Origin of the sequence: Sphingobacterium sp. SGL-16 (assembly GCF_011043515.1) — a bacterium.
GTDB lineage: Bacteria > Bacteroidota > Bacteroidia > Sphingobacteriales > Sphingobacteriaceae > Sphingobacterium > Sphingobacterium litopenaei.
In genome coordinates, this window is record NZ_JAAKGQ010000009.1 from 1 (window position 1) to 57,671 (window position 57,671).

At 36.1% G+C, this 57,671-nt stretch carries 53 protein-coding genes and 1 tRNA gene (1 of these 54 running past the window's edge); 30 read left to right on the forward strand and 24 right to left on the reverse strand.

All coding sequences use genetic code 11. The features are described from left to right. Nucleotides 1–21 precede the first annotated feature (21 nt). Nucleotides 22–162, forward strand: coding sequence for a transposase (locus G5B32_RS04940; protein WP_410528458.1), 141 nt, complete (start codon nucleotides 22–24; stop codon nucleotides 160–162). A gap of 130 nt (nucleotides 163–292) precedes the next feature. On the opposite strand, the gene G5B32_RS04945 is transcribed toward G5B32_RS04940, so the two are convergent. Both G5B32_RS04945 and G5B32_RS04950 read right to left on the reverse strand, forming a co-directional pair. Next, entirely contained in the window at nucleotides 293–1,369 is a 1,077-nt protein-coding gene (locus tag G5B32_RS04945; protein WP_165290442.1) for an endonuclease/exonuclease/phosphatase family protein, read from the reverse strand. Nucleotides 1,370–1,449: 80 nt separating this feature from the next. Then, nucleotides 1,450–1,950: a GNAT family N-acetyltransferase gene (locus tag G5B32_RS04950; protein WP_165290443.1), complete on the reverse strand. Its 501-nt coding sequence runs from the start codon at nucleotides 1,948–1,950 to the stop codon at nucleotides 1,450–1,452. A gap of 157 nt (nucleotides 1,951–2,107) precedes the next feature. Here G5B32_RS04950 and asnS point away from each other — a divergent pair, with 157 nt between their 5' ends. After that, nucleotides 2,108–3,553, forward strand: a complete 1,446-nt coding sequence (asnS, locus tag G5B32_RS04955) for an asparagine--tRNA ligase (protein WP_165290444.1) — start codon at nucleotides 2,108–2,110, stop codon at nucleotides 3,551–3,553. Nucleotides 3,554–3,645: 92 nt separating this feature from the next. After that, on the forward strand, nucleotides 3,646–4,266 hold the full coding sequence (locus tag G5B32_RS04960; protein WP_165290445.1) for an L-threonylcarbamoyladenylate synthase: 621 nt from the start codon (nucleotides 3,646–3,648) through the stop codon (nucleotides 4,264–4,266). 34 nt (nucleotides 4,267–4,300) lie between these two features. On the opposite strand, the gene G5B32_RS04965 is transcribed toward G5B32_RS04960, so the two are convergent. The 7 genes from G5B32_RS04965 to tilS all read right to left on the reverse strand — a co-directional run bounded on the left by G5B32_RS04965 (nucleotide 4,301) and on the right by tilS (nucleotide 10,378). Then, on the reverse strand, nucleotides 4,301–5,422 hold the full coding sequence (locus G5B32_RS04965; RefSeq protein ID WP_165290446.1) for a lipid II:glycine glycyltransferase FemX: 1,122 nt from the start codon (nucleotides 5,420–5,422) through the stop codon (nucleotides 4,301–4,303). Nucleotides 5,423–5,543: 121 nt separating this feature from the next. Further along, nucleotides 5,544–6,437, reverse strand: coding sequence for an EamA family transporter (locus tag G5B32_RS04970; RefSeq protein WP_165290447.1), 894 nt, complete (start codon nucleotides 6,435–6,437; stop codon nucleotides 5,544–5,546). A gap of 216 nt (nucleotides 6,438–6,653) precedes the next feature. Continuing rightward, nucleotides 6,654–6,971 carry a DUF721 domain-containing protein gene (locus G5B32_RS04975; RefSeq protein WP_165290448.1) on the reverse strand — a complete coding sequence of 106 codons (318 nt, stop codon included), beginning with the start codon at nucleotides 6,969–6,971 and terminating at the stop codon, nucleotides 6,654–6,656. Beyond that, on the reverse strand, nucleotides 6,961–8,067 hold the full coding sequence (gene recF / locus G5B32_RS04980) for a DNA replication/repair protein RecF (RefSeq protein WP_165290449.1): 1,107 nt from the start codon (nucleotides 8,065–8,067) through the stop codon (nucleotides 6,961–6,963). The genes G5B32_RS04975 and recF overlap by 11 nt, the downstream gene beginning before the upstream one ends. A 95-nt stretch (nucleotides 8,068–8,162) precedes the next feature. Beyond that, complete coding sequence (locus G5B32_RS04985) at nucleotides 8,163–8,480, reverse strand: DUF4834 family protein (protein WP_165290450.1); 318 nt, start codon at nucleotides 8,478–8,480, stop codon at nucleotides 8,163–8,165. Between the two features lie 84 nt (nucleotides 8,481–8,564). Next, nucleotides 8,565–9,044, reverse strand: coding sequence for a hypothetical protein (locus G5B32_RS04990; protein ID WP_165290451.1), 480 nt, complete (start codon nucleotides 9,042–9,044; stop codon nucleotides 8,565–8,567). After that, nucleotides 9,041–10,378, reverse strand: a complete 1,338-nt coding sequence (tilS, locus tag G5B32_RS04995; RefSeq protein ID WP_165290452.1) for a tRNA lysidine(34) synthetase TilS — start codon at nucleotides 10,376–10,378, stop codon at nucleotides 9,041–9,043. The genes G5B32_RS04990 and tilS overlap by 4 nt, the downstream gene beginning before the upstream one ends. Nucleotides 10,379–10,472: 94 nt before the next feature. Here tilS and G5B32_RS05000 point away from each other — a divergent pair, with 94 nt between their 5' ends. Then, nucleotides 10,473–12,743, forward strand: coding sequence for an OstA-like protein (locus G5B32_RS05000; protein WP_317166086.1), 2,271 nt, complete (start codon nucleotides 10,473–10,475; stop codon nucleotides 12,741–12,743). A gap of 99 nt (nucleotides 12,744–12,842) precedes the next feature. Here the strand turns inward: G5B32_RS05000 and G5B32_RS05005 are convergent, their stop codons facing one another. From G5B32_RS05005 to G5B32_RS05020, 4 genes are all read right to left on the reverse strand, one after another. Continuing rightward, entirely contained in the window at nucleotides 12,843–13,418 is a 576-nt protein-coding gene (locus G5B32_RS05005) for a non-canonical purine NTP diphosphatase (RefSeq protein WP_165290453.1), read from the reverse strand. 106 nt (nucleotides 13,419–13,524) lie between these two features. Beyond that, entirely contained in the window at nucleotides 13,525–14,061 is a 537-nt protein-coding gene (locus tag G5B32_RS05010) for a hypothetical protein (RefSeq protein WP_165290454.1), read from the reverse strand. A gap of 146 nt (nucleotides 14,062–14,207) precedes the next feature. Next, the gene (locus tag G5B32_RS05015) at nucleotides 14,208–15,188 is read right to left on the reverse strand and encodes a deoxyhypusine synthase family protein (protein ID WP_165290455.1); all 981 of its coding nucleotides are present in this window, start codon (nucleotides 15,186–15,188) and stop codon (nucleotides 14,208–14,210) included. A gap of 111 nt (nucleotides 15,189–15,299) precedes the next feature. Further along, entirely contained in the window at nucleotides 15,300–15,908 is a 609-nt protein-coding gene (locus G5B32_RS05020; RefSeq protein ID WP_165290456.1) for a hypothetical protein, read from the reverse strand. 112 nt (nucleotides 15,909–16,020) lie between these two features. Between G5B32_RS05020 and G5B32_RS05025 the strand changes: the two genes are divergently transcribed. Beyond that, complete coding sequence (locus G5B32_RS05025) at nucleotides 16,021–16,425, forward strand: hypothetical protein (protein ID WP_165290457.1); 405 nt, start codon at nucleotides 16,021–16,023, stop codon at nucleotides 16,423–16,425. A 163-nt stretch (nucleotides 16,426–16,588) separates the two neighbouring features. Here the strand turns inward: G5B32_RS05025 and G5B32_RS05030 are convergent, their stop codons facing one another. Genes G5B32_RS05030 through G5B32_RS05040 form a run of 3 tightly spaced genes read right to left on the reverse strand, consistent with a single transcriptional unit; the run spans nucleotide 16,589 to nucleotide 22,143 of the window. Then, nucleotides 16,589–17,557, reverse strand: coding sequence for a SusF/SusE family outer membrane protein (locus G5B32_RS05030; RefSeq protein ID WP_165290458.1), 969 nt, complete (start codon nucleotides 17,555–17,557; stop codon nucleotides 16,589–16,591). A gap of 11 nt (nucleotides 17,558–17,568) precedes the next feature. Then, a complete protein-coding gene (locus tag G5B32_RS05035; protein ID WP_165290459.1) occupies nucleotides 17,569–19,125 on the reverse strand; it encodes a RagB/SusD family nutrient uptake outer membrane protein in 1,557 nt (518 codons plus the stop codon). Nucleotides 19,126–19,137: 12 nt separating this feature from the next. After that, nucleotides 19,138–22,143 carry a SusC/RagA family TonB-linked outer membrane protein gene (locus tag G5B32_RS05040; protein ID WP_165290460.1) on the reverse strand — a complete coding sequence of 1,002 codons (3,006 nt, stop codon included), beginning with the start codon at nucleotides 22,141–22,143 and terminating at the stop codon, nucleotides 19,138–19,140. Between the two features lie 232 nt (nucleotides 22,144–22,375). On the opposite strand from G5B32_RS05040, the gene G5B32_RS05045 reads away from it, so the two are divergent. Next, on the forward strand, nucleotides 22,376–23,677 hold the full coding sequence (locus G5B32_RS05045; protein WP_165290461.1) for an MFS transporter: 1,302 nt from the start codon (nucleotides 22,376–22,378) through the stop codon (nucleotides 23,675–23,677). On the opposite strand, the gene G5B32_RS05050 is transcribed toward G5B32_RS05045, so the two are convergent. Continuing rightward, nucleotides 23,666–24,676, reverse strand: a complete 1,011-nt coding sequence (locus G5B32_RS05050; RefSeq protein WP_165290462.1) for a LacI family DNA-binding transcriptional regulator — start codon at nucleotides 24,674–24,676, stop codon at nucleotides 23,666–23,668. The genes G5B32_RS05045 and G5B32_RS05050 overlap by 12 nt on opposite strands. Nucleotides 24,677–24,729: 53 nt before the next feature. Continuing rightward, entirely contained in the window at nucleotides 24,730–25,827 is a 1,098-nt protein-coding gene (locus G5B32_RS05055; RefSeq protein WP_165290463.1) for a mandelate racemase/muconate lactonizing enzyme family protein, read from the reverse strand. A gap of 207 nt (nucleotides 25,828–26,034) precedes the next feature. Here G5B32_RS05055 and gltB point away from each other — a divergent pair, with 207 nt between their 5' ends. The 14 genes from gltB (at nucleotide 26,035) to G5B32_RS05125 (ending at nucleotide 42,873) form a co-directional block, all read left to right on the forward strand. After that, the gene (gltB, locus tag G5B32_RS05060) at nucleotides 26,035–30,534 is read left to right on the forward strand and encodes a glutamate synthase large subunit (RefSeq protein WP_206366794.1); all 4,500 of its coding nucleotides are present in this window, start codon (nucleotides 26,035–26,037) and stop codon (nucleotides 30,532–30,534) included. Nucleotides 30,535–30,553: 19 nt separating this feature from the next. Beyond that, complete coding sequence (locus G5B32_RS05065) at nucleotides 30,554–32,020, forward strand: glutamate synthase subunit beta (RefSeq protein WP_165290464.1); 1,467 nt, start codon at nucleotides 30,554–30,556, stop codon at nucleotides 32,018–32,020. A gap of 156 nt (nucleotides 32,021–32,176) precedes the next feature. After that, nucleotides 32,177–33,079: a HAMP domain-containing histidine kinase gene (locus tag G5B32_RS05070; protein ID WP_165290465.1), complete on the forward strand. Its 903-nt coding sequence runs from the start codon at nucleotides 32,177–32,179 to the stop codon at nucleotides 33,077–33,079. Between the two features lie 81 nt (nucleotides 33,080–33,160). Beyond that, a complete protein-coding gene (locus tag G5B32_RS17625) occupies nucleotides 33,161–33,286 on the forward strand; it encodes a hypothetical protein (protein ID WP_410528459.1) in 126 nt (41 codons plus the stop codon). Then, complete coding sequence (locus tag G5B32_RS05080) at nucleotides 33,249–33,482, forward strand: sensor histidine kinase (protein WP_165290466.1); 234 nt, start codon at nucleotides 33,249–33,251, stop codon at nucleotides 33,480–33,482. Before G5B32_RS17625 ends, G5B32_RS05080 begins: the two co-directional genes overlap by 38 nt. 136 nt (nucleotides 33,483–33,618) lie before the next feature. After that, complete coding sequence (nuoH, locus tag G5B32_RS05085) at nucleotides 33,619–34,692, forward strand: NADH-quinone oxidoreductase subunit NuoH (RefSeq protein WP_165290467.1); 1,074 nt, start codon at nucleotides 33,619–33,621, stop codon at nucleotides 34,690–34,692. A 55-nt stretch (nucleotides 34,693–34,747) separates the two neighbouring features. Continuing rightward, nucleotides 34,748–35,257: a 4Fe-4S binding protein gene (locus G5B32_RS05090; RefSeq protein WP_206366795.1), complete on the forward strand. Its 510-nt coding sequence runs from the start codon at nucleotides 34,748–34,750 to the stop codon at nucleotides 35,255–35,257. Then, complete coding sequence (locus G5B32_RS05095; protein WP_165290468.1) at nucleotides 35,257–35,805, forward strand: NADH-quinone oxidoreductase subunit J; 549 nt, start codon at nucleotides 35,257–35,259, stop codon at nucleotides 35,803–35,805. Before G5B32_RS05090 ends, G5B32_RS05095 begins: the two co-directional genes overlap by 1 nt. Then, on the forward strand, nucleotides 35,802–36,107 hold the full coding sequence (gene nuoK / locus G5B32_RS05100) for an NADH-quinone oxidoreductase subunit NuoK (protein WP_165290469.1): 306 nt from the start codon (nucleotides 35,802–35,804) through the stop codon (nucleotides 36,105–36,107). The genes G5B32_RS05095 and nuoK overlap by 4 nt, the downstream gene beginning before the upstream one ends. Continuing rightward, nucleotides 36,107–38,113, forward strand: a complete 2,007-nt coding sequence (locus tag G5B32_RS05105) for an NADH-quinone oxidoreductase subunit L (protein WP_165290470.1) — start codon at nucleotides 36,107–36,109, stop codon at nucleotides 38,111–38,113. Before nuoK ends, G5B32_RS05105 begins: the two co-directional genes overlap by 1 nt. Nucleotide 38,114: 1 nt before the next feature. Further along, nucleotides 38,115–39,719, forward strand: coding sequence for a NuoM family protein (locus G5B32_RS05110; protein WP_165290471.1), 1,605 nt, complete (start codon nucleotides 38,115–38,117; stop codon nucleotides 39,717–39,719). Beyond that, nucleotides 39,719–41,212 (forward strand): NADH-quinone oxidoreductase subunit N, encoded by a 1,494-nt coding sequence (locus G5B32_RS05115; RefSeq protein ID WP_165290472.1) that lies wholly within the window; start codon nucleotides 39,719–39,721, stop codon nucleotides 41,210–41,212. Before G5B32_RS05110 ends, G5B32_RS05115 begins: the two co-directional genes overlap by 1 nt. 36 nt (nucleotides 41,213–41,248) lie before the next feature. Continuing rightward, a complete protein-coding gene (locus tag G5B32_RS05120) occupies nucleotides 41,249–41,854 on the forward strand; it encodes a DUF4254 domain-containing protein (protein ID WP_165290473.1) in 606 nt (201 codons plus the stop codon). Nucleotides 41,855–41,859: 5 nt separating this feature from the next. Next, nucleotides 41,860–42,873 (forward strand): glycosyltransferase family 9 protein, encoded by a 1,014-nt coding sequence (locus G5B32_RS05125; RefSeq protein ID WP_165290474.1) that lies wholly within the window; start codon nucleotides 41,860–41,862, stop codon nucleotides 42,871–42,873. Between the two features lie 17 nt (nucleotides 42,874–42,890). Here the strand turns inward: G5B32_RS05125 and G5B32_RS05130 are convergent, their stop codons facing one another. After that, nucleotides 42,891–43,655, reverse strand: coding sequence for a glycosyltransferase (locus G5B32_RS05130; RefSeq protein ID WP_165290475.1), 765 nt, complete (start codon nucleotides 43,653–43,655; stop codon nucleotides 42,891–42,893). A 60-nt stretch (nucleotides 43,656–43,715) separates the two neighbouring features. Between G5B32_RS05130 and G5B32_RS05135 the strand changes: the two genes are divergently transcribed. Next, entirely contained in the window at nucleotides 43,716–44,474 is a 759-nt protein-coding gene (locus tag G5B32_RS05135) for a glycosyltransferase family 2 protein (protein WP_165290476.1), read from the forward strand. 33 nt (nucleotides 44,475–44,507) lie between these two features. Beyond that, entirely contained in the window at nucleotides 44,508–45,599 is a 1,092-nt protein-coding gene (locus tag G5B32_RS05140) for a glycosyltransferase family 8 protein (RefSeq protein ID WP_165290477.1), read from the forward strand. A gap of 1,103 nt (nucleotides 45,600–46,702) precedes the next feature. Here G5B32_RS05140 and G5B32_RS05145 read toward each other — a convergent pair. Then, nucleotides 46,703–46,789: transfer RNA gene (locus tag G5B32_RS05145), tRNA-Ser, on the reverse strand. Nucleotides 46,790–46,867: 78 nt separating this feature from the next. Here G5B32_RS05145 and G5B32_RS05150 point away from each other — a divergent pair. Genes G5B32_RS05150 through G5B32_RS05160 form a run of 3 tightly spaced genes read left to right on the forward strand, consistent with a single transcriptional unit; the run spans nucleotide 46,868 to nucleotide 49,919 of the window. Beyond that, the gene (locus tag G5B32_RS05150; RefSeq protein WP_165290478.1) at nucleotides 46,868–47,359 is read left to right on the forward strand and encodes a SixA phosphatase family protein; all 492 of its coding nucleotides are present in this window, start codon (nucleotides 46,868–46,870) and stop codon (nucleotides 47,357–47,359) included. A gap of 20 nt (nucleotides 47,360–47,379) precedes the next feature. Continuing rightward, nucleotides 47,380–49,383 (forward strand): thioredoxin domain-containing protein, encoded by a 2,004-nt coding sequence (locus tag G5B32_RS05155; RefSeq protein WP_165290479.1) that lies wholly within the window; start codon nucleotides 47,380–47,382, stop codon nucleotides 49,381–49,383. Nucleotides 49,384–49,418: 35 nt separating this feature from the next. Further along, complete coding sequence (locus G5B32_RS05160; protein ID WP_165290480.1) at nucleotides 49,419–49,919, forward strand: peptidylprolyl isomerase; 501 nt, start codon at nucleotides 49,419–49,421, stop codon at nucleotides 49,917–49,919. Nucleotides 49,920–49,975: 56 nt separating this feature from the next. Here G5B32_RS05160 and G5B32_RS17440 read toward each other — a convergent pair whose 3' ends face one another. From G5B32_RS17440 to mnmD, 4 genes are all read right to left on the reverse strand, one after another. After that, nucleotides 49,976–50,101: a hypothetical protein gene (locus G5B32_RS17440; protein ID WP_262886425.1), complete on the reverse strand. Its 126-nt coding sequence runs from the start codon at nucleotides 50,099–50,101 to the stop codon at nucleotides 49,976–49,978. Further along, entirely contained in the window at nucleotides 50,091–50,279 is a 189-nt protein-coding gene (locus G5B32_RS17630; RefSeq protein WP_165290520.1) for a lipocalin family protein, read from the reverse strand. The genes G5B32_RS17440 and G5B32_RS17630 overlap by 11 nt, the downstream gene beginning before the upstream one ends. Continuing rightward, nucleotides 50,279–50,449, reverse strand: a complete 171-nt coding sequence (locus G5B32_RS05170; protein ID WP_165290481.1) for a hypothetical protein — start codon at nucleotides 50,447–50,449, stop codon at nucleotides 50,279–50,281. The genes G5B32_RS17630 and G5B32_RS05170 overlap by 1 nt, the downstream gene beginning before the upstream one ends. A 98-nt stretch (nucleotides 50,450–50,547) precedes the next feature. Beyond that, nucleotides 50,548–51,234 (reverse strand): tRNA (5-methylaminomethyl-2-thiouridine)(34)-methyltransferase MnmD, encoded by a 687-nt coding sequence (gene mnmD / locus G5B32_RS05175; protein ID WP_317166087.1) that lies wholly within the window; start codon nucleotides 51,232–51,234, stop codon nucleotides 50,548–50,550. A gap of 42 nt (nucleotides 51,235–51,276) precedes the next feature. On the opposite strand from mnmD, the gene G5B32_RS05180 reads away from it, so the two are divergent. From G5B32_RS05180 to G5B32_RS05200, 5 genes are all read left to right on the forward strand, one after another. Continuing rightward, complete coding sequence (locus G5B32_RS05180; RefSeq protein WP_165290482.1) at nucleotides 51,277–52,527, forward strand: dicarboxylate/amino acid:cation symporter; 1,251 nt, start codon at nucleotides 51,277–51,279, stop codon at nucleotides 52,525–52,527. 176 nt (nucleotides 52,528–52,703) lie between these two features. Continuing rightward, nucleotides 52,704–53,108 carry a cytochrome c maturation protein CcmE gene (locus tag G5B32_RS05185; RefSeq protein WP_165290483.1) on the forward strand — a complete coding sequence of 135 codons (405 nt, stop codon included), beginning with the start codon at nucleotides 52,704–52,706 and terminating at the stop codon, nucleotides 53,106–53,108. Between the two features lie 26 nt (nucleotides 53,109–53,134). Then, nucleotides 53,135–55,609: a heme lyase CcmF/NrfE family subunit gene (locus G5B32_RS05190; protein ID WP_165290484.1), complete on the forward strand. Its 2,475-nt coding sequence runs from the start codon at nucleotides 53,135–53,137 to the stop codon at nucleotides 55,607–55,609. Nucleotide 55,610: 1 nt separating this feature from the next. Beyond that, entirely contained in the window at nucleotides 55,611–56,378 is a 768-nt protein-coding gene (locus G5B32_RS05195) for a Rossmann-like and DUF2520 domain-containing protein (protein WP_165290485.1), read from the forward strand. A 125-nt stretch (nucleotides 56,379–56,503) separates the two neighbouring features. Continuing rightward, nucleotides 56,504–57,671, forward strand: the 5' portion of a protein-coding gene (locus G5B32_RS05200) for an FMN-binding glutamate synthase family protein (RefSeq protein ID WP_165290486.1). Its footprint extends 392 nt past the window's final position; the window shows 1,168 of its 1,560 coding nt (coding positions 1–1,168); the start codon lies at nucleotides 56,504–56,506; the stop codon falls past the right edge of the window.

The following is a 57,671-nucleotide window of genomic DNA, read 5'->3' on the forward strand; positions in this document are numbered from 1 at the left end:
AAACAAGAATCTAATTATTACATTTGGCGTTCACCACACAGGTCATTCTTATTTAAACATTTTTGGAAAGAACATACTTTCTGCTCTGAGGGTTATTTTGTTTGTTCAATAAGTGAAGCATCTCCTGATACTATTCGTGAGTATATTCTCAATCAGGGTTAGTCGCTTACATCCCACAGGCTAAAGACCTGTGGGTTTTACGCTCCGTTTTATAAAATAATTGTAGCTTCTCTAATTTTGGTCATAGGATTGGTATTCACATTGACTCATTTTTGAGAAGCTGTAATTTTTATTAGGAATTACTCCTATTTTCGCTTTCCTCCTCTTTCCCCTCTTCGATTAACTCTTCAACTTCTTCTTTTTCCTCTTGGTCTAACGTTTTTACATCTTCTATCTGCTCGTCATTGTGTTTATCAATGTAGAATGTACAACACATCGGAAAGTGATCGGAACATATTGAAGGAAGAATCTTTAAGTCATCAATAAAAACATCAGCACTGTGGTATAACAAGTCCAATGGAATACGGAAAAACCAATACTTCGCATGAAATGTAGCTAAGTATCCACGACCGTATCGCGCATCTATTAAGCCACTAGCTTTCTTAAATAATACAGAAACTCTTGACCAAGCAACGGTATTAAAATCTCCTGTGATTACCACAGGCAATTTTTGCTTTTTTGCTCTTTTAGCTACACATAATAAATCGCCATCCCGTTCTTTGGAAGTTTCTTCTTCCGTTGGACTCGGTGGAGGTGGGTGTACACCAAAGAAAATAAACCGATAACCATCCTCTGTTTCTAATTCTGCTTCTATACTTGGTAAATCATCGGCAACAAAATAATGAACCTGTATATCATGCACTTTCAACTTAGTATAGAAGTGCATGCCATAGGTATTTTCTAAAGCTATTTCCTTAAAATTTGGGTATTCATTCTTGAGTTCTTGCAAAGCATTTTCCCAATCTTGATTACTTTCCATCGTCATAAAAATATCAGGCTTCTCTTTACGAATCATATCGACTAAGCGGTGATATTCAGTGTTAAATTGATAGACATTTACAGAAATTATCTTTACATTTTTTGAGTGCTGGACTGATATTTCGTACTTATTGCTACGCCAAAATTTAGTGAATCGTATAAAAATATAGCAATTGTATCCTATACATATTAGCAACGCGAATAGAATTAAAATGGGGTAAGAAACATCCTTCCACCAAATAATAGTTGCTATCAAAGTGAGTAACTGTAAAAACAACAATTGTGGACGTACAAAATCAGGCACACGAAATACCCAATGCTGATTTCGAATAAATGGTAAAATACTAAGTAAAACTATTATTGATGTAGCAACCCAAATTGTAGAATTCATATAGGAATCTTAAAAATGTTTTATTTGTTGATTTGATACAATGTATCTTATTCTTCGAAACACTCCTTTTTATGCAAAGATTAATCCAAACATTTTTCAAAAGCCATTCGCGCTGAATCTCTAATTATCACGTCACCACAATATTTATAACCTAACTTCTCTAAAATTCGCAACATGGCCATATTATCAAAATTGGTATCCACTTTAATACTATAAATATTTCTTGATTTTGCTAAAGTCTCTATATATTGGAATAGTTGAGTAGCAATGCCCATCCCTTTTGCGCGTGGTGCAGCCGCAACCCGATGAACGACCACATAATCTCGCTCCGTAATCCATTTTCCAGTAATGGTTGCATAATCTGGATCAGCTTCAAAAATCACCGCTCCATATGCCAATATCCCCTTTTCATCAGCTAACACATAAGCCCAATCCTTAGCAATATCATGACGAATGGTATCAGGATTAGGGTATCCATCTTGCCATTGTTTACTGCCATCTTGTTTTCGTCGCTCTATCGCGTATTGAAGAATTGTCCAAATTTCAGCCACTTCAGATTCTAATGCTTTCCTAAATGTCATGGTAGATTTTTCTAAATTAGTTATTCCCGTTTCTCCTGCTTTGAAGTTAATTAAAACTTATTTGAGAACAACGAAAAATAACCTTTTATAACACGATAGAATAGCGTATTTTTGTACTCTTACAAAAAGAACATTATAAATTTCCTAATACATAAAAATGGAACATACACGAATTAAAGAATTATTAAAATCCGAAGAATTTGGAAAAGAGGTTATCGTAAAAGGCTGGGTTAGAACTTTTCGTAATAATCAATTTATAGCAATTAATGATGGTTCTTCAATTAATAATATCCAGGCTGTAGTAGATTTTGAAAATACACCAGAAGAGATTTTGAAAAGAATCACTACAGGTGCAGCAGTTCGTGTAAAAGGTAATTTGGTAGAGTCCTTGGGTAAAGGTCAACGTGTAGAAGTAAAAGCTACCGAAGTATCGATTATCGGTGATTCGGATCCAGAGAAATATCCATTACAACCTAAGAAACACAGCTTAGAGTTCTTACGCGAGATCGCACACTTACGTGTTCGTACAGGAACTTTTAATGCCATTTTCAAAGTGCGTAATGCGTTGTCTTTTGCTATACATAAGTTTTTCCAAGAAAGAGATTTCGTATACTTCCACTCACCTATTATCACAGGTTCGGATGCCGAAGGTGCTGGTGAAATGTTTAGAGTAACAACGCTGGACCCTATCAACCCACCTTTGACAGAAGATGGAAAAGTAGATTTCAAAGAAGATTTCTTTGGAAAATCAACAAACTTAACAGTTTCTGGTCAGTTAGAAGGTGAATTAGCAGCTTTAGCTTTTGGTAATATCTATACTTTCGGTCCTACTTTCCGTGCAGAAAACTCAAATACGACTCGTCACTTAGCTGAATTCTGGATGATCGAACCAGAAATGGCTTTTTATGAGTTAGAAGACAACATGGACTTGGCAGAAGATTTATTGAAATACGTAATCAAATACGCTTTAGATACTTGTCCTGAAGAAATTGAATTCTTGAAAAACCGTTTGTTAGATGAAGAGAAATCAAAGCCACAAGCTGAACGTTCGGAATTGAACTTAGTAGAGAAATTAAACTTCGTATTGGAAAATAACTTTGAACGTTTGACTTATACAGAAGCTATTGATATTTTGAAATCTTCAAAACCAAATCAAAAGAAACAATTCAAATATTTGATTGAAGGTTGGGGAGCTGACTTACAATCGGAGCACGAAAGATATTTGGTAGAGAAACACTTCAAAAAACCAGTAATCTTAACTGATTATCCGCGTGAGATTAAGTCATTCTACATGAAACAAAATGAAGTAGATGCACAAGGTCGTCACACCGTACGTGCGATGGACATTTTGTTCCCAGGTATCGGTGAGATGGTTGGTGGTTCTCAACGTGAGGAGAACTTAGAAAAATTATTGGCGCGCATGGCAGAAGTAGGTATTCCAGAAGAAGAAATGGAATGGTTCTTAGATACACGTCGTTTCGGTTCTGTGCCTCACTCAGGTTTTGGTGTTGGATTCGAGCGTTTGGTATTGTTCACCACAGGTATGACGAATATTAGAGACGTGATCCCTTTCCCACGTACACCGAAAAACGCAGAGTTTTAATAAACGAACATATTACAAAGAGAGTTGTTATTATAGCAACTCTTTTTTTGTAGTACTAAATAGTTTTTAATTTTGACTTTTTACTTTAGGCTATGCTTATAAAAATATATAACGATAATCCGAATCCAAAGGCTATAGACCAAGCCGTTGATATTTTGAAAAAAGGTGGAGTAATCATCTACCCTACCGATACGGTATACGGTATTGGCTGTGACATAACCAATCAAAAAGCTATCGAGAAAGTTTGTCAAATTAGAGGGTTGAAACCAGACAAAGCGAATTTATCTTTTATCTGTTATGACCTAACCGATATTTCCCAATATACAAAACCATTTGACACTACCGTTTTCCGTGTATTGAAAAAAGCATTGCCTGGACCGTTTACCTTTATTTTCAATGCAAGCGGACAAGTTCCCAAATTGTTAAGTTCAAAAAAGAAAACAGTCGGTATTCGTGTACCCGACAATAATATTGTTCGAGAAATTGTAAAACAATTAGGAAATCCAATTGTGACAACCTCTATTCACGATGAAGATGAAATCATAGAATATTCGACAGACCCCGAATTGATTTACGAAAAATACCAAGAAAGCGTAGATTTAGTGATTGACGGTGGCTACGGTGACAATGTCGCTTCTACCGTAGTCGATGTTACAAACGGTGAATTTGAGGTTATCCGCGAAGGAAAAGGAGATTTAGAGCAATATTTATAAAATTTAACAGGCTAACAATGTGCTAGCCTGTTAATTATAAATGGTAACGCTGATTTTGGAATTCCATCGCAGAATAAAACTCATACTTGCGCTTGTCCAAAGGATAGTCCCAACAGCCCATTCTATGAAATATTTCACCGCCAAAACCAGTTTTAAAACGGTATAAGCCATACATCGGGTGTGCAGGATCTGCATCTGGTGAAATACCAAAAAAATCATATTCTGTACAACCTTTTTCACGAGCTATCTGCATGGCTCTCCATTGCAAGGCATACGTCCCCATATAATTTCGATTTTCTGTAGAAGAAGCTCCGTATAAATAAGTTGCGCGATTAGCTGAAACAACCAAAAACATCGCCGCTAAATGCTCATCATCTATATATGCCACCAACATATACACATCAGCAGGAGACTCGGAATTATTCGCACGAGCAGATAGTACAATTCTGAAATAATTGATATCGTGTAAAAAGAAATTGTTTCGCTTTGCTGTCTGCCTATACAGTTCATACCAAATTTCTAAACTCTCCAAACCCAACGATTCTATACGAACACCTTTACGCTTAGCCAAATTAATATTATAGCGCGTTTTAGGTTTCATCTTGCCTAATAATACATCATCAGACTGTGTTAAATTCATGAATATCGTATTCGTTGGCAAAATATCGGTATTTGCTTTACGTAGATTCCCATATTCTGTATTGAAATTTACACGCATCTCTTGCACTCTTTTGGATGGAAAACCTATCCAATTACCATGCAAATCATAACAATCGTCGTCATTTGCCCATTGCGACTGCCAAGACAAATCATAGCGGATTAGGATACAGCTGGGTGGTAAATACCGGCGTAAAGCTTCTGAGAGCTGCTCTAAAAAATAACCTTGTTGTTCTTCTGATGGCTCAGTTTCCGGACCATAGGGTACATAAGCTATACAATGGTCTATATCCAGATTTTGCAGCATAATCAAGAAATCGCCCACCACAAACGCTTCCTCAGAAGGCTGGCAAAATAAATCTTCTGCTTTAGTTCTGAAATTATATGCTAATGAATCTATTCCTTGAAGTTTTTTTACGGTAGACCAATAGGCAGTTTGTTGGATTATACCTGTTTTATAAAGATCTCTGTTATCTTTTTGTTCTAAATCCGCTATCATGATAAACCATTTATTTTCAATAATTTCTTAAAAACACAAATGGTACAAACATAGCCATTAAAGTCATACTTAAACAGATGGATTTGTCAAAATGCAGTAACAAGAGTTTATTAGAAACTTTCTAAACAACAGCGTCTTGGTGTTTTCGTAAATAAGAAACATTAAAGACAACAACTGCCATAAAGATTAGTCCATATGCAAACCCCTGTAGCAAGGTAATGCTTTCATCAAAATAAAATATAGCCAGCAGAAAAGAAATAATGGGATTGATATATAATAACACGCCTACAACCGAAGAATCCAACCCCTTCAGCGCATACATATTGAGGAATAAAGGAATAATTGTAAAGAGGACAGCGATTAATAATACCAACTGAAAAAACAATGCAGAATGAGTCACAGTTTCTCCGGTACTCATTCCCATTGGAATTAAGAAAAAAGAGCTTATCAGAATATGCAGTGTAAGCGTAAAAAATTTATCTAATTTTGTGCTTGCTTTTTGAACCACCAAATATATGGCATAAGATAAGGCAATCACCACACTATACAACATATCCATAAAATGTCCATAAGACAGCATTATGCAACTGAGAACAGCCATACCCACAGCTATCCACTGCCCAATATTTAATTTTTCTTTCAGAAATATGCCTGCTAATACTGTTGTCAGAATTGGACAAATCAAATAAGCCAGAGAGGTCGCATTGACACTCACGGCATTCATCACATAGATGTATAAATACCAGTTTAGCGCAAGCATTATTGCACTAAAGATCGTTGCAGAAATAATTTTGAACCGCTCCTTCGGAATTAATGATTTTATTATAGAAATATTTTCCTTGGTAATTTTGTATCGAAAGGTTAAACTTATAAAGGCAATTATTATGGCTGCAAATGCCACACGATAGGTCAAAATATCTAAAGCCGCATAATTGCTCAAGGGTTTTAAAACCAAACTGAAAACGCCCCAAACTACAAAAGAAAATAAGGCAGCAGCATAATATTTAAACGCCATGAAGGTAGATTAATGTGACTGATTATTTGATTTTAAGCCCTCTTGCCGGGCAGGCAATTACTTTTTTCCGAAAAAAGTAATCAAAAACTCGTCGCTTGAAAATTTTGCACAACTTATATCCATACCTGCAAATGCAAAATTTTGTTAGGCGACATTTATGAATAACAATGTGAGTGCATTCATTTATTTTTATTTGGGAATAGTCTTGTTATAATATTAAAGAATAACAAACTCTTCCACTATCACATTCCCCACATGTTCATTCACACGTCCAATAATCTGTCTACGGTTAATAGCTAGTTCATGCTTCACCACAGCCGATTCGACTTTGACATAGAGTTTTTTATCCTTGATATAGATATGTTGTGTTCTTTTAGCTATGTAAGGACCAATAATCTCTTCCCAAAACGTGACTACGGAGGAATCCTCATATTTGCGGCGCAAGCGGTACACCTCCAACCATTTCTCCACAGCCTGTTTCATGCTGATATCATCACGGGTTGGTATTTCATCCACTTTCTTCTTATATAGCATGCGCATGTCCTCCTTCGACATCAAATATACGTATAGGATGCTGGATTTCGTCAAATATTTTCTGAATTCTGTTAGCGTCTGTATCCGTGATAAATATCTGTCCAAACTCGTCATCCGATACCATCTGCATCAGCTTTTTGGTACGCTTATCGTCCAGTTTATCAAAAATATCATCCAATAACAGCAAAGGCTTGAACTTATTTTGCTCTTGCAAATAAGTATATTGCGCCAGTTTCAATGCAATCAAAAAAGATTTTTGTTGACCTTGAGAACCGAATTTTTTCAACGGCATTTCACCATGAATCGTGAATAACAAATCATCTTTGTGGATACCTTGTGTGGTACGCTCGAGGATTCTGTCTTTTTCTAAAGAAGATTCTAATAGCACCATAAAATCAGCACCATGTAACTGTGAATCGTATACCAAAGTAACTTCCTCTGCGCTCTCTGTCAAATATTGATAATGACGCTGAAAAGAAGGCGTGAAATTCTCCATAAACGTTTTACGCTTTTGGTAAATCACCTCTCCTACCTCCACCAACTGCATATTCAACACTTCCAAAAGCCCAACATCAAAAACACCTTTTTCTTTGATATTCTTTAATAAAGTATTACGTTGCAACAGAATCTTATTGTAGGAAATCAACGTATCCAAATAGCGATTATCCGTTTGTGAAATCACATTATCCACAAATTTGCGACGCTCTTCCGAACCTTCGAGAATAATCAATGTATCATTTGGCGATATCATCACCAATGGAAACTGACCAATATGGTCAGCCAATCTGGGATAGTCCTTTTTATTGCGTTTGAATTGCTTCTTTTGGTTCTTCTTTAAACTACAAGATATTACATCTGGTCGATCATCCCGATCAAATTCTCCCTGTACCATAAAGAACTCCTCTCCCTTTTTGATATGTTGAGAATCTATAGGGTTAAAATAGGATTTGCATAAGGACAGGTAGTGAATTGCATCCAATAAATTCGTCTTACCAGCTCCATTAGCGCCAGTAAAGGCATTGACCTCTGGCAAAAAGGATAAACTAGATTCGGCGTAATTCTTAAAATTTAATACGGAAAGCTGTTTCAACCACATAATACAAAGTAAAACTTAAAAAAGTACAACTCAAAAAAATAGGTTGATTAGTTTTAGACACTAATCAACCTATTCTCATTTGCTAATATGAAAATCTACTTTACTTCTTCGAAATCTATAAATTCACCTGCATTAGGCGCTACTGTACGCTTTTCTTCACGAGGCGGCACATAATCCACCTGTACCTGTCCATTTGATTTATTTTGTTGTTGATTATTGTCTTGATATGTTGATTGTGGACCAAATGGATTTCCGGAAGTATAGGTATAGGTAAAACCTCCTCTACCTTGCTGTGCCTTATTCATCATACGCTCTGTCAACTTTTTCATAGCGTATGGTAATAATAAACGCATAGAAAATTTGAAGACATAATAAAAAGTAATAACTCCTAAAATAAAATATAAAGCTGTCATCTGTATTATCTATTTACCCAAATATATCAAAAACGTAAAAAACTTAAGTCAATGTAATGTCAGACTCAATTCTCTTAACACTATTTAAGATTTTGATTTTAGGATTGCATTATATAATTCTTCTTGACGATGCGTACCTATAATATAAATCAAGCCATCCTTATCTGTCAACCAAACCGCATCTTTTCCACCCGAATAGAAACGTATTTTACCGTTTTTATGTAGATTATAAACTGGATTATTGAAGATGTACGTACTGTAAGGTTTTTTCTCCACCTTCGTAATAGACGACAAATCAATTTTCACCAATCTTGTCGACCATAAACCGCTCAAAACCACGTTCCCATTATATACATCTGTTTTATAATGTACCAAATACATCATCACTATGGATACTACAATGATACAGCTACCAACTATAAAAAACAATTGTCTTGATGGTAAATGATCCACATTAAGGTAGTATACGATAAAACAAAATAAAGCCAAAGTCATGCGGACGCTAATCCAAGTCATGTCTCTCCCTAAAAATTGTCTTTCAACAAAATGTTTTTCTTGACTCATATCGTTTGTAAATTGCAAACTAATTTAAGGACTTTTTGTGTATTATCCCTAATCTTAAATCTTTCGTCCAAGTGGTGATTAACTACCCAGATAATTCGACCATCTCCATTTACCAAAATTGGAACGCGCCTTTTTTCTAAAATATTTATCTTCTTTTGGATAAAATAATCACTCAACTTTTTCTTCCCCTGCATTCCAAGCGGTTGAAAAACATCTCCTTCCTGCCAAGAACGAATAACAAGAGGGAAAACTAATTTTCCAAAATCTATCTTAGCTATATTCTTTTCTTTCAGGACAGAAATATTCTCGCTTAGCTCTGCAGAAAATTCATAATTTACCCAAACAAATTTTTTATCCTCTGAATGGATTAAGATTTCTTCATAATCCTCTAATATGTGTGAAAGCACAACTTCTTCTCTATCTGTAATGAGCTGGTAACTTTCGGCTTCGAACTTTTTTCCAGATTCTTTATATAGATTGTCTAGCAAATCTTGCAGAACATTTTTCTTAAAACCATAGGGTTCGAAGAAGAAATACAATTCATTCAACGAAAGATTGGAAAGGTTTCCTTTACTAATCGACCACGAATCATGACCTCTAGGCAATAACATTTCGTTACGCAGTCGCACCATACTTGAAGACAATACTTCTTGCGAATCGCGCATGCGTTGAATATTCTCATTCATTATAAAAATAAATTCTGGATTGAGTTTTTCCAACTCTGGAATGATATCTAAACGTATTTTATTACGCGCATATTTATTCGAGAAATTAGAAGAATCATCACGAAATGGAATATTTTGTTCTTGAACAAACGCTGTAATTTCTCTGCTTTGAAGAAACAACAATGGTCTCACCACCTTTGAATAGTCTCGCTTTGGTAGAATTCCTTGGAGTCCCTGAAGTCCCGTTCCACGTGACAAGTTAAATAATACAGTTTCTACAGAATCGTTCATATGCTGCGCTACAGCTATTACCGTACAATTCTCCTGCTGACGCAACTCTTCGAACCACGTATATCGAAGTTCTCGAGCAGCCATTTGAATCGACACTTTAGTGGATTCTGAATAGCCTTGCGTATCAAATCTTTTTACATGAATTGGAACAGAATTCTTAGCAGAAAATTCCCGAACCAATGCCTCATCTCCGTCGGATTCTTCTCCTCGTAACTGAAAATTACAATGTGCGACTTCGATGGAATAATTGCAGTGATGAAGTAGCCACAATAATAACATGGAATCGCGCCCTCCACTCACCGCTACAAGGATTTTATCAGCCTTGCTAAACAGCTTATTTTCTTCCACATAACACTCAAATCGGTTGAGAATATCCATATATCAAAAATAGGGATTAAAAATTGATTTTATTTAACAGGAAAAATGATTGTATTAACATTTTTTTGCTATTTAATTATCTATTTTTGCCTTCGTGAAGAAGTATATATCCTTACTCTTATTTATCTTTTCCGTACAAGTTTTGTTCGGACAAATTCCTACACAAGTTAGCGAAGCTAACCGTATGAATTTGGTATCCTCAAGTTCAGGCCGAATCAATGCAAAAACTGGTCACATGACCTTTTATAATCCTGTCTATGAACACAAAGGAAACACCCTTTCTGCTGACAGTGGTTATATCTACGAAAATGAAATTAAACAACAGTTTTTCGAAGCTTTTGGGAATGTAGTCATTACTCAGCCTTCGGGTACCGTTATTTATTCGGACTATTTACATTATGACGCCGCCGCACAACATGCTAAACTTACAGGCAATGTCAAGATGGTAGATAGAAATTCGGTATTAACCACGAATTATCTGACGTATAATATGCGCTCAAAAATCGGAACGTATACGGGAGGGGGTCGGATTATCACGCAAACTGACACCATCACTTCACGGAATGCTTATTATTTCGAAAATTCTGGAGATGCTTATTTCCGTTATAAAGTAATTGTGAGAAATCCTTCGGTTAAGGTTTACACCGATACTATGCGGTATAACAGCATGACTAAGGACACCTACTTTTTTGGACCAACAAATATCAAAGGCAATAAACAAGAAAACTTATATACAGAGAAAGGTGTATACAATACGGCTACAGGTATCGCTAATTTCAATAAGAAAAATTTATATACCGAAGGCAGCCGATTTCTAAAGGGTGATAGTCTTCATTATGAACGTGCTACAGGTATAGGTAAAGCCTTTCGGAATGTGGTGTTCGTGGATACCTTGGACAAGTTTTATGCTTATGGAGGGAAGGGAGAATATAAGCAAGACGAAGAATCTATTTTGATGACTGAAAAGCCGTATATCATTACGGTGGTTAAAAATGATTCGGATAGTACAGCATCAGATTCTACGAAAGTTGAACCTCCTTTAATGGCTAGTACGGAAAGCAAGAAACCAAACAAAAAAGAAGTTCAGACGAATAAAGAGAAAAAGTCAACTGAAACTAAAACTTCGGAAAATGAAGTTACAAATTATATTGAAAAGCCCACTGTAGATCCTAAACCAGAACCTAAAATAGATTCGGTCTACATGACTGCAGACACCTTATATTCGCGAATGATTCTTGCTAAAGAATACATTCCATTGGACTTAAAATTAGATCGAAATGGTGGCGAGATGTTGGATGAAGACGAAGAAGATTATGGAGATGACGATGATACGGGTGAAAACACATTAACTGATTCTACGCAAGTGCAAGGAGCTGATCCATTAGCCAAAGTAGAAAAAACAGAAGGAAGAACATTGCAAAAAGCTACCAATGCTGTTAAAAAAGCTGCTCCTAAGGTTACTAGTAAAACTACAGCAAACAATAATCATGGTGAAGGAAGGAAAGAAATTGAGCACACTTTGAAAGCTGATTCTATTCTTCGTCAAAAAGCTGTTGTTCCCATAGCAGGACATGCAGACACTGCCATCAATCAAGCATTGAAAATTGCGCAACAGGCTGATACAAATTTGACTAAAAAAGAAATTTCAGATACGTCTCGTACCCGTATAGTAAAAGCTTATTATAATGTGCGATTGTTCAAATCCGACCTGCAGGCAGTAGCGGATTCTGTATATTATGGCATGCAGGATTCTATGTTTCGCTTTATGGGAAGACCAATGATTTGGGCTCAAGATTCTCAAATATCGGCAGACACTATATACATGCAGATTGTGAATCAAAAAATGGATAATGCGCTTTTGAAAGAAAATGCTTTTATGGTGAACGCATTGTCCGATTCCACAAAATTCAACCAGCTTAAGGGACGTAAGATTACGGCTTTCTTTGCTAATAATAATATTGAAAGACTATTTGTAGATGGTAATGCTGAGAATCTGGTGTTCTCTCAAAATGATAAAACAAAAATTATCACGGAGATGTTTCATGATCGTGGTGGACGAATTAAAGTGTACATGGAAGATAAGAAAATTATTGACTATGTGACCATTAAGAAGGTAGATCAAAAGGTGTATCCTTTTAGCTTGGTAACGCAAGAAAATGAAATTTTACCTGGATTTGTTTGGCGACCGCAAGATAGACCAAAATCGAAAGAAGATCTATTAAACCGAAAACGAGAGCTTCCAAAAGACAATGATACAACGGATGCTAAAGGTGATAAAAGTGAGAAAGAAGAAGTCGAAGTAAAAGGTAAACCAATCGAAAAGAAAAAACAGATTGAAGAAATTTCAGAAGAAATCGAACCATAAAAACAAGAAGCTCATCAATTTGATGAGCTTCTTGTTTTTATAAACTTTCTTATCATCCCTACTTAGACAAGGAGATAAGTTTTAATTTTTATTTATACACTAATAGTTTTTTAAAAACTCTGCTAGTTTAGAGACAGCAATTGCGCGGTGGCTAATCGCATTTTTCTCTTCAGAGGACATTTCAGCGAAGGTCATATCATAGCCATTCGGAATAAAAATAGGATCGTAACCGAAGCCCTTCTCACCTTTTCTTTCCTTTATAATCTTACCTTCAATAGCTCCTTCAAAGAAATGTTGTTGCTCATTAAAATACAAAGAAATCACTGTTTTGAAACGTGCTGTTCTATTTGGATTATCACCTAATTTCTCTAATACGAATTCAATGTTCTTTTCCATATCGCGTGTTCCTGAATAACGTGCTGAATATACACCAGGCTCTCCATTCAAAGCATCTATCTCTAGTCCTGAGTCATCACCAAAACAGTATAAACCATATTTGTCCACTAAATAATCAGTTTTCTGTTTTGCATTTTCTTTAAAAGTTACTCCTGTCTCTGGAATATCGTCTTGACAACCTATATCACTTAAAGATTTCAATACAAACTTATCTCCTACAATAGCTTGCACTTCTTCAAGCTTATGGGCGTTATTCGTCGCAAATACTAGTTCTAACATGCTGTAAAAGTATAAAGTAAAAAGGTAGAAGTCAAAAAAGAAATAAGAAGAAGTGATAAATCAAAAGTAAGAAATAAGAAAAATCTCAATTCTCATATCTCACTACTCAATTACCAATAAATGTCTTAAATTCTCCCCAGAAAAGTTTCTTTTTATTGACATCGGCAAACATCTCTTCAAATGAAAAAGTATTAAACACAGTAGCAATACGACCTTTCATATATGAATTGTGTGTGATTTCTGGAAGTTTTAAGGAAGCGGGTTCGACGCCTAACAATGTGATTTTCTTAGGCTCGAAGAAAGCCATAATACGTTTAAAGTCATTTGGATTTTGAGGATTCGCCAAATTGACTATAGCTACATTTTCTGGAGTAAGCTGCAATGCTCCTATGGTTTTGATAAAAGCTTTTTCTGCCGCAGGCGAGAAATATGGATAAGAAGGATACCTCAGAATAAACAATACTCCTGTACTTTTATCCCCCTGAAAAACAAACTCTTCTGAAGACGAATCCCAATTTACAACAGCAACAGATGATGAAGATGCTACTCCAGAATTTTCATCCACAGTAAAACCAGTAGAAAACAAGGTTTCATTCATCAAAGCTTGCAAAGCAATAGGGTTATCAGTAAGAAGGTTGCTCATTGTCATTAGATTAACAGATATTAGATAATAGATGTTAGACAATAGATATTAGATTGAATATACTTCTTTTTTTGAACTCCTAGAAGTAAAGATATGAGATACAAGAAAAAATCTCATATCTCATATTCTAAATACTAATATCTAAACTATTGTCCCAAGATCCAAGCGAACACCAATGGCGCTACGATAGTAGCATCGGATTCAATCATGAATTTTGGCGTATCAATATCTAATTTACCCCAAGTTATTTTCTCATTAGGAACAGCACCTGAGTACGAACCATAAGAAGTTGTAGAGTCAGAAATCTGACAGAAGTAAGACCAGAAAGGAACATCTTCCCATTCTAAATCTTGGTACATCATAGGTACTACACAGATAGGGAAGTCACCAGAGATACCACCAGCAATTTGGAAGAAACCAACACCTTTACCTTCTGAATTAGCACGGTACCATTCTGTCAAGTAAATCATGTATTCAATACCTGATTTCACAGTAGAAGCTTTCAAGTTACCTTTGATCACATTTGCCGCGAAGATATTACCTGTAGTAGAATCTTCCCATCCCGGACATACGATTGGTAAATTTTTCTCAGCAGCCGCTACGATCCAAGAATCTTTAGGATCGATTTCATAGTATTGCTCCAATACGCCAGAATTAACTACTTGATATAAAAATTCATGTGGTAAGTAACGTTCACCTTTAGCTTCAGCAGCGTGCCATACATCTTCCAAGTGTTGTTGAAGACGACGAAATGCCTCTTCTTCAGGGATACAAGTATCTGTAACACGGTTGAAGTGTGTATCTAATAATTCGCGCTCTTGCTCTGGTGTCAAATCACGGTAGTTAGGAATACGTTTGTAGTGCGAGTGCGCTACCAAATTCATCACATCCTCCTCTAAGTTTGCACCTGTACACGAGATAATATGTACTTTATCTTGACGGATCATCTCCGCTAAAGAAACACCTAATTCAGCAGTTGACATAGCACCACCTAATGAGATCAACATTTTACCACCTTCTAGTAAATGTTGTTCATATCCTTTAGCTGCATCTACTAATGCGGCAGCATTAAAGTGACGGTAATTGTGCTCAATAAATTGACTAATTGGACCTTTTTGTGTACTCATCTTTTTCTATTTTTAATAAGTAGCACAAAGGTACTGATTTAAATTTATTTAAAGCCCTTAAGCCTGGGAAAGCATTCCCTCGCAGCAATTTTTTAACAAATGATAAAAAGACTATTTACGTTGGTACGTTACTTTCTCTGTTTTTGCTGTTCTCGTTTCAACATTAAAGGTATTACCAGCATTTGGATTCGAAGGTCTAGACGGAATATTCGTATAAACTATATTGCCTTTACGGTCATAATCTTGTTGGAAAATCTCTAATTTATCATTTTGAAGACTAAATTTAAATTTGAAAGATCTACCTCGTAAATGATCAAAAGGTAATGTATTCGTCAATTCAGGATCTATATACAGATTATTTGAAATGGTCTGTTTCATTCCATCAAAATAAACTTCTTTGACATTGAAAAATATACTGTCATTTTTCAACATATAAGTTCCTCTATTTTCTTCTTCTTTAGCTGTATAATGAGGATAATTCAACAACAACCTAACTTCCTTATTTTCTAAAAAGATTATCTTTTTATAGATTGCTCCTGACATAGTTACATCAGTTCGGTTTATAGTAGTTTCTTGTGGATCTGGGCAATTAGAGCAATAATTATATTCATAATAATTATTGAAGTTCCACTCACCTACAAATGAATCTTCAATAGTTTCATCTTTTTTACAAGAAGAGAAAACAAGTAATGCGAAAAACAATAAAAAATAGTGGTTCATATAACCGACAGACTATTATTTAGATTAACATATTCAAATATAAAGAAAAATCACTAAATGTGTTATATATTTTTAAAGGGATTTCGCGGAGTATAAGAAAATAAATTTAATTTTGATTCCTAATAAAACTAACCGAAAAAAAATGAACACACCCTTGCTAATTGATAAAATCAAAATAGGAAATATTGAATTTGAGGCTTATATCATTAAAGATGAAAATAACTTAGAGGCCTTTGTTATTTATTTTCAAGGTGAAAAAGAACCGTTAATAATGTTCCAACAAGTGGCAAGTAATTATAAAGTTGAATTAAAAATTAACGAAGATTTGGTCGATAAACTTCAACAATTCAAATCAAAAGACCCTCAACAAAGAAAAGAGCATTTCAAAATATTCCAAGAATTTGCATTAAATGCTGAGCAGAAAGCTAAGGAAATAGCTTTTCAAGATGCACGATTAATTTATTTTTCGGATATCCAATTAATCAAAAGTATCGAACAAGCCTTTTTAGTAGACTAATTATTTACGTTTCAGCAATTTTGAGAAGAAAAAGTAAGCAGCAGTCAAAAATACTGCAATCACAATAAGTACGATAACTTCTTCTTTTCCAATTCCCCAAGACATTGTATTCATAGTTCAAAACTATATAAAATGGGTGATTAAATCACCCATTTTTAGTTTATTATTTTTTCTCAATTTTTGCGGTGTACGCTCCCGGAGTAAGATCTAATGTTAAATCATACAAACCAGCTGAAGCAACCTCTATATCCGCTCCACCTTGTGTAATTTCATTTGGAGTTCCTCCGAAATTTATTGCCCAATCATCGTTGGCTCTAAATTTTATTTTTCCAACTTTTAAGTTTAGAGACACTTTCCATACATAAGTTCCTTTTCCACCTTCGAAAGTCATATCCGTATCGCTGTCCCATCCACCTGGCGTAGCATCACCGATCACTCCCATTGATAGTTTTAATGTTTCATAGGTTAGATTTTCAGCATCCATACGGATTCGATAGAAACCATTGATAGGGACAGTCAAGTTACCCGCTTCTTCATCTTGTGAAATAGTTCCAGGAGTGTCTCCTAAACCATATCCGCCTGTCCAATCTACATTTGTTGGTAAGAATTTAAAGCCTCCATCAGCAGTCAAGTATTCAAATGTTTCAAATGTAGTTTTACTATCTTCACCATATAATGTCATAGCTACCGCATTGGTAGGTTCCCAACCTGCTCCAGTAGACCCACCTACGACAAACATTTGTGGGTTACTTTCTTCGAAGGTTATTGGATGCGTTTTAGTCACTGTTTGTCCCCCCGATTGATAGGTTATTTTAAGGTTTGCTTCTCCTATATAGCTTTCATCCAAAGGAATATTAAATTCTTTTTCTGTAATATTTTGATTAGGCTCTACCGCAATTTGTTCTGTAAGCAATACTGTTCCATCTTTCTCAATACTAAATTCAAAGGTATTCACATTCATTGCTATGAAACCTACTTTCAGCTTCTTACCTATCTGGATAGTTGATACTGTACTTTCATTTATTGAAACAATTTGATCGTCAATGCTATGTTCTACCTTTTTACAGGCATTAATACCTAAGAGAAGTAGACCACATAAACCAATTGCTAAAAATTTATATATTGTTTTCATAACATTCATAATTAGTAACCTGGATTAGGTGTTAGATTTGTGTTATTTGCCAACGCTGTCGCTGGTATTGGAAATAGGCGCTTATATGTCTCTGCTGTGTTTGCTGGCTTAAACAACATGGCATCTTCCCATTTGCCGAAGCGAATCATATCTGTTCGACGCGTTACTTCAAATGTAAATTCCAACCCACGTTCTTTATATATAGCATCTAAATTCAATGTTGCAGTTGTAAAATGTTTCTCTGGATTTACTGGGAAAGCACGTTTGCGCACTTGATTAGCTGCTTCTACAGCTTGTGCAGCAGTGCCATTTGTTGCACCTCGCAAGATAGCTTCAGCTTTCATCAATAAAACATCGGCTAATCGGAAAACCACTACATCATTACCTGCATCACTGCCAATGTGATTTTTATCTGGTTGGTATTTCACACAGCGTGCACCCGCCAAACGACCACCATCATCTGCGCCACCAATATCAAAATCAGAACCTGGCAATAGATTATAGCCATTAGGATTTATCACTATATTGATCCCATTGTAGATTAATGGTTGACCTGTGGAATTATATTGCTGCCCATATAACCATTGTTGCTTACGATTGTCTAAATCTTCAAATAAATTGAAATATGCGGGCTGCGCACTCCATCCATTCCATGGATTACCATTCAACTCAAATGTTTGGCGATGCGCATAATGCAATACTTTGTTGAATAAGGCATTACCTTTTGCTCTTGATGCATCAAATGGAATTGAAAAAATTGGTTCTGGACTGTCCGCACCATTATCTGCTTTAAATTGAGCTAAGAAATCATTTTCTAGGGAATATTTCTCTGACGCAATTACAGCATTCGCATTTTCTACAACTTTGTTCCATTGCGCTGTACCTGTGTATACTTGCGCATTGAGATAGGTTTTTGCTAATAATGCGTGCGCAAACCATTTTGTAGGTCTTCCATAAGTTGCTAAAGATTTTTCTTCACTCAATAACGGTAGATTTTCCTCCAATTCTGAAACAACAAATTCAAATATTTGCGCACGAGGCGTTGTACTTGGCAACTCCGTACCTGTATCAAAAGACGTTACCAACGGAATATTTCCATACGCATCCATCATCAAATAATAGTACCAAGCACGCATAGTTTTAATTTCTGCTAATGTTTGGTTCTTTTGTTCTGAATCTTCAGATTTTTCCAACACACTCAACACTCGATTACATGTACCGATAGCATTGAAGCCCCAATTCCAAGCATTACGAACGACTTCGTGCGACGGCGACCACGTATGAAAATGCATATCACGCCATTTACCACCATCAAACCAGTCACCACCACGTGTCGGAATAATCACTTCATCCGAGCCTGCGGTCTGTAAATCAAAGTAATCCCCAAAATATCCCCTAGCCGAAGTATATACAGGCCCCGTAACCGCAACAAACTGCTCAGGCGTTTTTGGAAAAGTATCTTCTGTGTAAGATGAATAAACTTTATCATCGAATTTGGTACACGAGGCGCCAAAAAATGTAAGTCCAGCCAACAGAAATATATGTAGTTTATTATTTTTCGCTTTCATATTATTTACGTATTAAAATGTAAAATTGACACCAAAAATGAACGAACGAGTTTTTGGATAATAGCTTCTATTATCAATACCTGGAGATAATCCACCTAAGCTCAACTCTGGATCTACGCCCGTGTAGTCAGTCAATGTAAATAAGTTTTGTGCAGTCAAATACAATCGCGCTTGTTTGAAATATTTAGCTTGGCTTGTGTTGAATCTATAACCTAAAGTCATATTATCTAGGCGCAAAAACGAACCATCTTCTAGAAATCTGCTCGACGCGATCAATGGTGTTTCAAAAATCCCTTCTTCTAACGCGTCTTTTGAAATGTTAGTCACATTCGCCTGTTGCAATCTTGATAAATCTGCACGTGTAGCATTGAAAATTTGATTGCCGTATACACCTCTTAAGAAAATATTTAAATCCCAACTTTTGTATCTGAAATTGTTGTTCCAGCCATAAGTAAATTTAGGAAGCGCATATCCCATAATTTGGTAATCGTCTGGTGCCGAAATTTGGTCCTGCGTTACCAATTCGCCTGAAGGTTTTTGGTAAATAGTACGTTTCGCAACTTCGTCGTAACCGACATATTTAGCCACATAGAAAGTTCCTAAAGGTTGGCCTGGCAATACAATCGATGCCGTTTGCCCAGTCCACCCTTCTAAGCCGATACCTCCTTCATAACGTTGTGACACACCGATATTCTCAATATTAGAGGAAAGCGAGCCAACTTCGTTTACATTTCTAGCAAAATTCACGGTAGTGGAATAGCGGAAATTTTCATTGGAATATACATTCGCATTCAATACCACTTCTATTCCTTTATTACTCATACTTGCACCATTTGCCAATAATCTATTGAATTGATAAGGAGGAGACGGCACATCGTATTCATACAATAAGTCTTTGGTTTCTTTATTATAATACTCAATTGTACCACCAATACGACCTTTCCACAATTCGAAATCCAAACCTACATTAAACATGGAAGTGCTTTCCCATTTTAAATCAGGATTTTCATTTTGGCTTACACCATACGCATTTACCCATTTACCATTGTAGAAAAATTGTCCATCACGTGGTCCAAACAAAATAATACTACGGTAAGGATCGATATTTTGGTTACCCGATACACCATAACCCGCTCTTATTTTCAATTCAGAAAATAATTGTTGATTTTGCATGAAATCTTCACGTGTCAATCGCCATGCCGCAGAAATGGATGGGAATGTTGCCCATCTGTTATTCACACCAAATTTGGATGAACCATCACGACGAATAGAAGCACTTAACAGGTATTTCTCGTCGTAATTATAACCCAAACGACCGTAACCAGAGATTAATAATGATTCTTTGATGTATGGAAAATCACTGTATGGATTGTACCCTTCGGGCAAAGAACCCAAATTCAAATTATTATCCAACAAATCATCTGACATAAAGCCTACAGATGTACCGCGAAGACCATCATCATTCTTAGTCTTTTGATAAGAATAACCTGCCATCGCCTCAAATGTGTGCAAATCAGCAGTGAAGGAATAATTCAGATAAGATTCTAGAATCTTGTCAATATGTTTTAAGGCTGTTCGATCTGCAAATCCTCTTCCTAAAGCGAAAGAATCAAAATCTGTTCGAGCCATATAATAATTCTTATCCCAATGCGTGCGTTGATAAGATAAAACATTAGACCAAACCAATCCATCAACAAGCTTCAAATCTGCTTTGAAGTTTCCAAGCAACGTGTTATTACTTCTGTTTTCATCGCGAAGATTCAACATTGAAACCGGATTCATATAGCCTGTACGACCAACGACCTGAAAATAACCACCATACTGCGCATATTCTGGATCATCTGTCATTATTGGTGAAGTCGGCACAAAACGCGCTGCGCCATTAAAAATACCATAATCGATATGCGTAGATGTATTGATGCTATTTGCTAAATTAAATGAAAGTTTCAATCGGTTTTCAAAAGCGTTTTGATCGACGCCTACACGCGCAACAATTTTTTCTACACCACTACGTTTCACAATACCTTGATTGTTGAAGTAATTCACAGAAGCATTGTATCGTGTGCCTTCACTTCCACCTGTCAGCGATAAATTGTGGTTGTGTGACACACCATTTCTGGTGATAGCATCTTGCCAATCAGTTTCGAAGCCTGTTTCAGTCGGCGCTACCGCAAGACCATTTGCTTCGACAAAAGCCTTATGCTCTGCAGCACTTAATACATTGACACGATTAGAAACAGATTCTGATGCAGCATACCCGCTATACGAAAGTACAGGTGCGCCTGCTTTACCTCTTTTGGTCGTCACAAAGATAACTCCATTGGCTGCACGCGAACCGTAAATTGCTGTCGAAGATGCATCTTTCATCACGTCCATCGAAACAATATCATCTGGCGCAATTAATTCAATATTAGCTCCTACAATTCCATCAATGACATATAAGGGCGAAGAGCTCGCTGTCAAGGAAGAAGGTCCACGCAATTGCATCGTCGATCCAGCAGTTGGATCTCCACCAGATCTATTCACCGTTAGACCTGCTACCTTACCTGCCAACAATTGATCAGGAGAACTCACCACACCTCTATTGAATTCCTCAGGCGTAACACTGGAAATTGAGCCCGTAACTTGTTTACGTCTCGCTGTACCGTATCCTATGACTACGACTTCTTCCAATTCATCAGAAGCTGATATTAAGGCAATATCCAACTTATTTGCTCCCGCGACGATATTGATATTAGTTTCTGATTTCTCATAGCCAATCATATTCACGATAACTACTTGACTCCCCAGCGGTACATTAGTCAACAAATAATTACCATTCGCATCTGTAGAAGTTGCAGTAGCCGAATTTTTAATACTTACAGTTGCTCCTACTACCGCTCCTCCATTCCCATCTGTTATTTTCCCAGCAATAGAATTCGCCTGTATATACGACGAAGCATAACTAGAAAATGAAAACAGGTTGAGAAGCAAAAACAAATAGAAAAGCAACGAATTACGAAATGTAAAGTTTTGCATAATTTGAGTTTTTGGTTTATAAAATAGATGTATTTAGGTAAACATTCTACAATAAATAGAACATATACATAATAGCTTTTGTTTTCCTTTTGGTTATCACAATCTTTGGGAACGTTCCCAAAGAGGTTACATAAAGATAGAAATTTAATTTATTTAAACCAAAATTTATTCAAAAAAAGTATTTCGAAATTTTCAAAATAAGTTTCTATATTACTAGCTCCAAACCAATTTTATGCAAGAAAAAACTACCAAGTCCACTCTACAAATCTCTTCATTATGTATAGGCTTTTTAGGTATACAAATTGGTTTTGCATTACAAGCAGGAAATGTAACACGCATACTACAAAATTATGGCGCTGATCTTACCCAAGTCTCACTTTTTTGGCTTATAGCTCCGCTTTCAGGTGCTGTCATCCAACCCTTAATCGGGTATTGGAGTGATAGAAATATAAATTCGGGAAGTACAAGAGTTCCTTATCTTCTGACAGGTGGAATTTTGTGTGCTTTATCGTTATATGCATTGCCAAACTCGAATTTACTTATCGCATTATGGTCGCCACTATTTATAGGTGCGTTTCTGATAATAATCATAGATTTATCCTTTAATGTCAGCATGCATCCACTCCGTGCGGCTGTCACAGACTATCTCCCTACTTTTCAGCAACCTAAAGGATTTGCGATTCAAACTTTTTTAATAAGTATAGGAGCCATTATTGGATCAACGTTGCCTTATATATTACACAAATTTCTATCCTTTAGTTCTACTTCAGAATCACAGCAGATTGCCGACAATGTAAAATGGTCCTTTTATATCGGAGCAACTTTATTGTTAATTACGGTTTTAATCACCGCGAAAGCCATTACCTCAAATAATATAAATCCATTATCCGCTGCTCAACCTAAAGCGAGCAATACTTTTACTCTTCCGAAGATTCCTAAAAAAATGTGGCAATTGGGATTAATACAATTCTTCAGCTGGGCTGCATTTTTTTTAGTTTGGATTTATATGACACCAGCCATCGCCCAACATATTTATGCTGAGTTTGATTATTCTTCCCAATCAAAATTGTATGCTGATGCTGCCAACTATACAGGAATATTATTTGGATGCTACCATTTGGCTGCAAGTCTATTTTCCCTTGCTTTACCCTATTTATATAAAAAAACAAATGTTATCACGACTCACATAATTGCATTATTTATCGGTGGAATAGGTTTGTTAGTTGTATTTAATTGCCATAATGTTAATTTACTATATATCCCCATGATCTGTATTGGAATAGCTTGGTCAAGTATATTGGCATCACCATTTGCATTATTAAGTCGACTGATTCCGCATCAAAAAATTGGATTGTACTTCGGAATATTCAACTTATTCATAACAGTACCACAAATATTAGTCGGATTGTGCAGTGGTATTCTTATACAAGATTACTTTGAGGGAAAGGCAATATTTGCGATCATAATTGCCGGAATGTCATTATTGTTAGCTGGATCCACTGCATTGTTATTTCGAAAGTTTCTAAAATTGTGACGATTTGCGAATACGCAATTCTGACTTCAAAATTATTGTTTTGGCATCCACATCTTGAGGCTCTCCCTTTAATGTATTAAGTAATAATTTAGCAGCCTCTTGTCCAATTTGTTCTGCTGGCTGAGTGACTGTAGAAAGAGGAGGTGATAAAAGTTCTGCAATCTGAAGGCTAGAAAAAGCTACAACTTTCAAATCTTTTGGAATTTTTAATCCTAGATCATTACACACAAAATACGTAGAAAAGGCCAAGCGTTCGACTGAAGAAAATACTGCATCAGGTTTATGATTGATTAGAAGTTCCTTTAAGATTTTGAAATTTTCATCGTAAGAATTCGAACAATCTACTATTAAATCTTCTTGAATCGCGATTTTATGCTTCTTAAGTGCATCCTTGTACCCTAAGGCCCTTTCTTTACCAATAGAGTGATCTTTATCAACAACTAAATACGCTATGGATTTGCAGCCTCCTAGTATTAAATGTTCTGTCGCATCAAAACTACTCTGGTAATCGTCGGTCACGATTTTTGTAATATCTATATCATCATATACCCGATCAAAAAAAACAATAGGCATTTTTTTTAAATCTATATTATGTAGATAACTGTGGTTATCACGTTCGCCCACCACCGACATTAACACACCATCCACTTTACCATTCGAAATACTGGTAATAAACTCGCGTTCTTTATTTATATCATCATCGGTAGCATAAATCAAGATATGATAGCCCTCCTGCTTAGCAATCTTTTCAGCCCCTTTAATGATTTGCGTAAAATAATTATTCTCCAATTCGGGAACCACAACCGCTATGGTTTTACTCTTTTGTTCACGCAAATTACTTGCATAATGGTTTGGACGGTAATTAACTTCATTGGCATACGCCAAAATACGATTTCGAGTATTAGGATTTATATCGCTTTTCTCTTGAAAAGCACGAGAAACAGTAGACTTTGATAAGTTCAAAGCTTTAGCTATGGAAATTATATCTACTTTACTCATAATAATTGGCTAATTCAGGAATTATAAAAATACAAATTAAAGAAAATGGGTGATTAAATCACCCATTTTTCACATTTGTCTAAAAATGATTGGCTCATATCAGCGCCAATCCCAATATCTTCTGCTATATGAATTTCATAACCATTGTATTGAATACCCCCGATTACTGGATCTTCTAAATGTCCAACCATACATGTGTCTAAATCGTAGAATTTCACATTAGGCGATGCGTAAGCAAAATGTACTTTAGCCGCTAATGCCAAACGAGATTCCAACATGCCACCAATCATGCAAGGGATATTATATTCTGCAGCTACAGCCTGAATTTTCAAAGCTTCATGAATACCAGAAGATTTTGAAAATTTGATATTGATATAATCACTAGCATCAGCTTTGCACAACCTTTCCGCATCATGATGCGAATATACCGATTCATCCGCCATTATTGGAACGATTGTTTGTGTTCGCAATTCAGGAAGCAAATGATCATTATAGGTACGCATAGGTTGCTCGCAAAATTGAATTTTGTAAGGTTCTAAGCCTTGAAGAGCTTCGATAGCTCCTTCATAAGACCAACCTTGATTAGCATCTATACGAATAGGAATATCAAAACCTACAGCTTGACGAATCGCTCGGATACGTGCAATATCATCTTGAGGCTTCTTACCCAATTTCACCTTTAATGCAAAAGCTCCACTATCTTTTAATTTCAACGCTTTTTGCGCCATTTCTTCTGGAGAAGCTATACCTAAGGTAATATCTGTTATGATATCTTTTTTCTCTCCACCTAAGAATTTATATAAGGGCATTCCTGCAACTTTAGCCGCAAGATCATAAATAGCCATATCAAATGCTGATTTTACAGTCGCATTCCCAGCTATATACAAATGTAATTCTGCTATACGCGCTTCAATATCTAATGGATCTTTACCTTTCCAAATTTTAGCAAAGTCTTGCGCTACCGCCAAGCACGTGTTTTGCGTCTCTCCTACGATCATTGGGAAAGCCGAACATTCGCCCACCCCATAGTAATCTGTATCCGTAATAATTTTGATAAAAGTATTCTGCGCGTAATCCATCGTCCCTGTTGCTATAACAAAAGGTTCCATAGGTATGCTTAAGCGGTAGATTTCGATTTCTTTAATAATCATAACTCGTTTGTATAGAAGCACAAAAAAACGAATGAAATTCCATATTACCAATCAAACTACGAAATAAATACGAAATGAGTCTGAAATCTACTACAGTATTAAAAATAAATCAAAGTATTATAATTTTCATTGAAAATATTTCAATTATTTTAGTAGAAATTTTTTATATTAGCAAACTCTAATTAGGTAAACATAATTTATATAAGAATGCAGCAAGAAGGACTTTACAACCCAGAATTTGAACACGACGCTTGTGGTGTTGGTTTTGTAGCACATATAAAAGGTAAAAAATCCCACGATCAAGTGCGTGATGCCTTAGTTATGCTAGAAAACATGGAACATCGCGGAGCATGCGGATGTGATCCTGAAAGTGGTGATGGTGCGGGAATTATGATTCAAGTACCACATGAATTTTTGTGGGAAGAATGTATTGATTTAGGCATACAACTTCAAGAACCTGGCTACTATGGCGTAGGTATGGTATTTTTACCAAAGGAAAAATCTTTAAACGACCTGTGTCGTCAAGTTATAAAGGAAGCAGCTGAAGAAAGAAACATGGATTTGTTGGGATTCAGAGCTGTTCCAGTCAATAAAGAAGGAATCGGACCTACAGCGTTGAGTGCAGAACCTGAAATCGTTCAATTCTTCGTATCAAGGCCAGTAGGTGTTACTAACACAGAAGATTTTGATCGCAAATTATACGTTTTAAGAAGACTTATAATTCAGAAAATCAAATCAACCCAAGAATACCCACTTCCTCTTTATATTGCCTCACTTTCTTGCAAAACTATTATTTACAAAGGTCAATTAACGACCTATCAAGTTGGCACTTATTATAAAGACTTAAAAGATCCTCGTGTAGTATCAGCATTTGGTTTGGTACACTCACGTTTCTCGACAAATACATTTCCATCATGGTCCTTGGCGCAACCTTTCCGCATGATGGCACACAATGGTGAGATTAACACCTTAACAGGTAACTTGAACTGGTTCTATGCTGCAGTTCGCTCTCTTTCTTCTCCTTATTTTACCAAAGAAGAAATGGAAATCTTGTTGCCTGTGGTAGACAAAGGTCAATCCGATTCAGCTTGTCTGGACAATGTAGTGGAATTATTATTACACAGCGGACGTAGCTTACCACATGTCATGTTGATGTTGGTACCAGAAGCTTGGGATGGTAACACACAAATGGATCCGTTGAAAAAAGCATTCTACGAATACCACGCGACATTGATGGAGCCATGGGATGGCCCTGCTGCATTATGTTTCACGGACGGAAAAATCATCGGTGCTACCTTAGACAGAAATGGTTTACGTCCATTGCGTTTTGCTGTAACATCAGATGACCGTGTTATCGTTGCTTCAGAAGCTGGAGCATTGCCTATTGATGAGTCTACTATCATCAAAAAAGGTCGTCAACAACCAGGTAAAATCTTCGTGGTGGATATGGAAGAAGGAAAAATCCGTACCGACGAAGAAGTGAAAGGTGAATTGGTTCGTCAACAACCTTACGGTGAATGGATCAACAACTATAAAATCAAATTAGAAGAATTAGCAGAACCTCGCGTAACGTTTACCTACTTATCAAAAGATTCTGTTTTCAAATACCAACAAGCTTTCGGTTATTCGAGAGAAGATATCGAAACAATTTTGACGCCCATGGCGACTACAGGTTACGAGCCTATTGGTTCAATGGGTACAGATGTTCCTTTGGCTGTATTGTCTGATCAACCGCAACATATTTCTAGCTATTTCAAACAGTTCTTTGCGCAAGTAACTAATCCTCCTATCGACCCAATCCGTGAGCGTTTGGTAATGAGTTTGGCTACTTTTATTGGTAATTCAGGAAACATTCTTGTCGAAGACAAAAAATCGTGTCACTGTGTTACGTTAGAGCACCCAATCTTAACTTCTAGCGAATTAGAGAAATTACGTTCTATCGATACAGGTGTTTTCCAAGCGAAAACATTGCAAGCATATTTTAGAGCAGATGGCAAACCAGGTTCATTAGAAGCAGGTATCGAAAGATTATGCCGCTATGCAGATGATGCGGTACGTGATGGATTTGAGGTCATCATCTTATCTGACCGTGCGATCGATTCTCAACATGCAGCTATCCCTTCTATTTTAGCTGTATCTGCAGTACACCACCACTTAATCAAAACAGGTAATCGTGGTGCTGTAGGTTTAGTAGTAGAAGCAGGTGATGCTTGGGAAGTACACCACTTCGCTTGTTTGTTAGCTTTCGGCGCAACAGCAATCAATCCTTATTTGGCATTAGCTAGTATCCGTACATTGAAAGCTGAAGGTCAATTAGACACAGAGTTAGAATGGGAAAAATTACGTAAAAACTACGTAAAAGCAGTTTGTAATGGTTTGTTGAAAATATTCTCTAAAATGGGTATTTCAACATTACAATCGTATCACGGTGCTCAAATCTTTGAGGTATTAGGTATTGATAAATCTGTTGTAGACAAATATTTCTGTGGTGCAGTATCCCGTATCGGCGGTTTGAATTTGGATGATATTGCTCGTGAAGCATTAACTAAACACTGGCGCTCATTCGAAGCTCCACGCAACGTAAAACCATTATTGCCAGAAGGTGGAATTTACCAATGGAAACGTCGTGGCGAAGGTCACTTATGGAATCCACAAACTGTTCACTTATTGCAACAAGCTTGTCGTAACAACGACTTTGAAACATTCAAAAAATATTCCGCATTAATCAATAATCAAAAAGAAGCGATGTTTACGCTTCGTGGCTTATTGGATTTTGCAAAACATAGAAATGCTATTCCTGTAGAGGAAGTAGAACCAGCAAGCGAAATCATGAAACGTTTCGCTACTGGAGCAATGTCTTTCGGTTCTATCTCTCACGAAGCGCACAGCACATTAGCTATCGCAATGAACCGTATTGGCGCTAAATCGAATACAGGTGAAGGTGGTGAAGATGAAATCCGTTATGTAAAATTACCTAATGGAGACTCTATGCGTTCGGCAATCAAACAAGTTGCATCCGCACGTTTTGGGGTTACATCAAACTACTTAACTCAAGCCGATGAGATCCAAATTAAGATGGCTCAAGGTGCAAAACCAGGTGAAGGCGGTCAATTGCCAGGACACAAAGTAGATGATTGGATTGCAAAAACTCGTCACTCTACTCCTGGCGTAGGTTTGATTTCTCCTCCTCCACACCACGATATTTACTCAATTGAGGATTTGGCTCAATTAATTTTCGATTTAAAAAATGCCAATCGCGATGCACGTATCAACGTGAAGTTGGTATCTAAAGCAGGTGTTGGAACTATTGCTGCCGGTGTAGCCAAAGCGCACTCAGACGTCATCTTAATTGCGGGATACGATGGTGGTACTGGAGCCTCTCCTATCAGCTCTATCAAGCACGCAGGTCTTCCTTGGGAACTTGGTTTAGCTGAAGCGCATCAAACTTTGGTACAAAATAAATTGCGTAGCCGCGTCGTGTTACAAGCAGATGGTCAAATGAAAACAGGCCGTGACTTAGTTATTGCTACTTTATTAGGCGCGGAAGAATGGGGTGTAGCAACAGCTGCATTAGTAGCTGGCGGATGTATCATGATGCGTAAATGTCATTTGAATACTTGTCCTGTTGGTGTGGCGACTCAAGATCCTGAATTGCGCAAGTTATTCTCTGGTAAACCAGAAGATATAGTTCATCTATTCCAATTTTTAGCGGAAGAAATGCGTGAGATTATGGCTCAATTAGGTTTCCGTTCGATCAATGAAATGGTGGGCCGCGCACAATTCTTGAAAAAACGCGAAGATGTAGGTCATTGGAAAGCTTCTAAAGTTGATTTCTCTGGAATCCTACACGTAGCACGTAACGAAGTAGGTCAATCTCTTTATAATACCGAAGAGCAAGATCATGGCATGAGTATGATTTTGGACTGGGGATTATTGAAACAAGCAAAAGAAGCTTTAGAAAATAAAACTCCTGTATTTGGCACATTTAAAGTAAAAAATACTGACCGTACAATCGGAACTTTACTTTCTAACGAAATATCAAAAATCTATGGTTCTGAAGGATTGCCAGACAACACGATCAACTTCAAATTTGAAGGTTCAGCAGGTCAATCTTTCGGTGCATTCAACACAAAAGGTATTTCCTTCGAATTAGAAGGTGAAGCAAATGACTATGTAGGTAAAGGTCTTTCAGGAGCACAATTAGCCATTTATCCGGCAAAAGAAAGCTCATTAACACCACACGAAAACATCATCATTGGTAACGTAGCACTTTATGGTGCGACTTCAGGTCACTTATTTATTAATGGTATGGCTGGTGAGCGGTTTGCGGTACGTAACTCAGGAGCTACAGCAGTTGTTGAAGGTATCGGAGATCACGGATGTGAATATATGACAGGCGGTCGTGCCCTGATTTTAGGGGACACAGGTCGAAACTTCGCAGCAGGTATGAGTGGCGGTATTGCATGGATTTACGATATCAATGGCAACTTCAAAGACAACTGCAACCAAGAAATGGTAGATCTTGACCCACTTGATACACAAGATGAAAATGAAATTATCTCGTTATTGAAACGTCATGTCAACTTGACTAAGAGTGCGAGAGCATCTTATATCTTGGAAAATTGGGCTACCGAAAAGAACAAATTCATCAAGGTATTCCCTCGTGAATATAAAAATGTGTTATTGAAAAAAATGGTTGTAGCTTAATTAAAGAGGAAATAAAATCATGGGAAAAGCAACTGGATTTTTAGAATTTGATAGAGTACTTCCTCAAAAAGAGGCTGTAGAAAATAGAAAACAAAATTACCAAGAGTTTGTAAAATTATACTCGGACGAGCAATTGAACAATCAAGCTGCACGTTGTATGAATTGTGGTATTCCATTCTGTCACTCAGGATGTCCACTTGGAAATGTTATTCCTGAATTTAACGATGCCGTTTACGATGGAAAATGGGAAGAAGCATATAATATATTATCGTCAACAAACAATTTCCCTGAATTCACAGGTCGTATTTGTCCTGCGCCATGCGAATCGGCATGTGTATTGGGCATCAACAAAAATCCTGTAGCTATTGAGGAAATTGAAAAACATATCATCGAGATTGCCTACAAAAAAGGTTATGTACAACCTAATAAGTCTGCTATCAAGACGGGTAAAAAAGTTGCTGTTGTTGGTGGCGGTCCTGCTGGACTTGCTGCTGCAGCACAGTTAAACAAAGCTGGTCATGACGTAGTGGTGTACGAACGTGATGATAAAGTGGGTGGACTTTTACGCTATGGCATTCCAGACTTCAAATTGGATAAATCTGTTATCGACAGACGTATCGAAGTGATGAAAGAATCAGGTATAGAATTCCGCACTAACGCTGAAGTGGGTAAAAATGTCCCAGCTTCAGAATTGGATCAATATGATGCAGTTGTGTTATCAGGAGGCTCTACTATTCCACGTAATTTGAATATTCCAGGACGTGAATTGAAAGGTGTATACTATGCGATGGAGTTTTTGAAACAACAGAACAAACGCGTAGGTAACTCTCCTATCGAAACAGAAGAAATTTTGGCTACGGGTAAAAATGTATTGGTAATCGGTGGTGGTGACACAGGATCTGACTGTGTAGGTACTTCAAACAGACACGGTGCAAAATCTGTAACTCAATTTGAATTAATGCCTCAACCTCCCCAAACACGTACTTCGGCAATGCCTTGGCCTACTTATCCAATATTGTTAAAAACAACAACTTCTCACGAGGAAGGATGTCAAAGACACTGGAGTATCAGTACCAAAGAATTCTTAGGTGACGAAAACGGTAACTTACGTGCTGCAGTTGTAGTAGATTTAGAATGGGAAACTGACGCTTTGGGAAGACCAACTAAATTTAAAGAAGTAGAAGGTTCTCAACGTGAAATCCCTTGCGAATTGGTAACACTCGCAATGGGTTTCTTACACCCTCAGCATGAAGGTTTATTACAACAATTGGGTATCGCATTAGACGAACGTGGCAATGTAAAAGCTGCTGAAGGTTCTTACCAAACTAACGCAAGTAAATATTTCGCTGCAGGAGATATGCGACGTGGTCAATCCTTAGTGGTTTGGGCGATTTCAGAAGGCCGTGAATGTGCTCGCAAAGTCGATGAATTCTTAATGGGTTCTACTGTTTTAGAAAGCAAAGAAGCTGTCTATAATTATGCATAGCAACTAATCATCATCTATATTTTTCAATCTAGCCTTCTTGCAGAAATGTAAGAAGGTTTTTTTTATTTCTCAGCTAATAAGCTGACTTGCAAAATTTAAAAACGCTTTTTTGTACCGCATTAAAAATGTAATATTAAAACAAACTACTATCTACTTATGAACCCAAGTCTTAATTATTGGAATAAAATTAGGAACATAGGATATCATACAGATTTATCATTATATGATATGAAGGTGCTTAATAATATTAATTCAGCATCCTTTATTTTTATACTTGTTTCATTCCTATATGCGGTTCTTAATTTTTTTCAAGAAAGAGCATTATTGACCGGAATAAATTTCAGTATTACACTTAATCTCGTAGCGGTTCTGGTACTCAACCATTATAGAAAGTATAATTTTGCAAAGATTGTTCTATTATATTTTAATGCTTTATCATTATCCTTATCCGGCTTTATTTATAAAAATCAATCGGAACTTTATTTATTAAGTATATTAATAGCTATAGCCCTTATATATAGAAATAAAATAACGCAGATAGTATCATCAATCATTCTTAGTGCCATTTTCCTTGCTATAAAATTTGTCCCCTATCCATTTGAAGTAGATTTGCCAGTCACTCAAGATCGAACCATTTTAAATGTTTTCGGGGGTCTATGTTGTTTGATCTACATTATGATGCTGCAATACAATACACAAATTTCGATGAACAAGAAAATTCAACATCAACATTTGTTATTGCAAAAAAATAATGAGAATATGAAGAAGATCCTTTCCATTATCGCACACGATGTACGGGCACCGTTGGGATCAATTCAAAATTTACTATTTCTTTATAAAGAAAAAATAATATCCAAAGAAATCGGTACCGATACATTCGAATCTATTAATGATCGGCTAACTAATCTCGACAGCACACTAGTTGATCTCTTGAATTGGAGCTCCACTAGCCTTCGACGTTCTCAAGCCATTCCCCAAGATATCAACCTTCAGGAGGCTATAGACCACCTTTGCTTATTTCAAAAATCTCAATTTGAAAATAAAAATCTAAACATTTAGACGAATATTTCAAATGATCTACAAGTATTTGTTGACCCAGACCATTTAAATATAATTGTCCGCAATATTCTTAACAATGCCATTAAATTTTCTTTTAATGAAGGAACAATAATCCTTTCTGCGCAAGAAGAAAACGATCAAGTCATCTTAAAAATACAAGACCAAGGGATTGGTATTTCGGAAGAGAAAACCAAAAACATTTTTTGAATCCGTTCAAACGCCCAACTTAGGAACGGCAGGTGAAAAAGGAACAGGATTTGGCTTAGTGCTTGTAAATGATTTAGTTCACCAAAATAATGGGCATATTTCCTTAAAAAGTAAGTTAGGTGAAGGTTCAACCTTTATAATCACACTTCCCAAAAGCAAGAAACTGCAGCAAACGGAAGTTTTAATCACTTCTTGAATTATTGGAAGTGAAATGACATATAAGCATAACGAAAAGCAATAATCTACTAATCTAGTATATTTTCATTTTTTATATTGCTTTTCCCACGTTTTGCGTATGTTTGTACTTAATAAGAATTAATCTAAAGAGTACATTGGGCGAAATTCTACTTCATATTCTTGTACCGATTGTCATTTTTGGCTTCATAGCTTTATTTACGCTTTTTGCAGTATATGCGGAGCGGAAAGTAGCAGGTTTTGTACAAGACCGTTTAGGTCCAATGGAAACAGGTAAATTCGGTTTATTACAAACCTTTGCTGACATACTTAAACTCCTTCAGAAAGAATTAATTAACCCAGCTGCAGCAGACAAAATATTATTTGCAATTGCTCCGGTAATCATTTTTGTGGCGGTATTTATTGGGTATTCGGTTGTGCCTTGGGCTCCGGATTTTTTGCCAGCTGATACCCATACAGGATTGTTCTTTATTATGGCAGTCGTTTCTATCGATGCACTTGGCATTCTAATGGCAGGCTGGGGCTCCAATAATAAATATTCATTGTTAGGTTCTATTCGTGCTATTGCGCAAATGGTGTCGTATGAAATTCCAGTTGGCTTATCGCTTATTGCTGCGGTGATGATTACGCAAACTTTGAATCTTAATGAAATTGCCATAAATCAAGGTGTTTTGAGTACAGAAAGTATTCATTTTTTAGGATTTTGGGATGTATCTGAAATAGGAGGTTTATTCGCTTGGAATATATTCCAAGCGCCACATCTAATTGTGGTTTACGTGATATTCTTTGTAGCAACCTTAGCAGAATGTAACCGTGCTCCTTTTGATATACCTGAAGCTGAATCCGAATTAATCGGTGGTTTCCATACGGAATATGGTGGTATCCGTTTTGCATTCGTATTTTTAGCAGAATACGCCATGATGTTTTTGGTGGCTATGCTTGGCGTTGTAATTTTTTTAGGTGGTTGGAACACACCACTGCCAAATATTGGTGCTTTACAATTAGCAGATTGGACAACAGGTCTTATTTGGGGAATTTTTTGGACATTGTCAAAAACATTATTGATTGTAGGTGTTCAAATGTGGATACGCTGGACTTTACCTCGTTTTAGAGCAGACCAGTTAATGAATTTGTGTTGGAAAGTGATGATTCCTATTGCTTTTGCGTGCATGGTAATTTCGGGATTGTGGCGAATTTTAGTAATGAATTAAGGTGATTTTAAAAACAACCATACACGGCTTTGCGACTGCGGTAAAAGGATTACTTTTGACCGTACGCCACCTCTTTGGGGCTAAAAAATCACGTGAAATACGCGACATTCGCCAAGAAAATTATTTCGAAAAACAAGAAGGTGTTACGACCGTTCAGTTTCCTCACGAAAAAATGCCTATACCTGAAATCGGCCGTTATCAATTACACGTAGAAATTGAAGATTGTATCGTCTGTGATTTATGTGCGAAAGCATGTCCAGTGGATTGTATCGCCATTGAATCCATCAAATCACCTGAAGCAATTGGCAAAACATCGGATGGTAGCGTAAAACGTTTGTATGCGGCACAGTTTGATATTGATATGGCAAAATGTATGTATTGCGGTCTTTGTACCGTGGTATGTCCTACGGAATGTATTACGATGACCAATCAATACGATCGCAGCACAACAAAATTAACCGACTTGATTTACGATTTTGGGGAGATGACTGAAGAAGAAATTAAGCAACGTAAGGAAGAATGGACACGTTTCCAAGCTGACAAGGAGGCAGCGAAAAAGAAATAATGAAATTAGAAGTGTTTCTTTTTTATGCTTTCGCTGTGTTAGCGATTGGTTCAGCCCTTCTAGTTGTAAGTTTGAAAAATACAGCCCGTGCTTTATTTTTATTCTTCATCACTTTATTTTCCATGGCTGGGTTATTCCTGTTTGCCTTAGCAGATTTTGTGGCTATTACGCAAATCATGGTCTATGTAGGTGGTGTACTCATTTTAATGATATTTGCTTTTATGCTTTCCAACAAAGAGCTTTTAGCAGATTTACAAAATATTTCGGGTTCATTTATCAGTCTTCCGAACTGGCAATCTTTGCTATTGGCTTTAGGATTTTTTGCAGTTATTCTTTTGGGATTAAAAGAATGGAACAACGATATGCCGGATTGGATGCTCAGCAATATAAAATCTGGTGATCTAATTTCCCCGAATGATAATAATATTCATCAGTTGGGAATTAAATTTATGACGCAATATGTCTTACCTTTTGAGGTAATTTCTATATTCTTATTGATGGCTTTGATTGGTGCCGCACACTTATCCCGAAAGGAGGATACACAATGATTACCTTAACTCATTTTTTGGTGGTTAGTGCATGTATTTTCTGCATTGGTTTGTATACTGTTATTGCGAAACGCAATGCTATTATGATTTTAATAGGCATTGAATTAATGATAAATGCAGCCATTTTGAATTTTGTAGCATTCAGCAAATACGATAAAATAAATTACGGAGGTCAGGTCTTTGCGTTATTTGCGATTGTATTAGCGGCAGCTTCAGTTGCTGTAGGCTTGGCAATAATCCTGAATGTATATAGACATTACAAAACAATTAATCCAGATAATATTACGGACTTAAGAGACTAATGAATTATCTACTCAACATATCACCTATCTTTGCAAGTATGCTGGTCGTAGTTTTGCCTTTCTTGGCCTTTATTATTCAGGCTTTGTTTGGCAAAAAGTCTACTTCGGGCATCTTTTCATTGGTTGCCATTGTGTTGAGCACGATTATTTCTGGTCTTTTTGTTTTTGCTGAAGTGTGGAATGGCATTCCCCTACAGGCTGATTACAGTTGGTTTACAATAGGCGACAAAACATTCAGTTTTGGTATTTTGTTAAATAACCTGACGGTATTGATGCAGTTTATTGTTTGCATCATTGCCTTACCAGTGCACATATATTCTAAATCCTATATGAAAGGTGATGCTGGAATACATCGATATTGGATGTATTTGAGCTTATTTTGCTTTGCGATGTTGGGTTTGACCATTTCCAAAAATCTACTGATAATGTATATTTTTTGGGAATTGGTTGGTTTTGCTTCATACTTGTTGATTGGATTTTGGTTTACCAAAGAATCGGCAGTACAAGCGAATAAGAAAGCCTTTTTGATGAATAGGATTGGTGATTTGGGCTTCTTAATAGGTTTGGCTATTCTATTCAGTACGTTTGGCACTTTAGATTTAGTTGAAATATTTGGAAAAGATGGCTTGTTCTTCCAAGGAATAATAGACCACCATTCGGGATTAATCACCGCCGCAGGAATTTGTTTCTTCTTGGGTGCCATGGCAAAGTCAGCACAGTTTCCATTACATCTTTGGTTGCCTGATGCGATGGAAGGTCCTACATCTGTTTCCTCATTGATTCACGCGGCGACAATGGTCGCAGCTGGTGTGTTTTTATTAAGCTCGATTTTCCCTTTATTCAATAGCACTGTTTTATTAATCATTGCTATAATCGGAACAATCACAGCGATTACGGCAGCCATCTTTGCTTTAGGACAATATGATATTAAAAAAATATTAGCCTTTTCTACCATTTCTCAATTGGGTTATATGATGGTAGCCGTAGGCATTGGCGCTTGGGACGCGGGAATGTTTCATTTGGCTACGCATGCCTTTTTTAAGTGTCTTTTGTTCTTGAGTGCTGGAGCTGTGATTCACGAAATGGCGCATTTGAAAGCACATTCACATCAAGATTTTGACCCACAAGATTTACGCAATATGGGCGGACTTCGTCAATATATGCCAAAGACTTTTGTCTTGATGAGTTTGGCCTCCTTAGCTTTGGCAGGTTTTCCGTTGACATCAGGATTCCTTTCCAAAGATGCCATTGTTATTTCTGCTTTTGAATGGGCTTTGCAACAAGGAGGGCTGTATTTGGTAGTTCCAATCATTTTGGTTCTCGTTAGTATTCTGACTGCATTCTATATCGGAAGATTGATTTTCAAGGCTTTCTTCGGAACATTACGTGTTAACACTGGTCAAGCTCATTTACACGAAGCTCCAAAAACTATGTTGATTCCAATGGCTTTCTTAGGGATTTGTTCCTTATTCATTATATTTTCTTGGAATCCATTTTCGTATGCGAATGCTGCGATTTTAAACGGATTAGTTGTTAATTATACATTCCCTGAAATTCATTCTTTACATACGATAGTACCTATTACTTTAACTGCTACTGCCTTACTCAGCTGGTGGATTGGGTACAATTGGTACGTAAAAGGTAAATATCCATTGAATGCTAATAGTAGTTGGATTCATCTGGCACAAAATCAATTTGGCATGAATGAATGGATGATGAAGACATTCGTAACACCAACGGTGAAGCTTGGAAAAATCAGTTTTTGGTTTGATAAATATATTGTAGATGGTTTCGTGAATGGGGCTTCATACCTCATAAAACAACTAAGTGGATTGATAACCTGGATTGATAAATATATAGTAGACGGAATTGTAAATGCTGTGGCTTATCTAGCCTACGAATTGGGCAATGCACTTAGATTTGTACAGAACGGTAGATTACAAAATTACTTAGGATTCACATTGACGATGGTTTTGATTGGAATAATTTATTTGATATTAAAATAAAATGGGATTACTCTCACTACTCATATTTTTGCCTCTGCTTGCAACAGTTTTAATTCTGTTGTTGCCAGCGACCTTGCGCCAAAGCTATAAGTACATTGCATTGGGATTTACTGTGGTGCAATTTGTTTTATCAGGCTGGTTATATAGCCAATTTGATAACGCTGCCACGGGAATTAATCAGGCAAGTGGTTTTCAATTTTTGGAACAACTTCCTTGGATTCGTTTAGACTTGGGAAGTTTGGGACAGTTGGAAATTGATTATTTCGTCGGCGTCGATGGAGTTTCTCTTCCTTTGTTGGTATTAAGTGCTTTTGTCATGCTAATGGCCATTGGAGCATCTTGGAATATTACAAAAAGTACAAAAGGCTATTTCTCGCTATTGATGCTGTTGAATATGGCAGTAATGGGTATTTTCTGTGCTTTGGACTTCTTCCTATTCTACATTTTCTACGAAGTAATGTTGCTTCCGTTGTATTTCCTCATCGGAATTTGGGGTGGCGCCAATCGCGAATATGCTGCTATTAAATTCTTTATTTATACATTATTTGGTTCAGTTTTCATGCTGCTAATCATAGTAGGATTATATTTTTCTGTAGTAAATCCTGAGACAGGAGCAAATACATTCAATATGTTGCATATGATGAACCCAAACAATTATGTAGACGGTTCATTCTTCGCTTACTTGAATAATTATTACGAAGTGTTGGGAATCCCAGCACGTATGTTGGGCTTTATTGTGTTGTTTATTGCTTTTGCGATAAAAGTTCCTATCGTACCATTACATACTTGGCTACCAGATGCACACGTGGAAGCGCCTACTCCAGTATCTATTATACTTGCAGGTATTTTGTTAAAAATCGGTGGATATGGTATCATAAGAGTATGTTATAGTATATTCCCTGATGCCGCGGCAGCTGCCAATTGGTGGTTAGGATTAATCGGCGTAGTTTCCATTTTGTATGGAGCGTTGAATGCTTTAGCACAAAAAGATTTAAAGCGTTTGATAGCTTATTCCTCTGTTTCGCACATGGGTTTTGTGCTATTGGGCGTTGCTTCTTTAACCGCGGAAGGTATTTCAGGTGCATTATTCCAAATGCTTTCACACGGATTTTTATCGGCAGCCTTGTTCTTCTTAGTTGGCGTTATTTACGACCGCGTACACGACAGGTATATTTACAATTTCCGCGGATTAGCGACGCATATGCCAGCCTATACTGGATTTGTGGCTGTAGCTTTCTTTGCATCTTTGGGTTTACCAGGATTCTCTGCATTCATCGGTGAAGCTTTTGTTATCATCGGAACATTCAATGCAGAATCAGTAGGCACAGGAATTCCTCGTTGGATGGCTATTGCAGGTTCGGTAGGGATATTGTTGAGTGCAGCTTATTTGTTGTGGACTTTGCAACGCATGTTCTTTGGACAAACACGTTTCAAAGGTGGAGAAGAATGGGCAACTTTATTGACAGACATAAATACGCGCGAACGAATTATTTTGTTCCCAACATTAGCTTTAGCTTTATTATTAGGTGTTATGCCTTCGTTGGTATTTGACAAAATGAATGCAACAGTTCTTAATTTAGTTTCATTGGTTTCACAGTATCTATAATGCAAGATATCAACATACAATTACCGAGTATACTAGATCAAGTCCTTCAATCCATCCCTTATTTCAAGGCGGAATTGGCGTTGATCATCGCTTTCTTGGGCAGTATTCTAGCGACATTGTTTTTAGATAAAGCGTGGAAACAAAGCTCCTTTCTTATTACCATATTAGGTATCCTAGTATCTTTTGTATTATCGACAAAGCAATTCGGCCAACCTCAAAGTGGTTTTTTCGGAATGTTAATCGTAGATAATTTCTCGGTGTACGCTCGTGGAATAATTCAAATCGCTTTATTAATCTGTGTAATTTTTGTACAACAACATTTCCAACATAAAAAATTCGGCAAAAACTTAGGTGACGTCTACAGCATTTTACTTACGGCTGGATTAGGTATGAATATTTTGACGATGACCAGTAATTGGTTGTTGACCTTTATCGCAATTGAAACTGTTTCTATAAGTTCATATATACTCGTAGGTTATTTTTCGGAGAACAAAAAACAATCCGAAGCTTCGATGAAATATGTACTCTTTGGTTCGGTATCCGCTGCAATAATGTTGTATGGTTTGTCATTACTCTATGGCTTTACTGGAAATTTAGATTTCACCTCTTTTGAACATATTCAAGGCTTAATTGAAGCGCCAAAAATTCTTTTATCTATTGCTTTATTGTTTATGTTTGTGGGCATAGGGTTCAAACTGAGTTTTGTTCCATTTCACATGTGGGCTCCTGACGTGTATGAAGGCGCACCTACGCCAATCACTACTTTTCTATCCACAGTTCCTAAAATTGGAGCTTTGGTTTTATTAGCTCGTCTATTTGAAGAATGGACCTCGTCGTCCTTCTTTTTCTCAGAATTGGTATTGATTCTAGTAAGTGTGGCGTCTATAGTGACTATGCTAGCGGGAAACTTAATTGCGCTTCGTCAGACCAACATCAAACGTATGATGGCGTATTCTTCAATTGGTCATACTGGATTTTTGTTAATGGCTTTGGTAGGAAATTTAGCTTCAGAACCTCAAGTTTTGTTATTTTATATCACTGTATACACGATAATGAATTTGGCAGTATTCGGACTTATCGATACTTTAGAACAAAAAATAGGAAGTGCACAATTGGAAAATTACCAAGGATTGGGTAAGCAATTCCCGATTCTTTTTAGCGTATTTACCTTACTGGGTATTTCCTTAGTGGGCTTACCTCCTACTGCAGGTTTTATCGGGAAACTTTTTGTCTTTACTTCTATTTTTGATTTATTCCAATTCAACAATAACAGATACTATTTGATATTATTGGTTGTAGGTGCATTGACTTCCGTAATTTCGCTATTTTATTACTTCAAAATTCCTTTGTTTGCTTTTCTACGTAAAGGTGAAGCTGTAAATATATTACCCACGAAATCTACGTGGATTGTCTATCTTATTTCGATTATTTTAGGGTTTTCCACTTTAGTATTAGGAATTTTTCCGTCAATTTTATTATCTCTCTTCAAATAGAAACATTCGGGTTATCTTAATTCGTATATTTGTCTTATGATTAGTACTACAGCAAATTCTATCTTTCAACGTGCTATAGCAGATTATCACGTTTATGACGCCATTGATCATCCGATTTCAAATCCTTATGAGTCTAACTCACTAGAGCATTTATTGTATTTGAAATGTTGGATTGACACTGCGCAATGGCATATGGAAGATGTGGTACGTAATCCAGAAATTGATCCAAAAGACGGTTTGTATTGGAAAAGACGTATCGATAAACAGAATCAAGTACGTACTGATACAGTTGAGTATATCGATAGCTACTATTTGCAAAAATTTGCTGAAGTAAAACCTTTAGCAGCTGCTAGCATCAATACCGAAAGTCCGGCATGGGCTATTGATAGGTTGTCGATTTTGGCATTGAAAATCTATCATATGGAGCAGGAAACTCACCGTAAGGATGTGGACCAATCTCATATTGATTCATGCCAACAAAAGCTTGATATACTTTTGGAACAACGCAATGACTTATCTCAAAGTATTGACGAGTTATTGGCTGATATTGAAGCGGGCAAAAAATATATGAAAGTGTACAAACAAATGAAAATGTACAACGACCCGAACTTAAACCCAGTACTTTACAGCGCTCAAAAATAACATATATGAAGCGTATCATTGTAACTCGGTTTTCAGCAATGGGAGACGTTGCTATGGTCGCTTCGGTTCTCAAAGAATTTCAGAAACAACACGACGACACCGAAATTATTATGGTGTCCAGAAAATTATTTTCGGCATTCTTTGAGCATATACCTCGTGTCAAATTTCATGCTTTTGATCCTAAGCACAAACATAAAGGTTTAGGTGGTATTTACACCCTCTTTAAGGAATTAAAAGTTTATAAAGCAGAGTTTGTAGCTGACCTGCATAACAATATTCGAAGTCGTACTTTGGGTTTTTTATTCAAAATTGCAGGCTATAGAACCCAGATTTTGGACAAAGGAAGACAAGAGAAAAAAGAACTCACACGCGCTGAAAATAAAATTAAAAAGCAACTCAAATTGACAATTGAACGCTATGCTGATGTGTTTAGAAATTTAGGATTTGCGATTAATTTAAGCCACACTTTACAAAAAGAACAAAGACTTATTCCAACAGAATTATTAGGATCATTAGCATCTGACAAGAAAAAAATTGGAATAGCCCCCTTTGCACAACATAGCTATAAAGTATTTCCTCTATCCAAAATGGAAGAGGTTATTAAGAATCTATCTGAAACTAAGCAATACGAATTTTTCATATTTGGTGGTGGCGCTTCTGAAAAGGCTATCGCGGAAAGTTGGGAACAGAAATACAAACAGGTAAAAAATACAATTGGTAATTTTACGGTTTCGCAGGAGTTGGATATCATTTCTCATTTAGATTTAATGATTAGTATGGATAGCTCGGGCATGCATATGGCTTCTTTGGTCGGCACCAGATGTCTTTCTATCTGGGGTGCTACCCATCCGTATGCCGGTTTTTTAGGTTTCGGACAGTCTTACGAAGATTGTATTCAAGTCGAACATTCCAATAGACCTTCATCCGTATATGGCAACAAACCTTGTGATTGTGATGGTGTAGAAGCTATAGATTTAGTATCTTCAGAAATGATTTTAAACAAAATCAAAGAATTATAAGCTTAATGACTTACAAATTATTTAATCTTTTTATATAAGAAGAATTCTGTTTTTTGAAATACCCATTTTAATCTAGATGCGATAATTCCTGGTGTTCTCTCTGCCTTACGCGAAAAGGATGTCCAATAATATTTTAAATTCTTTTTCTTATTTCCCCAAGAATCTTCCCACCAATGAATTGCAAGACTATTATTTGTCAAACAATCTTCTGAATATTCTTCACGCCAAGAGAAAGGGTAGAAATAATCACGAGTAAGAACCGTAACATCCTCAAATTTTTGTTTTTCATATCTAGAGACACCATAGTTCTCTAAAAGCACTCTACTAGATATCTTCGGTGCCGCCATTGCATGATAGTACATACGAAGCAACTTCTCACTTTCCCGTAGACATTTCTCTATAAATGCATTGCCTTTTTCTCCTCCTATCACCGCCGTATTAAATGGATATTTATCTGTTCCAAGTTCGACTTGGAAGGCTATAAAAGAAGGTTCTGATAATAAATCATCAAAAGACTTTATAACCTCAACATCAGTATCAAAATAAATACCACCTTGTTTATATAAGGCATACAAGCGCATATAGTCTGAGATAAAGGCCCACCTTTTTTGCCTGTACAACACTTGGAGAAAAGGCATTTGAGCAAAGGGCGTATTTGATTCATCCCATTTTACAATCTTGTAATCAGGCATTTTTTCTTCCCAAGATCGAATACATTTTCGTATTGTATCATTATACTCTCCTTTACCATACCAACAAAAATGTAATAATTTAGGAATCATAATATTTATTAATTCTATTCTATATCTTTGCCAAAGATACTAAAATAGCGACTATAAAACATGGCAATTAGCGGGCTTGTTATTACTTTCAACGAGGAAAAATTTATTGAACGATGCGTTAAAACATTATTTAAAGTATGCGATGAAGTTATAATCATCGACTCGCTAAGCAAAGACAAAACTGTCGAAATAGCGCAATCTCTTGGTGCTACAGTTATCTCACAACCTTTTCTCGGAGATGGACCACAACGCATTTTTGGTTTACAATTTTGCAAGAACGACTGGATACTCAATGTGGATACAGACGAATTTATCGATGATGACTGTATTGCCTTTTTCCAAAACAAAGAGTTTCTAAATCAACAGTATGATGCTTATAGTTTCAGAAGGAGAAATTTTCTGAAAGATAAAGAGATCGATTTTGCAGATTGGTATCCAGACTATGCCTGTAGATTTTTTAATAAAAAGACGGCCTCCCCTTCCACTCAGATTGTCCATCAACGGGTAATAGCAACAAATATGTGCAATACCAATATGCACTTATTGCACTATGGATGGGAGAATTTCTACCAACTAATTGCTAAGAAAAACCAATATACAGATTGGCAAGTTGAAGAATTTTTGAAAAGTGGCAAAAAAGTTGGCTTCTTTTCTCCTATTATACATGGTATTTCTGCCTTCATTAAAGCCTATTTTTTAAAAAAAGGAATTTTTCATGGCATTGATGGTGTAACGTTTTCCTTAATTCAATCGTTCTTTTCTTACATGAAGTATGCTAAAGCTTTAGAAGAAATTCGAAAAAAAGAACTTTATAAATAAAATTAGGCATATAAATTGATTGTAAGTAACGAAATGATTTGTACAGTACCTTCTATTAAGCACAGCTCAACTAGAGCAAATTATAGACGAGCCGTAGCTCTGTGTGTAGATAACGCCTTTTTACCATACGCTTCCTTTGTAGCTTCTCAATTATTGCAAAAAGAGCATAATAGAGATTACGACATTGTGATATGTATGCCCCACACAAGTACAACACCAACACATTTTGATTCTCGAATTCGTTATTGTGCTATTGATTATTCTCTCTTACCTAAACTACCTGTAGGAAGATTGTCTATGGCAACATACTACAAGCTATTCTTGCCCGCAATTTTTGCCAATGAATATGATCAGATTCTATATTTGGATGCTGATGTGTATATTCTAAATGCACAAATATCAGAGCTAATGGATAAACATCAACATCATTTTCCTATCGCTATGGCAATTGATATTGCTGAAATTGAACGTGGGTCGGGTTTGAATTTTCATAATGACTACTTAAATCAATACCGAGAAATCAATCATATTTATAGAAATGCAGGGGTGATTTTGTTTAATACTCAAGAGCTTTTAAGCATAAACTATCTAAATCAGTTGTTTGATTTTATGAATAATCCAGAAAGTAAACTTACTAAACATGATCAAACGTTAATTAATACAGTTCTTCATGACAAAATTGGTTCGCTTTCTTTCTTGAATAATTATCAATTGATTGATAAAACAATCATGTTGGTTAATGATTTCAAACCTAATATTATACATTTCGTAGGAGAACTAAAACCTTGGAATGTACAAGAAGGATATGTAGGGTCATTTTACAAAGAATATAAAGATTTTATTGAACAATATTTCCCTAAAAATCCGATTATCGCCAAATCAGAATTTCAAGTGAAATATGAGAGTCGAAAAAAAAGACGCAAATACAAAAACCCTTTTCGAGAAAATATATCTTTAGCAACATTTGTCGGCAAAGAAAAACTAAAACATCTAGTTGCAAAGTTTAGTATTCAAAGTGAATTTCAAATAGAGAAACACACTAAAATACGCTTGTTGTTACTTAGATTCAAAAGGACGATAAAAAATGCTATTGGACAATATGAGTTAGAAATGGTTAACAGATAAAAGAGAAGTAAGATTTGATGAAGACGAGAAAAAAAATTTTATTAGCTGTACCTAATCATGTTGGTTTTCCTGAAATTTTTAGGAAAAATTTTGAATATTTGGACATTGAGGTAAAGATAATTCCTCACCAACTTAATGACAAATTTAGATATAAAAATTTCTTACAAAGAGCTCATAACTTTTTCAGAAAAACGTTTCTTAGAGATAAAAACTTTAAAAAGAAGTTGATATTAAAGAAAAATGAGCAGGATTTAATTAAAGAAATAAATGAGGCCGCTGGATTTGATTATGGCATTTTTATCCGCTTAGACTTATTTAGTACGGAATTTTTAAATATTGCAAAATCAAAATGTAAAAAATGTATTGGATACCAATGGGACGGACTTAGTCGATATCCTATGATATATGATAGAATCAATTTCATGGACAAATTTTATGTCTTCGACACGTCTGATCTTAAAGAAGCTAAAACCTTGCCTATTACCAACTTCTATTTCGATTATTACATGGAAACATCAGTAAAAAATAACAAGGCAAAAAAAATTTACTATTTAGGAAGCTACGAGCATGACCGGATTCAAATTTTGGATGATATTCTGCAAAAACTTAATAAAGATATAGAAAAGGACATTACCATAATATCCAATAAAGAAAAGATAATAAAATCGCTTAACCATACAGTAATTAAAGTTAGACCTGAAACAACAACATTTGAAGATAATCTCAAAAATGTTATGAGTTCATCCATTATATTGGACATACATAATAATATTCATTCAGGTTTGTCATTTCGTATATTTGAAGGAATAGGGTATGATAAGAAAATTATAACCACAAATACTGAAGTGAAGTACTATGATTTCTACAATCCTAGTAATATACTAATTTGGGAAGGGCAAAGTAAAGAACAATTAGATGAATTTATCAATTATCCCTACGAAACTTTAAATGAAACCATTAAGTCTAAATATAGTTTTACAAACTGGCTACAATATATCTTAGGAGAGGGAGAATATATTCCCCTAATTCTACCCCATAAAGATAATTGTTATTTAGATGATAAAAATCAAAAAGTCCAATCTTTCGATTGGACCTTTCAGACGCAGAGAGGAAGGGATTCGAACCCTCGATACGGTTGCCCGTATACTACCTTTCCAGGGTAGCTCCTTCAACCACTCGGACACCTCTCTGTCGGCAAAAATAAACAAAAGCTGCATATCTAAAAGGGATTATTCAATTTTATTTTTTAAATATCTTATCTTTAAGATATGTCAAATAAAATATTATATCTAATTCGTCATGGAAAAGCAGAAGATCACTCCTTTCTAAAGAGAGATTATGAACGGAATCTGGTGGAGAAAGGAATAAACAGAAGTCAGATCGTGGCACAAAAGATTAAAAAGCAACTTTCTAAGGAGGAAATCTTAATTGTAAGTTCTAGTGCTAACCGAGCGTTACAAACTGCAGAAGTATTTGGGGAAATAGTGGAGTATTCCAAGAGTGAGATTCAGCAGGAAAGTAGCATCTACGAGGCTTACTACACCGAAATTCTAAAGGTGATTAACAAAGTCGACAATAAAGCCAATACAGTTTTTATTTTTGGACATAATCCTGGCTTGTCGGATTTAACGAATTACCTGTGTAATTCTTATATAGATCTTAAAACGTCCCATGCTGCCAAAATAATTTTACCAGAAGGTTTTAATTTCAGCGAAGTTTCGGGTAGTACCTGCCAACTTGAGGGTGTTATTACAGAATAAATTTCTGTACCTTCGTATATATGGCAAACAAACTTCAAAACGAAAATTCTCCATATCTTAAACAGCATGCACATAATCCCGTGTATTGGTTTCCTTGGGGAAAAGAAGCACTCACCAAAGCTAAAGAAGAAAATAAGCTTATCATCATAAGTATTGGATATTCTGCCTGTCACTGGTGCCATGTCATGGAACGCGAAAGTTTTGAAAACGAAGCTATTGCCCAAACCATGAATAAATTCTATGTCTCGATAAAAATCGATAGAGAAGAAAGACCTGATATTGACCAAATCTATATGATTGCGGTACAATTAATGACAAATGCAGGTGGTTGGCCTTTGAATGTTATTTGTTTGCCTGACGGAAGACCAATATATGGAGGCACGTATTTCAAGCCACAAGATTGGCAAAATGTATTATTACAAATTGCACAAATGTGGGAAGAAACGCCCGAAACTGCCATTGATTATGCAGAACGCTTAACAGCAGGGATTAATAAAGCCGAAAAATTACCTATCGCTCCTATTCCGGAAGAATATACTTTACAGGATATAAAATCCATTGTATTGCCTTGGAAAGAACAGTTTGACCTTCGCGATGGTGGTTATCGACGAGCACCTAAATTTCCTCTTCCCAACAATTGGTTATTTTTCCTTCGATATGCGGTATTAGCTAATGATGAAGAAACGCTTAATCACGTCCATTTTACACTCGAAAAAATAGCAAATGGAGGCATCTACGACCACATAGGAGGCGGTTTCGCACGCTATTCTGTTGATGGTAAATGGCACGTTCCGCATTTTGAGAAAATGCTCTATGACAATGGACAGTTAATCAGTCTGTATAGTGAAGCATATCAACAAAAACCTAATCCGATTTATAAAAATGTAGTTTTCGAAACAATTGCATGGGCAAAACGAGAAATGCTAGCCGATAACGGAGGATTTTATTCTGCTCTTGATGCCGATAGTGAAGGAGTGGAAGGTAAATTCTACACTTTCGAGTATAATGAGTTTGATATTTTGGGTGAAGACGCCGATTTGGCAATAGCTTATTATAATATAACCCCAAACGGAAATTGGTCCGAAGAACAAATCAATATTCCTTTTGTTGATACTGCAAACTATAATTTAATTGAAGAAGCAGGATTCACAACAGAAGAATGGGACAACTATCTTCAAGAGATTAAATCCAAATTATTAGTTTATCGCAGTAATCGCGTGCGTCCAGGGTTAGATCACAAGCAACTGACCACTTGGAATTCGTTATTGCTGAAAGGTTTGGTAGATGCATATAAGGTATTTGGAGATCAAGAACATTTAGACTTAGCCTTAAATATTGCACAATTTATTCAAAACTATTGTACCCAAAACAATAATGAGTTACTTCATCAACCAGAAGATTCCAATCGTAGGATAGAAGGATTTTTGGACGATTATGCATTCACTATTGAAGCTTATATTTCCCTTTATGAAGCGACTTTTGATGAAAGCTGGGTATATAAAGCAAAAGACCTGGCTAATAAAGCGATAGAATTATTTTATGATGCCGCTACAAAAACTTTTTACTATACAGCTTCTAATGCAGAAGAGCTGATTGCCCGTAAAAGTGAAATCATGGACAATGTGATTCCTGCTTCCTCGTCAACGATAGTGCGTCAACTTTATAAATTAGGCTTGCTATTAGATCAAGAAGACTTTACCGCAATTGCAGATCAAGTATTTGCCAATGTATTTCCCTATATTAAGAGCTATGGCTCGGCTTATTCGAATTGGGCGATACAATTATTGGAACACCATTATGGAACCAACGAAATCGCATTGACAGGAGAAAATGCTTTAGAATGGCGCAAAGAGTTGGATAGACAAACTTATATTCCTAATAAGATTGTTCTGGGAGGAACAAAAAGTACACTTCCTTTGTTAATAAATAAAGAACAATTGGAGTCAAAAGCATACCTTTGTCGTAACAATACCTGTAGTCTTCCGCAATCGTCGATTACACACTTATTAGAATTAATCAAATAAAAACGAGATGGATAGCATCTCATAACAATTACAAAATGGCAATAGAAAACAACAACGTTGTAACGTTGAATTACATTCTTCACACAATCGAAGAAAACGGTGAAAAAACATTTGTTGAACAAACGACTACAGAAAATCCTTTAACATTCTTATATGGTGTAGGTATGATGTTACCTAAATTCGAAGAAAACATCGCAGGATTAAACGAAGGTGACAAAACATCTTTTGATTTAGCTGCTGCTGATGCTTACGGCGAAAGAGATGACAGAGCTATCGCTCAATTACCTGCTGATATGTTCAAAGAAACTGGTTTACCTCCATTAGGTGAAGTATTACCATTACAAGATAATCAAGGAAATCAATTCCGCGCAGTAGTAGTAGATGTTACTCCAGAAGCTGTTGTTGCTGACTTGAACCACCCAATGGCTGGTAAAACTTTAAGCTTCGAAATCGAAGTATTAAACGTACGTCCTGCTACTCAAGAAGAATTGTCTCATGGACATGCGCACGGTATCGACGGTACTCAAGGTCACTAATTTTTGCAAGTGAAACATAAAAAGCAAGCCAAATGGCTCGCTTTTTATGTTTCATATTATTTTTTTATTAATTCCAAAGTAGCTCTTTCTATACCATCTTCATCGGACTCTCCCTCAAAAATTAAATACAGCTTATTATTCTTAATGAGATATTCAAATTCCATTTCGAATTCAAAACTCATTCCTTCGTAACCCCCCTTTAAATGAGATTGTTAAAATTTTTCCTGCTACAGAATAGGTAAAATTCTCAGTAGTCCATTCTCCATCTTCAAACGATCTTAAAGAGCCAGTTTTATCTGCTTTAAAAACATAAGTTTGCTTTTCCTCCGCAGCCGTATAATTGATGATGTCTGAATCAATTAATTTCCCCTAGCATCGAATAATTCATATTTCTCCAATAGTGATTCCCAAGTACCTATTATGTTAGCTTTTTGAATCGTCTCTGAATCAGGAGAATTGTAATCGTTCTTATCACATCCTACAATGAAGGTGAAAGATGCAAAAAAGAAAATAAGGGCTTTAGCGTTCATGCGAAATTTTAAGTTAAAATATTATCACATAAAAATATACACTTACAATTTAATTAAGATTAATTATTATCCAATTATTCATCTTTGTAAGTAATACACTACAATTTTAACGCTCGCAGCATTTCTCTTTTTCCAGGAGCTCCAGGCGCTTTTTCGATGGAGAATCCAAGGGCTTTCATACTTCTTTTTAGGTTTCCTGTAATCGCATAAGTAACAAATACTCCTCCAGGCTTTAAGAAACTAGTTACATGAGCTAATGTCTCATCAGACCACATTTCCGGCTGGTGAATCGCAGCGAAAGCATCAAAATAAATCACATCAAACAACTTTGTCGATGCAAATTCCAAAACTTTAGTATGCGCTATTTGTAAGTGGATAGATTCATTTATAATAACATCATTTTTCAATGCTTTGTCATACTGTTCACAATACGCATCCCAAATTTCTGAAGACACATATTCGTTATATCCAATATTTTCAATTACTGCTTTGTCCAATGGATAAGCTTCAATACCACAATAATCCAATTTTATATTTTCAGCAGCACAATAATCTGCCGTCAATATAAAATTCAAGCCTGTACCAAATCCAATTTCTAAAATAGAAGCCTCTTTTATATTTTCCTTTTCTAAATAAAATTGTAATCCAGTTTTTAGAAAAACATGCTTACTTTCTTTCAAAGCACCATGTTTAGAATGATAATTTTCACCTATTTGAGCATTAAAAATCGTTTTGGAGCCATCGCCTGTCGTCACAAAATCCATAATCCATAATTTTTGTGTCAAATTTAAAACAAAAAAACTATTTTAGCCTTAGATAATCTCTACATGAAAACTATTCTAAAGAATTACAGCAGCATCATTCTTCTTTTAATTGGGATAACTATCGGTAGTTTGATCGGTTTGTTCCTTCCGAATGTGGTTGAATACATTAAGCCTATAGGTGATATTTTTCTAAACTTACTTTTTGTCGCTGTAATACCTTTATTATTTTTTGCTATTTCATCCGCCATTGCAAACATTGAAAGCAATGGAAAACTCGGAAAAATCCTAGGCGTCATGACATCTGTGTTTGTAGTGACCATTGCGATTGCTGCCGTACTGACAATTGTCGGTTTATGGGCTTTTCCGGTGACAGCCATCAAAGATGCTTCTGCCATTTCGGAAACCATCAGTACCAATCCAGAAGACAGTTGGGGAGATAAAATTGTCCGTTTTGTTAGTGTGGGTGAATTTGTTAATCTTTTGTCGCGTCAAAATATTTTAGCCTTTGTTATTTTTTCTTTTCTAATTGGTATTTCTGTTCGCAAAAGCGGTGAAGTAGGAAAACCTTTTCTAAACTTTCTTCTTGCTGGAAATGAAGTCATGCAAAACCTATTGACTATCATCATGAAGCTTGGCCCCATCGGCTTAGGCGCCTATTTTGCTTATCAAGTACAGACATTAGGTCCCGAATTATTTGGCTTCTATGCTAAGCCTCTAGCTTTTTATTACATATTTGGAACCGTATTCTTTTTCGTTATTTACTCGCTTTATTCTTTTATAGGTAATGGAAAGTCAGGAATAAAAAATTACTGGCGCTTTAATATTACACCTTCATTAACCGCTGTAAGTACCTGTAGCAGTTTGGCAACATTACCCGCAAACTTACTCGCAGCAAAAAAAATGGGAATTCCTAATTATATCGCCTCTGTAGTTATTCCTTTAGGAAACACGCTTTATAAAAACGGATCTTCCATTTCGTCCATTCTGAAAATATATGTAGCCTTCGCTATTCTGGACTGGAACTTTTTCGAGCCTACAACATTGATTACTGCTGTGGGAATCACTTTATTGGTAAGTATGGTTGCGGGCGGAATTCCGAATGGTGGTTTTATCGGGGAAATGCTTATGATCTCCATCTATGGTATTCCAAATGAAGCTGTCCCTGCTATTATGATTATCGGAGCATTAGTAGATCCCCTAGCGACAATACTCAATGCTACAGGAGATACAGTAGCAGCCATGTTGGTCACCAAATTTTCGGGAGAAAAAATCTTTTCTAATGAAACAGAGCTAGAAACCTCCACAGAAATGTAAAATTGCTTATTGAATATTATTTTTATTATCCTCAATAAAGATAAAGCGCAAATAACTAAGAACTTATAAAACCAAAACATTATTAAGAACGATTCTAAATAAATAGCTTAACTTGCTAAATTCATTCTTTCATGAAGCTTTTCGTAATTTTGCATTTGGTTAAGTGAAATTTTAGTATGAAAAAAAGTTCAATCATTCTGATTGTTATCATTGCAATTGCGATTGCTATGATTTTGGTTATCTATACGGATTCAAGTACGTATTCAACTTTTTCTGAAGCAAAAGAAAAGAAAACTGAATTGTATGTAGTAGGCGTGTTGAATAAAGAGAAGGATTTGCATTATGACCCAGTAAAAGATGCTAACCACTTTTCATTTTATATGTACGACAATGACGGTACAGAGTGTAAAGTTGTTTTCAATGGTTCAAAACCTCAAGATATTGAACGCTCAGAACAGATAGTTTTGACTGGTAAGATGGAAGGCGACACATTTCACGCTACTAAAATCCTGATGAAATGTCCTTCAAAATACAATAAAGACGAAATGGAAGTGAAAGAAGCTACTAGTGCTTCGATTTAATCATATTTTTTTAGCAATTCTATTCAATGGATATCAATTACGTAGGTGAACACCTATTACCCGGTAAGATAGGCCAGTTTTTTGTGATTTTATCATTTGGAGCGGCGTTACTTTCCTTTATAAGTTACTTTTTTGCGACCAAAAAACCGGATGAGAAATCATGGAAAATGATGGGTCGTATTGGCTTTATTCTAAATGCTATCTCTGTAGTTACAATTGGCTCATTATTGTTCTACATGATATACAATCATATGTTTGAGTACTATTACGTATGGTCACATTCGGATACTTCATTACCTACACATTATATTATTTCCTCCTTTTGGGAAGGACAAGAAGGTAGTTTCTGGCTATGGATGTTCTGGCAAGTCATTATCAGTACAGTATTGCTTTTCACTGCAAAAACTTGGGAATCCCCTGTGATGACCTTTGTGATGTTGTGTCAAACTTTCTTGGCAAGTATGCTAATTGGTGTTGAAGTTTTTGGCAGCCGTATTGGTAGCTCGCCATTTATTTTGTTGCGCGATGCAATGGATGCACCGATTTTCAAAGATCCAAACTATCTATCCATGATAGACGGCAAAGGTTTGAATGCGTTATTGCAAAACTATTGGATGGTTATCCACCCTCCTACTTTATTCTTAGGATTTGCTTCTATGATTGTTCCTTTTGCTTATGCAGCGGCGGGATTGTGGACACGACGTTTTAAAGAATGGACAGTTAAAGGTTTGCCATGGGCATTGTTTGCTGTAATGATTTTGGGTGCCGGTATTATAATGGGATCTTTCTGGGCGTATGAAGCATTGAACTTTGGTGGTTTTTGGGCTTGGGATCCTGTTGAAAATGTTTCTATCATCCCTTGGTTTACACTAATTGCAGCAGTTCACGTTATTTTGGCCTATAAATATTCAGGCCATGGGTACTTTACTGCGACTCTACTATCGTTAGTAAGTTTTGTCTTGGTGATCTATGCTTCATATTTGACACGTTCAGGTATTTTGGGTGAGACTTCAGTCCACTCCTTCACCAGTCTAGGTATGTCAGGTCAGTTGATTATTTTCAACTTGGTATTCTTAGGAATTATGATTGGATTGATGGTTTGGAGAAGAAAAGAATTGCCATCGACACAAAAAGAAGAAGAGATTTACTCCAGAGAATTCTGGTTGTTTATTGGTGCTTTAGTACTGACAGTTGCTTGTGTCCAAATGATTGCAACTACTTCTATACCAGTATTCAATGCATTATTCGACACAAAAGTAGCTCCTCCAATCGACCCTATCGCGCATTATAATAAATGGCAAGGGGCTTTTGCAGTTGTGATTTTGTTATTGACGGCTATCGCACAATTCTTAAAATATAAACGTACTGATGGCAAGAAATTCTGGGCTTCTACAATAGCTTCCTTAATCGTGTCTTTAGCTTTAGCAGCTGGTGCAATTTACTTGACCAAAACCTACACGAATGTAATGTACATTTTGATCATGTTTACAGGTATATTCTGTATCGTATCTAATGTACGTATTTTAGGAGATGCTATTAAAGGCAAATGGAAACTTACAGGCTCTGCTGTTTCACATATTGGTTTCGGTTTCCTAGTAATCGGTGCTTTGGTTGCTGCAGCGACAAATGAAGTAATTTCTGTAAATCAAAGCGGATATATCGGCGTTAAAAACTTCGGTAAAGAAGGTGACAAATTCACTGATCCAGGAGAAAACTTATTCTTAACAGAAGGCGAACCTGTACAAATGGGCGAATACCGAATTACGTACACAGGAGATAGCATTTCTGCACCGAATGTTTTTTATCACATCAAATACGAAAAGATTGATGAAGAATCTGGTAAAGTAAAAGAGTCCTTTACTTTAAGTCCTTTTGCGCAGAATAATCCAGATATGGGTGGTTTGATCGGAACACCAGATACACGTCACTATATTACACACGATATTTACACGTTGATCACAGCTGCAGCTGCTGATTCTCAAGCTCCTTTGACTAAAATCAAAGAAGAAGACAAAACAGGTTTTGAGGAATACGATGAACCAGCAACCTATCAAGTGAATATCGGCGATACATTACGCTACAGAAATGGTGTATTTGTAATCGAAGGTGTTAACAAACAAGCTAAACTAGAGAACATACCGTTACAACCAACTGATGTTATCGTAGGCTTGAAAATCAAAGTTATTGCTGCTGATCAAAAAGAATACAAAACAGAACCTATATTCTTATTGAAAGATGGTAATGCTTATGACTTTAATAAGGATGTAACTGAGCAAGGGTTGAAATTCCGATTTACTAATATTATCCCTGATAAGGATAAATTAGAAATCATGGTTTATCAAAAACCACTACCTGAGAAAAAATGGATTGTGTTCAAGGCGATAAAATTCCCTTACATCAATTTCTTTTGGGCTGGTACAATAATCATGACTATTGGTTTTATCATGGCCATTGTAAGACGTATCAAAGAAGGTAAATCAAAAGTTCAAATCGAAGATTAAGATGAATATAGTAATTATTGGAAGTGGAAATATCGCTACGCATTTAGCAAATGCTTTATACGCTACAAATAATACTATTTCACAAGTATATAGCCTTTCATTAGCCAATGCTCAAGCATTGGCTAATGTTGTTTCAGGCACAGCTTTAATAGAGCTCAAGGAAGTCGACAACGAGGCAGATCTTTATGTTATTGCGGTTTCAGATAGCGCAATTGAGGAAGTAGTGCAACAATTACCTGCAGATTTAGAAGGCATTGTAGTACATACTTCGGGTGCGACCGACATCAATGTGCTAAGCAAATTCACCAATCATGGTGTAATTTATCCTCCGCAAAGTATTAATAAAAACATAGCAACAGACCTTTCATTAATTCCATTCGGAATAGAAGGAAATACTACACAAGTTTTTGACAAACTATTCAAACTTATAAAAGATATTGCTCCTAAAACATTTGCTTGTACTTCAAAACAAAGACTGGCCTTACACCTTTCCGCTGTAGTCGCCAATAACTTTAGTAATGCGCTATTTTCACTAGCAAAAAAAATTATGGATCGCGAAAATTTGGACTTCGAATTATTGAAACCTATAATTTCAGAGACTGCATCAAAAGTACAAAATCATGATCCTAACCAAACCCAAACAGGTCCAGCTCGCAGAGGGGATTATGAAGTCATTAATAAGCATTTACAATTCTTAAGTCAATACCCTACGGAAAGGGAAATATATCAAGTTTTGACAGATTTTATTATTAAAAGGTATCACAATTAGTCTTTTATTTACGAAAAAGGTAAAAGTTCTGTACTGTATCTTAATACTGAAATTACTTACTAATTTTGCTTAGTTAAAAACAAAAGCAACTAATATTAGTATATAATATAACTTCAGATTAAATCATGGCAGTTAGAAAACTAATTCTTATATCTATCATCGTAATAAACCTTATCATCATTTCTTTTGGTCTTATATTCACTCCAAGATGGTTTTGGTTATTAATTATCCCTATTCCGCTTCTGATAGTAGCTGTATATCATAGCATACAGACACATCACGCTATTCTTAGAAATTATCCTTTAGTAGGAGCTTTTCGTTATTTCTTCGAATCGTTTAGACCAGAATTAAGACAATACTTTTGGGAATCGGATACTGATGGTAGACCATTCAACAGAAGACAACGCTCAATTGTATATCAACGTGCGAAGAATCAACGTGAAACCGTTGCTTTTGGTATGCAATCAGACCCACAAGCGGTAGGTAACGAATGGGTAGCACACTCCATCTTTCCAACACATATTGAGAACCACGATCTACGTACGATGGTAGGTAATAGCGCCTGTAAACAGCCTTATAGTTTAAGTATATTCAATATCTCCGCGATGAGTTATGGCGCATTGAGTAAAACAGCAATTACCGCTTTGAATAAAGGAGCTGCTCTACAAAAATTTGCGCATAACACAGGTGAAGGAGGTATCAGTGATTACCACATCAATGGTGGTGATTTGATTTGGCAAATTGGTACGGGCTATTTCGGATGTCGTGATGAGAACGGATATTTTGATGGAGAATTATACGCTGAAAAATCAAATAGACCTTATGTCAAAATGATTGAGCTTAAGATTTCTCAAGGTGCAAAACCAGGGCATGGAGGTATTCTTCCAGCGGCTAAAAACACACCCGAAGTTGCAGCTATTCGTCACGTGATCCCAGGAACAGATGTCATGTCTCCCCCAGCGCACAGTGCGTTCTCTAATCCCATGGAGATGATGTATTTTATCCAAAAATTACGTGAATTATCTGGTTATAAACCCGTTGGTTTTAAAATTTGTATTGGCGATAAGCAGGAATTTATCGAAATCTGTAATGCAATGCAGAATACGCAAATCTACCCAGATTTCATCTCTATCGATGGTTCGGAAGGTGGTACTGGTGCTGCCCCATTAGAATTTACCGATAATATCGGTATGCCACTATATGATGCATTAACTTTTGTTACGACAACATTGATTAATTATGGTTTGAAAAAACACATTAAATTAATCGCCTCTAGCCGTATTGTAACAGGTT

Excerpts from the sequence above, each read along its gene's own strand:
- G5B32_RS04945 (WP_165290442.1), bottom strand. The coding sequence starts at position 1,369 with ATGAATTCTACAATTTGGGTTGCTACATCAATAATAGTTTTACTTAGT.
- G5B32_RS04950 (WP_165290443.1), bottom strand. The coding sequence starts at position 1,950 with ATGACATTTAGGAAAGCATTAGAATCTGAAGTGGCTGAAATTTGGACA.
- asnS (WP_165290444.1), top strand. The coding sequence starts at position 2,108 with ATGGAACATACACGAATTAAAGAATTATTAAAATCCGAAGAATTTGGA.
- G5B32_RS04960 (WP_165290445.1), top strand. The coding sequence starts at position 3,646 with ATGCTTATAAAAATATATAACGATAATCCGAATCCAAAGGCTATAGAC.
- G5B32_RS04965 (WP_165290446.1), bottom strand. The coding sequence starts at position 5,422 with ATGATAGCGGATTTAGAACAAAAAGATAACAGAGATCTTTATAAAACA.
- G5B32_RS04970 (WP_165290447.1), bottom strand. The coding sequence starts at position 6,437 with ATGGCGTTTAAATATTATGCTGCTGCCTTATTTTCTTTTGTAGTTTGG.
- G5B32_RS04975 (WP_165290448.1), bottom strand. The coding sequence starts at position 6,971 with ATGCTATATAAGAAGAAAGTGGATGAAATACCAACCCGTGATGATATC.
- recF (WP_165290449.1), bottom strand. The coding sequence starts at position 8,067 with ATGTGGTTGAAACAGCTTTCCGTATTAAATTTTAAGAATTACGCCGAA.
- G5B32_RS04985 (WP_165290450.1), bottom strand. The coding sequence starts at position 8,480 with ATGACAGCTTTATATTTTATTTTAGGAGTTATTACTTTTTATTATGTC.
- G5B32_RS04990 (WP_165290451.1), bottom strand. The coding sequence starts at position 9,044 with ATGAGTCAAGAAAAACATTTTGTTGAAAGACAATTTTTAGGGAGAGAC.
- tilS (WP_165290452.1), bottom strand. The coding sequence starts at position 10,378 with ATGGATATTCTCAACCGATTTGAGTGTTATGTGGAAGAAAATAAGCTG.
- G5B32_RS05005 (WP_165290453.1), bottom strand. The coding sequence starts at position 13,418 with ATGTTAGAACTAGTATTTGCGACGAATAACGCCCATAAGCTTGAAGAA.
- G5B32_RS05010 (WP_165290454.1), bottom strand. The coding sequence starts at position 14,061 with ATGAGCAACCTTCTTACTGATAACCCTATTGCTTTGCAAGCTTTGATG.
- G5B32_RS05015 (WP_165290455.1), bottom strand. The coding sequence starts at position 15,188 with ATGAGTACACAAAAAGGTCCAATTAGTCAATTTATTGAGCACAATTAC.
- G5B32_RS05020 (WP_165290456.1), bottom strand. The coding sequence starts at position 15,908 with ATGAACCACTATTTTTTATTGTTTTTCGCATTACTTGTTTTCTCTTCT.
- G5B32_RS05030 (WP_165290458.1), bottom strand. The coding sequence starts at position 17,557 with ATGAAAACAATATATAAATTTTTAGCAATTGGTTTATGTGGTCTACTT.
- G5B32_RS05035 (WP_165290459.1), bottom strand. The coding sequence starts at position 19,125 with ATGAAAGCGAAAAATAATAAACTACATATATTTCTGTTGGCTGGACTT.
- G5B32_RS05040 (WP_165290460.1), bottom strand. The coding sequence starts at position 22,143 with ATGCAAAACTTTACATTTCGTAATTCGTTGCTTTTCTATTTGTTTTTG.
- G5B32_RS05045 (WP_165290461.1), top strand. The coding sequence starts at position 22,376 with ATGCAAGAAAAAACTACCAAGTCCACTCTACAAATCTCTTCATTATGT.
- G5B32_RS05050 (WP_165290462.1), bottom strand. The coding sequence starts at position 24,676 with ATGAGTAAAGTAGATATAATTTCCATAGCTAAAGCTTTGAACTTATCA.
- G5B32_RS05055 (WP_165290463.1), bottom strand. The coding sequence starts at position 25,827 with ATGATTATTAAAGAAATCGAAATCTACCGCTTAAGCATACCTATGGAA.
- gltB (WP_206366794.1), top strand. The coding sequence starts at position 26,035 with ATGCAGCAAGAAGGACTTTACAACCCAGAATTTGAACACGACGCTTGT.
- G5B32_RS05065 (WP_165290464.1), top strand. The coding sequence starts at position 30,554 with ATGGGAAAAGCAACTGGATTTTTAGAATTTGATAGAGTACTTCCTCAA.
- G5B32_RS05070 (WP_165290465.1), top strand. The coding sequence starts at position 32,177 with ATGAACCCAAGTCTTAATTATTGGAATAAAATTAGGAACATAGGATAT.
- G5B32_RS05095 (WP_165290468.1), top strand. The coding sequence starts at position 35,257 with ATGAAATTAGAAGTGTTTCTTTTTTATGCTTTCGCTGTGTTAGCGATT.
- nuoK (WP_165290469.1), top strand. The coding sequence starts at position 35,802 with ATGATTACCTTAACTCATTTTTTGGTGGTTAGTGCATGTATTTTCTGC.
- G5B32_RS05105 (WP_165290470.1), top strand. The coding sequence starts at position 36,107 with ATGAATTATCTACTCAACATATCACCTATCTTTGCAAGTATGCTGGTC.
- G5B32_RS05110 (WP_165290471.1), top strand. The coding sequence starts at position 38,115 with ATGGGATTACTCTCACTACTCATATTTTTGCCTCTGCTTGCAACAGTT.
- G5B32_RS05115 (WP_165290472.1), top strand. The coding sequence starts at position 39,719 with ATGCAAGATATCAACATACAATTACCGAGTATACTAGATCAAGTCCTT.
- G5B32_RS05120 (WP_165290473.1), top strand. The coding sequence starts at position 41,249 with ATGATTAGTACTACAGCAAATTCTATCTTTCAACGTGCTATAGCAGAT.
- G5B32_RS05125 (WP_165290474.1), top strand. The coding sequence starts at position 41,860 with ATGAAGCGTATCATTGTAACTCGGTTTTCAGCAATGGGAGACGTTGCT.
- G5B32_RS05130 (WP_165290475.1), bottom strand. The coding sequence starts at position 43,655 with ATGATTCCTAAATTATTACATTTTTGTTGGTATGGTAAAGGAGAGTAT.
- G5B32_RS05135 (WP_165290476.1), top strand. The coding sequence starts at position 43,716 with ATGGCAATTAGCGGGCTTGTTATTACTTTCAACGAGGAAAAATTTATT.
- G5B32_RS05140 (WP_165290477.1), top strand. The coding sequence starts at position 44,508 with ATGATTTGTACAGTACCTTCTATTAAGCACAGCTCAACTAGAGCAAAT.
- G5B32_RS05150 (WP_165290478.1), top strand. The coding sequence starts at position 46,868 with ATGTCAAATAAAATATTATATCTAATTCGTCATGGAAAAGCAGAAGAT.
- G5B32_RS05155 (WP_165290479.1), top strand. The coding sequence starts at position 47,380 with ATGGCAAACAAACTTCAAAACGAAAATTCTCCATATCTTAAACAGCAT.
- G5B32_RS05160 (WP_165290480.1), top strand. The coding sequence starts at position 49,419 with ATGGCAATAGAAAACAACAACGTTGTAACGTTGAATTACATTCTTCAC.
- G5B32_RS17440 (WP_262886425.1), bottom strand. The coding sequence starts at position 50,101 with ATGAGTTTTGAATTCGAAATGGAATTTGAATATCTCATTAAGAATAAT.
- G5B32_RS05170 (WP_165290481.1), bottom strand. The coding sequence starts at position 50,449 with ATGAACGCTAAAGCCCTTATTTTCTTTTTTGCATCTTTCACCTTCATT.
- G5B32_RS05180 (WP_165290482.1), top strand. The coding sequence starts at position 51,277 with ATGAAAACTATTCTAAAGAATTACAGCAGCATCATTCTTCTTTTAATT.
- G5B32_RS05185 (WP_165290483.1), top strand. The coding sequence starts at position 52,704 with ATGAAAAAAAGTTCAATCATTCTGATTGTTATCATTGCAATTGCGATT.
- G5B32_RS05190 (WP_165290484.1), top strand. The coding sequence starts at position 53,135 with ATGGATATCAATTACGTAGGTGAACACCTATTACCCGGTAAGATAGGC.
- G5B32_RS05195 (WP_165290485.1), top strand. The coding sequence starts at position 55,611 with ATGAATATAGTAATTATTGGAAGTGGAAATATCGCTACGCATTTAGCA.